Origin of the sequence: Spirosoma foliorum, assembly GCF_014117325.1 — a bacterium.
Classification (GTDB): domain Bacteria; phylum Bacteroidota; class Bacteroidia; order Cytophagales; family Spirosomataceae; genus Spirosoma; species Spirosoma foliorum.
Genome location: NZ_CP059732.1, coordinates 2302672 through 2360342, shown reverse-complemented (window position 1 = coordinate 2360342; position 57671 = coordinate 2302672). Strand labels below are relative to the sequence as shown.

The following is a 57671-nucleotide window of genomic DNA, read 5'->3' as shown; positions in this document are numbered from 1 at the left end:
GCGTCGTTAACGAGTGCGGCAATCGTCAGCAGCACCAATTCTTCAAATTCCCCTAGGTTACTCCCCTTCATTGACTTATGGACAGTTAAAACCTATAAGGTCTTAGAGACCTTATAGGTTTATAATCATAAATGCCAAACCTATTAATTCTTCAAATGTATGTAAAATGAGTTTATTAATTCTGCATTTGTATGTAAAATATTTTCAGGCAATGTAGAGACGCAATCCCTTGCGTCTCCTATGCGTCAGCAACATTTATCCAATTAGGAAAAGAGACGCACAGGGTTGCGTCTCTACTTGTTAACGTGCTGTAATCCAATCCAGAACCATATTAGCCCGCGCGCCTGTTTCGCCCGTACTAGAGCTTTTTCCACCGCCCCGAAGTTGGTTCACGATCGATTCAATAAGGGGGTGTTGTATATTTTCTGGGGCTGGAATGGTGTACTCAACAAGTCCTGCTTCCGTTTCTACTTTGATGAGATTCATCGTAAAAAAGGAAAATGAAATCTTTCCTTTAGAGCCAATAAGTTCCGTTTCTTCAATGCGCTGTTCTTTATTCACAGTATAGCACCAGGTTCCGGTTCCCAAAACACCGGACTCGAATTCGAAATTGGCCACAACAATATCATCGGCCTGATACAAGCCTGCCTGATTTCGAGCAATTCCGCTGGCCGTTTTGATAGGGCCAAGCACATATTCCAGATAATCGAATTGGTGAGAGGCCAGATCGTGGAAATGGCCGCCACCCGATATGTCAGGATCGACCCGCCATCTGGGTTTCGCGTTCTCCCCTACTTCTTCGTCATAGGGTTGCCAATTCAACTGAATCCGAACGTACCGAATGTCGCCAATAACTTTCGTATCGATCAACTCTTTTATCTTCAGAAAATACGGCAACGCCCGGCGGTAATAGGCAACTAATAGTGGCATACCCGTTTCCCGACTGACCTGATTCATAGCTTCACATTCGGCAGCATTTCGGGCCATTGGTTTTTCTACGTAAACGGGTTTCCCAGCGCGCATTGCCCGAATGGCGTACTCAGCATGCGTATCAGGTGGCGTAGCTACATAGACCGCGTTGACGTTGGGGTCATTGATCAGAGCATCGGCATCGTCGTACCAGGTGGGCACGTTATGTCGTTGGGCGTAATCGGCGGCTTTCCCGGCATCTCTCCGCATAACTGCCACCAAACTCGAATTCGGAACTTTAGTAAAAGCCGGTCCACTTTTCACTTCGGTCACGTCTCCGCAACCAATAATTCCCCATCTAATCTCATCCATTGGGTATACCATGTTATTCGTTAAAAATAGAACGCGGATTTTTATGATTGCCGTGATCAGTTAGGATCAACCATAGCAATCATAAAAATCCGCGTTCTATTTTTCTACTCTAGCTCTTTTTCTGCTTGCTGGCAACAGCCTGTTTCTCCGCTATTTGCGTAATAGCTACCACCAATCGGTCGAGATCTTTGGGGGAATGATACACGTGGGGGGTTACTCTTACGCCATGAATGTTTTCCCAATCGATGCCCGTTGTATGAATTTTATACTTGTTCAACAACTGCCCGTCTACTTCGCTGGTTTTCATGCCATCGATGGAAAACAAGCCAACAGCACCCGCAAATTCTGGTTTGAGTGATGTATGAAGCTTTACCCCAGGCACATCTTTCACCCGTTCCATCCAGTAATTTTTGAGGTAATGGGCTCTGACAAACTTACGGGCTGTGCCAATGCTGTTGTGGAAATCAACGGCAGTACCGATAGCCATTTCGGAGGCAAACGATCGCGTACCCAGACTCTCGAATTTACGAATGTCCGGGCCATCGGGTTCGTTGTTCGATAGCAGTGCCCAGATGTTGCGAATCTTGTTCTGCTTAATGTATAACATGCCGCTACCAAAAGGCGCACAGAGCCACTTGTGCAGGCTGGTAGCATAGTAATCGGCACCAAGATCAGGAATTTTAAAATCGAATAACGCAAACGAGTGCGCACCATCAGCAATCACCTCAATACCGCGCTTGTGAGCTTCATCGGCTATTTTTCGGACAGGCATCACCTGCCCGATCCAGTTGATCATGTGGGTAATATGAACTACTTTGGTTCGGGGAGTGAACGCCTTGACGTACTGCTCCGTCAAGTACTTATCGTCCTCACTGGGCAGTTCTAAGTCCAGAAACACCAGCTTGATACCATCGCGTTTTTCGCGCTGTTTCCAGGCGTTGAGCATGTTCGGGTAATCCTGTTTGGTGAGTACAACCTCATCACCTGCTTTCAGATTCAGGCCAAAAATAACCGTGTTCAAGCCTTCGGTAGCGTTCCGATTAATGGCGATTTCTTCGGGTGAGCAGCCGCCTAAATCGGCCAGTTTTTCACGCAGCGATTCGCGACCCTGATCCAGTATCCGCCACATATAATACGAGGGGGCTTCGTTACAATACTGGTAAAATCGGATGTGGGCATCCTGAACAACTTTTGGTTGCGGACAAACACCGCCATTGTTTAGATTAAGCAACGTAGGCGATACGGTGTACTCTGATTTCACCCACGACCAGAAATCCTCATCCTGCGCCCATTGAGCCGCGGATTTTAGTCCAACATCAGCCGTGGAAATAGGGCTGGCAACTGTTTCGGGTAAAAATTGCGGGAGAGTCAGGGCACCCGTGGCTGCGGCTGCGGTTTGGCGGAAGAAGTTCCTACGAGTAGACATGATCGCTTATGTATATGAGGATGAACGCTGTACGGTAAAACTACACGTTTTTGCGCAAAAATGGTCAGACAAAAGCAGCGGTGAACGGCAGATTTTCAAATTATTCTGCCGCTTATCCGGCATTTTACCGAATATAGTATGTTATTGCTCCTCAACGTGGTGTCGGTTTCTCAAAACCGACACCACGTTGACAGGCTACATGTACCTCGTTAACGGGTTATCCTGCCTACGAAAACTCGGCTTAGTTAAAGGATTTAATAGGTCCTCCCCGATAAGATTCGCTCGCTACTATTTACGTTACTCCCCAAAACTTTAATTTCATTCAGGATAACGCGGCCTGCCAAATCCTGAACATACAAGGTGTCTTTAGGGACAAATTGCCTGTCCTTTTGTCGGTAGTCGACCAGGATAAACGAAATCGGTAAAATATAACTTCCAGTATACCGTAGATTCAGCGATGGTAGCTTTTTTAAAGCGGTTATGATCGTTTGTTCAAAGCCCACGTAATCGCCTTCGACACTATGATTCAGAATTGAAATATCCTGAACACGCCCTCTATCGTCAACGTTAAATCCAGCAAAAACCCGATTATACCGATTTGATAACTGGGCCTGGCGAGGATATTTAAGCCGACGTTTCAGAATTGTTGTAAAAACAGGATCTTGATTCAGCGTAGAGTTGGATCCCTGAGCTACAGCTACTTGCGCAAGTAGCACCAGCAAAAGGAGTCGAAAGTAAGTCATAGTAATCGTATATAAGCTACTTCCTAAAGTAACCAGCACGCGGTTTCTACGGTTGTTACTTACAGAAGTCGGTCGCTTTCATAACGTACTTTTTTGTTCGTTACACCTTACTACAAGCGCCTAATTCAACCTCACCTATACAATTAACTATGACAACTAAAACATCACGATTTAACTGGCAGAATACCTATTCATGGGCCTCGCTCATTGGCTTTATCATCTGGTCGCTTACTATTATTGGGAAGGTTACTTACTTTGCCCATGATGGCTTGGGCTATGGAATTGTTGTCATGGGACCCGTATATTTCTTTATCCCAGCCTTACAGATACTACTTTGTGGATTAACAACTTATCGCTGGCAGGAGTGGCGCGATCATCGGAAACGGATGATTACATTAGTATGCTCGCTAGGTGTATTAGCTTCCTTACCTCTCCTGATCGTTCTGAAAATTCTATAAAGTGCAATCCGTCCATTTCAGAAAAAAGCCCTACCAAACAGCGATTTATACGCTCTTGGTAGAGCTTTTACAACGAAGCAGGCTTAACCCGCTGTTTATTAGGGAAACTTCGGAAACTTGCTGAAGTCGGGTTTGCGCTTTTCCAGGAAGGCATCTTTACCTTCTTTCGCTTCTTCAGAAAGATAATAGAGCAAGGTAGCATCACCAGCCAATTGCTGAATACCCGCCTGCCCATCCAGTTCCGCATTGAACGAAGCTTTCAGCATACGGAGCGCAATTGGACTTTTATCCAGGATTTTACGGCACCAGGCAATGGTTGTTTCTTCCAGTTGATCGAGGGGAACAACTTTGTTAACCAGGCCCATATCTAAAGCCTCCTGTGCGTCGTACTGATCACACAAGAACCAGATTTCGCGGGCTTTTTTCTGACCGACAACCCGCGCCAGATACGATGCACCAAACCCCCCATCGAACGAGCCGACTTTAGGTCCTGTTTGACCAAAACGGGCATTTTCGGCCGCAATACTCAGGTCACAGACAACGTGCAAAACGTGACCACCACCAATCGCGTAACCGGCCACCATTGCAATAACAGGCTTGGGAATCCGCCGGATTTGCATTTGCAGATCCAGGACATTCAAACGAGGAACTTTGTCTTCACCAACATAGCCCCCGTGCCCACGAACCGACTGATCGCCCCCAGAGCAGAATGCTTCTCCCCCTTCACCTGTGAGGATAACGACACCAACGCGTTCGTCCTGCCGAGCAATTTCCATCGCTTCCGACATTTCCCTGACCGTCAGGGGCGTAAAAGCATTACGCTTGTGTGGACGATTGATACTGATTTTGGCAATTCCGTCGTAATAGCTAAACAGAATCTCCTCGTATTCTTTAATGGTTTCCCAGGGGTAATTGCTTTGCATTTTGTATTGAGTGAATAAGTGATTGAGTGATTGAGTGAAAAACCAGCGACAAAGCACTCAATCACTCATTCACTCAATCACTCAATGAAAATTATTCAGTCGTTGAAAATTCTGTTTCGTGATACTGCACATCCCAGGTATGATCGGCCATCATGCGGACAGTGGCGAGGCAGCGCTCAAATGGAAACTTGCGGCCCCACTCGTTTGGACCAATCATGGATAGCAGATCGGTGCCGTTTTTGCGCTGATAAAAATGATAGGTATGCCCAACAACGGGTTCGAAATTCATCTGGGCGGAATAAATACGCTCCGATATTTCGACTCGATTCCGAATAGCTGTTGCCTGCTCGGCCAGTAACTGCATTTGCTTGTACAGTTGGCTGAGTTGCATGTCGGTTTGTTCGCGCATGGCCGCCACGGCGCGTCCGGTGATCTTGCCCTTGTCTTCAGGACGGATAATAGCGCTACCCGCTGTGTGCGCATACTCCAGCAGGCCCGGTGCCTCGGCAACTTTATCCGGCGAAATCGGATTGATGATAACTTTCGCTTCTTCCATAATTAATAATTGGGTAACCGCCCTGCAAACGTCTTTGTTCGCTGTCGTTGAATGACAAAAAATAACGCATATTTACACCCTGAACGGCGTGATGCCACAAAAGTACGCGAAAACCGTTATGGAAACTACCCTTCCATCCACAGATCAACCAACAATGCCCCGACAGGCGTTTCTGAAACTTGTTGGCACCAGTATCGGGTCAATTATCCTGACACGCAGTATGGCCGGTTGTGCCGGACAGGGAAGCTCTGACCCAACGCCAGATCCTGCCCAAAAAGTTGATTTTACACTTAGTTTGAATGACAATGCCAACCAGAACCTGCTTGTTAAAGGCGGTTATGTGATTGTCGATAATGTCATGGTCGTTCAGACTAAAGATGGAAAATACGTAGCCGTTTCAGCGAAATGCACGTATGAAGGGACAAAGCTGGTCTACAAAGCAGCTGATAATCAGTTTTATTGCCCGCTCGATCTTTCTCGTTTCGATACCAACGGGAAAGTAGTTTCGGGACCAGCCAAACAGCCGCTAACCATTTATATCATCGACTCCAATCTCACGTCTGGTACCCTGCGGGTGCATAATTAATGGATAATGTGTAATGAACAATGGATAATGAATCGCAATTAACTATCCACTGTTCATCATACATTATCCATCATACATTCTGCATTATCCATTAATGATCCTCTCCCCTATCAAGTCTGACTCCTGGCCTTTACCCCAAACGCCTTATGAGGAAGAAGCCCTGGCTTTTTGTCGAGCTTGGTTGAGTGGTCAGGATGAATTTACGCTTTATACGTCTGGCTCTACAGGCACTCCTAAACCCATTCAGCTGACACGGGCGCAAATGCAGGCAAGTGCCCGATTAACTGGACAAACCCTTGGCTTGCAGTCAGGCGACACAGCTCTTGTTTGTCTGAATATCCATTACGTAGCGGGTGTTATGATGCTAGTGCGGGGCCTGGAGCTTGGTCTTCCGCTAACGATCATTGAACCAACCGCCAATCCGCTGAGCGATTTTAACGCAACTGACAATCACTTTGCATTTACGGCACTAGTCCCCCTACAGTTACAGACTATTCTGGAAAAGAATGACGCCGACCAACTGACCATTTTAAACGGGATGAAGGCCATTTTGGTAGGAGGTGCTGCAACAAGCCCAACGCTTGAACGAGCACTTCAGATAATCACGGCACCTGTTTACGCTACTTATGGCATGACGGAGAGCGTCTCACACATCGCTCTCCGACGACTCAATGGGCCAGCTGCCAGCGATTTATTTACGGCTTTGGCTGGCGTTGACTTAGGAACCGATGAGCGGGGCTGTTTACACATCACCTCAGCCGCCACAAATTTTGAGCGAATTCAAACCAACGATGTCGTTGAACTAGTCGACCCTATGCATTTTCGACTGCTGGGTCGGGCGGACCGAGTCATCAACAGCGGGGGTGTTAAAGTGCAGCCCGAACAGGTAGAACAGCTAATTCATAACGTACTAGGCTCACTACACTCCGAAAACTACAATGGTCGTTTATTTGTAGCAGGTCTGGCAGATGAACGGCTGGGGCAACGCGTGGTGATGGTGTATGAGCGTGGGGCGCGTGGCACGGAGCATGGGAGCAGAAAAGATGTAGACAGCAGCCTGGACGGGGTGACCTGGGCGACGATACAGGCAACGGTTCGTGAGAAATTAGGGCCTTATGCGGTCCCGAAAGAAATCATTTTCGTTGACCAATTTCTAGAAACACCCACGGGCAAGGTTGACCAAAAAGCGACGATAGCACAAATACACTAACTTTGTCGGACTGTTAACCGACGTGTTATGTCTTTCAAAAGTCTCCAGATTCGCTATCAGACCGCCCGGTCATTGCCTGCCCCCTACGCGTATTTTTATACCCTGACCATCGATAAAATTGCTGGCAACGCCATTCAGGTAGCCATTTCTATTACATATCCTGATCGTGATGATATCGATGATGACGAGTTGATCGCCGAAGGCTATACCCGTGACGACGATTATGTCTGGTCGGGGCAATTGCCGAGGGCCTGGTGGGAAGCGTTGGCCAATCTGGTTGGCAAAACACGTCTGCAACCAATTGATGAAGACGAACTGGATGAGGACGATGATTTCTGGGACGTTACGATTGAGACCGATAACGGCAGTAAATCCCAGGGAAAGCCCGTCAAAGCTGAGGATTGGCAGTATTTAATACAGGAACTGATTCAGGCTTCCTACGAAGTTGTTGCCCGCGAGCGTCCTTTTGAACTGTTATTTCTAAGCATTAATGGTCAGCAAGGTATTTCAGAAACTCGCTTAACAGCCTCTTTCGCCGAGCGAACAGTTAAGATTACAAGCGTCGAAAATCGGCGTGAGCAAACTAAACTGCTTCCCTGGTCGACCTTACAACACGTCATGAATCAAGTGTATAACCATGATTACGACCCGGATGAGGCCGAGCTAAAACGCCCTAGACAGGAAGGGCAATGGCTCAATCTGGGCAGCGAGGAATGGTATGAAATAAGCGATTATCGGACGTTGGTAAAAACACTAAAAGGCTTGTAATCTGGCGCGAGTATTTACTCGTGCCTATATATATCGTCAGCATTCGCTGGCGCAAAAATAAGTAGTCAGTATGCCAGCGAATGCTGGCGATATAATAGACACGAGTAAATACTCGCGCCAGATAGGGCTTAACAATCCTAAAAATCAGCGCTTTATCTTTCTCCAAACCTCGACCGAAACCATCCCACCTACCTGTGTTTGGCGTTCTTCACAAGTTAAGCCTGATTTGGCGAGTTGTTTTTGCCAATCAGCTAAGTGAGTAGTTTGTATCCCTGCCGTGAGCCGAAAGAACTGAATCATCGTCCATAAAAGACCCTTTTGCAACCAGATTTTAGGCTGAACAAAGTCCGTTACGAGCCATATACCCCCTGTTTTTAAACCAGCACGAAGTCGAGGTAGAAAAACAGCATGTAGCGTCTGTTCGGAAAAAAGGTCCAGCACAAAAGGAGTAAGAATAACGTCAAAGCGTTCGTCAGGCTTAACGCTCGACTCATCGCCCACCCGAAACTCCACCGAACCAACCAGTGCTTTTCGAACCAGTCGTTGACTGGCGCGGGCCAGCATACGGGAAGACGTTTCCAGATAGACGACGTGTTTCGGCTGGCAGTTCAGGAGGATCTGTTCCAACAGCCAACCGGTTCCACCACCCACAATTAATACTATGGCATTCGGAGGAATACGGTCCAGAAATACGGTTTGTGCACGCTGCAATCGACGGCCAAATACGATAAAAGCAAGGGCATCGTATGCCGGGGCAACCCAATTAAAATTACCTCCGGTATACGTTTTTGCCTCCATTCGTTTTATTCGCTAACCTGATCACCAAACTGCAGGAAGTCTTTGTACATCGCACACTCACGAATCATTTCCTGATTAAACATCGTTCGGGAGTGGTTGTTGAAGAATACTTTATAGGCACTGGCGTATTTGGTTTTGCGCAAGGCCAGCATAGTCTTCACAAACGTTGAATCATCCTCAGCCACATACCCGTTCCGTATCTGCTCAATGGACCGATTCAATGCAAATGCATTGGCTTCGCACCGTGCAGCCATGTAGGCCGAACGATCAATCAGGGCGGGTGTTTTAGCCGCTTTTGCTGATTGCTCAAAATACCCTTTGGCATGGCCTGTGGTATAATAATCGGTATTCAGGAGTTGATCAATGCCTTTTTGCTTTTCAACTGGATTGGTGGGCAAACTATACACGGGCGGTTCGCCCGCACTCCAGTACGATTTGACCAGCAGCCATGAATTACCGTACCAGCTCAAATTCCAGGCACCGCACCCTAACAGGTAGTACAACTCAGCCGCTTTATCTCCGGTAGCGGCTTTGGCTTGTTGCTCTAGTTCGGCCATGCGTTTGGCAAACTCAATGGGCGTGTACGGATTCGTTTCGTCTTCTTCCGGGAAGTTGACACTCCCATCGGCCGCATGAATAGCAGGCATCTTTATGGCAAACGGATTCGTCTGGAAATAGCTCGCAAAGGCCTCATCTCCCCAGGTCCTGGCGTCTACCTTCGCGAAAGCCTCGGCCGCTTTTGCATACTGGTGTTCCATCATCAGTCGGCGACCAAGTAATAAATTGAGGTAGCCATTCGTCAGGCCCGCTAGCTTTAGCAGTCGTTTATCGAAATCGGTGATTGGTTGCTTGGCAAAAGCAATCGTTTGTTCGACAGTCATTGCCGATACGGTATCTTCAATGGAATGCGGATCGTTTGTGCTGGCCAGGTAGCTTTCTGTACCTCCCTGGGTAGTCAGCATCGTCAGCAAATACGCTTTAGCCGCACTCGGTCCATCAACAGGTGTTGCTTTCGAACGACTACAGCCTGACAACCAGCCACTTTTTGCTTCAGTTTTATGCTGGTATTTATCCGCAAACTGCTTACAAACAGACGTAAACGCGTAACCAAGCCGAAAATTATTGGTACTATCAAACTCCTCCAGATAGCCGATCAACTGATTTTCGGCTTCGGGCGTAATTGTTTCCGTTTGGGCAGCCAACAGTAGCATTCGCTGTACGGTAACCTGTTTTTTCAGGGTAGCGTTGGGCATCGGAGATAAAACAGCCTGATCCAGATGCGCCTGAGCGGCTTTGTAATCTTTCCCGATGTAATCCAGATAGGCCGCAGCCGTGTACCAGAAAGCCGGATTTCCCAGTGCTTTGTTATCCGCCGATTCGAGGGCAAACGATCGCAGCTTGTCAAAATAGGACGGCCCTTCAGCTTTACGTTTGACAAACGCCATTGAATCGGGAGACGTCATCATTCCATAGTTCATGTACTCATCTTCCGATTGAAAGAAGTAGTACTCGTTTCGATTGATTTCCCTGGCCATGATCAACTCGATCAATGGATTTTTTGGGGTTAGGCGAACAATTTCGTTCAGGAACTCCAATGCGTCCTGTCCGGGCTGAATGGCGCAAAGCGCATACACAGCCGCCCGTTCCTGATCCGTTTTTGCATACTCCAAAGCGCCCTCCCGAAAGCGAATGCCATATTTCCGTAAACTGGTTTCAGCGGCTTTTCGTCGGGATGGGCAGCGGTCAAATACCAGGGCAAATTCGTAGATAGCCTGCGCGGTATCGCCCAAAGCCAACGTGGCTCCCGCCCGACGGCATAAAGCCCAATCACTTATAAACGTGTGCGTAGGCATCGGCTTTACCAATTGATCATACAGCTGTTGGGCCTGTTTATAATCTTCGGTTTCGCAAGCCAGTTTCACCGCCTGAAACGCATAGCGTTCTTTTAGAAACTCATCGTTCGTAGTTCCATAAGCCATTTTAGCTGTATTCAGAAGTTCGGGAAGTTTCGTACTGTCTGTTGATGTAGGGTTCGGATCCCAGGGGTTTCCCTGACCATCGTCGGCAGCCCAGGCGAAGTCCAGATACGTAACAGCCGCAGGGTTGGTGCGGGCAAATTTCGCTTTCAGGACCGCCACAGCCGCAGGATTTTCATTGTACAACGCCTTGTACATCTGCGTTTCCGACAGGCCCTTTCCCGCGTAATTAACCCAGGCACTAATGTTCTCGTCAATCACCAGACTATCGCTATACTGTTCGCTGATCTCGGCATCATTATAAAACTGGGGCGTAAAAAAATACCGACTATCCTCTGGCTTACTATTGGCCGATTCGGGCATGAAAAAGCTCATGAACTCGTTCGGATCGAACGATGGTCCACAGGCAAAGCCTAACACGATGGCTACTAATAGAAAAGGTCTACGGAAGTGGCTGAGGTCGAAGGAGGGTTTGAAGCGTTTCACGCGGGTATGTGGCTAAAATGGTCGAGTCGAGATGGTATAAAGCAAATGTAAGTCGTTGGTTAGAAATCTTGTTGAGCAATCGGGCTTTTTCGATCAACAGTAATTCGGGTGATACAGCCTCTGCCCGAAACAAATCACTCCGACGAATAGAAAACCCAAAAGCCGTTGTGTCCCGGCTGGCAATAAAGCGCGTGCTGTCTGACTGAGGCACCAGAAACCGACTGTTTATCAGCGCCTTTCGGTCGACATCAGACAAAAATGTTAGGAAACGATTGCTGCGATAAACGACTGTCCAGCGAAACAAGGGCATCACTAAATCGAGTGGCAATGGGTAGGTCGACACATACGACAGGTACCGGTTCGCCACTTCAGGATCGTAAATTGAGTTATGCGTTTCCACCCGTTTCCAGTCGGCTACGTTGTAGAGCATGAGCATACCCCGCGTTACGGGTGGAATCCCGGACTGGTCGGTGTATTTAATCTGATGCAGCCGAATCGTTGCCGAAAGCGGACGATGAAGTTGATTTTTGAGCAAGGTTAATAATCGGAAATAGCGATCGCGCGTACCTGTACTCCAATCGCAGTCAAACTGAACTTCCTGAAAAGATACCCCCTGTTGCTGGCTGATTTTTGTAATGGCCTGCGTAATGTGCGTGGCGAGGTCAGCCAATGCATTCGGCGACAGATTTACCAGGGTCCGATTGGTTATAAACACGACTGGTACAATACTCCCAACCGGCTTTTGTCGAAACTGAACAAAGGCTTTAGGCACAGCCTGCCGGGTTCGGGCATCCCAGTCGACATCAAAAAAATGAATATACAGCTTATTGACGTTCAGCTCTTTTATCTGATTGAGTTCCGAACGCGTTGGGTTATAGGCGACTTTCCAGTGGTAAAAAGCGGGGGTGAGTTTATGGGGCGTATCCTGGCTTGAGTAACTCGACGATTGGCAGGAGATGACAGTCAGAAGCAGGCCTAAAAAGATGGTAAAATAGCTATGCTCCACTCGTATTCTCATGAACTGAATTGCGACTCTTTATACCTGTTGATTCGTGTTGAGGTATTTCCGCGACATACTAATTCCCCAGTACTAACCTGGCAAATGTAATTCGGTTGTTCTGGTATCGACTAGGTTTATTTAGTGTATGGTTAGTAGATAGTCAAGCAGATTTGCAGATCATCATTTGCTGCCTTGTGTGACCCCGCTGGGGTCACACAAAATACTTTTCAAATTAATTCTGCTTAGTGACGAAATCGCTCTATTTTCAAATGTATTTTTTGTTCTCCCAACCCTTGGAGCAGATCGAAGGTCATTATACCTTCGAAGCCTCATCTGAGTACATCGTCCACACATGAAAAACGTTTCTTTTATCACCCTATTCGTTTTGTCAGTAAGCACTCAGGCCTTTAGCCAACGGCAGGAGTTAACTATTTCCCCCACCGGTATCTTCTATCCCAGCTATCAGTTGGTGCAGTATGAACGGTACCTTACTACTCGACAGAGTTTAACGATCTCGCTGGGCTATAACGGTAACGATACGCAAAAACGAGCTTACGGCCTGATCTCTCCACCCCGCACAGATGTCTTCACCAATACTCGCTTAGCTATTGGTTACCGCTATTATATTCCTGGTTTGGGCATCGGGGACGCTTTAACCTTGTTTGGTTCGGCGCGAATGGTCGTGGACTATTCGAACTTGCAACTTCAGCCTGATGCTGCCTATCCAATGCCCACAGATTCACTTCGTGCATCAGGCTTTTCATTAGCTCCTGAACTGCTTTTTGGCGGAAAAGCAACGATAGGGAAGCGAATTACCCTATCAGGAGCCATTGGTGCACAATATCTAGTCAAGCTTTTTTCAACCAACCATATAACCCAAAATCCAGGTTACTGGGATTCCGTTTATTGGAAGAACGATCGGCAGGACTGGCAACAGAAGCGAAATGTCGCTACTCATTTTCGCCAGGGATGGTTCCCGTCTATACAGTTTACAGTTGGTATTATTTTAGGGAAACACGCGACTTCGGGTAGCATTCGGTAGGGTTTCACCTCCCCCCGGCCCCTCTCCTGAAAACAGGAGAGGGGTGAAAGCAAGCCTTTTTTTAGCCCCTTCCCTTAGTTCAAGGGGAGGGTTTGGGGTGGGGTAAAGACAACGAAAAAGGCCTGCTTCCCATAGTTTGCACTATTAAAAGCAGGCCCTCTTTTAACTAACAATTCGCTCTAGATCGTTACTGTCTCCTGGCTCTGGGCGTTCACCGTCACAGGTTTCCCGTGCAACTGGATTGTAATTGGTTTTTCCGAAAAATTCTGCACCGTTACGTCCTGCTGCGTAGCCGTTACCTGGATCAGTACGCCCCGGAAACGAATCTTGAACGACAGGGATTGCCAGTTATCCGGGCAATACGGATTCAAGTTCACCCGATGGTCGGCCCCGTCTTCTTTTTCGATTCTTAATCCGCCAAAACCTTTTACAACAGCCAGCCACGTACCGGCCATTGAGGTGATATGGCAGCCATCTTCGGTATCGTTGTTGTAATCGTCAAGATCGAGTCGGGCCGTACGGAGGTACATTTCGTAAGCTTTTTCTTTCATTCCTAACTTCGAAGCCTGAATGGAGTGAACGCAGGGCGATAACGATGATTCATGTACTGTCATCGGCTCATAGAACTCAAAATTGCGCTGTAACTCGTCTGTAGTGAACTCATCCTCAAAGAAATACAGTCCCTGCAAGACGTCGGCCTGTTTGATGAAGCACGACCGCAAAATCCGGTCCCACGACCAGTTCTGATTGATGGGGCGCTGGCCTTTAGGAATGTCCGACACGGGCATCAGGTCTTTATCCAGGAAACCTTCCTGTTGCAGAAAGACACCCAGTTTCTCATCCTGAGGCAAGTACATCTTGTCGATGATTTGTCGGGCAGTAGACAGTTCTTTTTCCTCACGGAAATGAATCCGGTCAATCAGATCAGCGTACTTTTCAGCGTCCAGCGCTTTTACTTTACCTACCGCTTCTACAGTGTAACGAAGCGTCCAGGCCGCCAGGTAATTGGTGTACCAGTTATTGTTGACGTTATTCTCGTATTCATTTGGGCCCGTTACGCCCAGCATCACATACTGCTCTTTTGCCTTTGACCAGTTCACGCGCTGGGTCCAGAAGCGACTAATCGCAATAAGTACCTCCAAACCATACTCGACCAGATACTGCTCATCGCCGGTATAGCGAACGTAGTCGTATATGGCATAGGCGATAGCCCCATTCCGGTGGATTTCCTCGAACGTGATTTCCCATTCGTTATGGCATTCTTCGCCGTTCATGGTTACCATCGGGTATAGTGCCGCCCCCGCCCGGAAGCCGAGTTTCTGCGCGTTTTCGATGGCCTTACCGAGTTGTTTATAGCGATAAACCAGCAGGTTTTTGGCTACTTTCTGATCGGCGGTTGAGAGGTAGAACGGCAGGCAATACGCTTCGGTATCCCAATAGGTCGAACCGCCGTATTTTTCACCGGTAAAGCCTTTGGGGCCGATGTTCAAGCGCTGGTCTTCACCCGTGTAGGTCTGGTTTAGCTGGAAAATATTGAAGCGAATACCCTGTTGGGCCGCAATATCCCCTTCAATACTAATGTCATTGGTTTTCCACTTATCGGCCCAGGCTTGTTTTTGCTCGAACAGCATCTTGTCGAAGCCTTTGCGGGTAATTCGCTGGATGTACTGATGAGCCTCCTTGATAATCGTATCCGAGTCGTAATTGAGCGATGACAGGTTCACGGCATACTTGTAAATAACCGTTTCCTGCCCTTTCCGACAATCGAGCGAGATGCGATTGGCCACATACTTTTCGTACTTGATGGGCTGCGACTGAAAATCCACTTTTGCGCCATCCTGCTCAATTTCCACGCACATGCCTGTAGCAACGTGGAAGCCCGTTTTACGGGTGCGCAGTTCAATATAAGCCTCACCATACGCCGTTTCCTTCCGAACTTCATCCCAGAACGTTTCATCGTAATTCGAATCTCGATTGCGGATGTCGCCGTCAATATAGGGCGTAATGGTAATCTTCGCGTCGAAATTCAGGGGTTTGATCGCATACCGAATCGCCCCGGCTTCATCATCGACAATGGAGCAAAACCGTTTCGCATTCACCTGTAGCTCTTTACCACTTTTCAGCACAGCCACAAACGAGCGTTCGAGGTAGCCTTCCTGCATGTTCAGCACGCGCCGGAAGTCGCGCACTTCACAAAGATTCAGATCAAGGGTTTCATATTCGATGTCGATGTCGATACCGATCCAGTTGGCAGCATTTAATACTTTGGCGAAATATTCGGGGTACCCATTTTTCCACCAGCCAACGCGGGTTTTGTCGGGATAATACACCCCGGCCACATAATTCCCCTGTAAGGTTTTTCCGGTAAATTTTTCTTCAAACGAACCGCGTCCGCCCAATCGGCCATTGCCGAGCGACATCACGCTTTCGGTAATTTCATTAAAGTCACGGTGAAATCCCTCTTCAACGATGTTCCAGGGATCTTGTTTAATATAATGTTTCATCACAGGTTATTAGTCGTAATCGTAAAAGTAGCCATTTCCGCCTTTACACGCATGGCCTGGTTCATATGTCGTTCGGTGTGGGCAACCAACATCAGGAAAGCATCGCCTAATCTAATTTTCAACCAGTTACCAAACAACGTCATCACTTTATCCTGATTCCAGTCCAGGTAGACGGCTTTATCCAACAGGCTATGAAGGGTCGTTTGTAAGTCCAGAAATTGTCCCATTACATCGGCGGGCACTAACTCAGCGGCTGGGCGAGGGCGAACTAGCCCAGGAGCGGGTAATTTCAGTTTCACCTGAGGATCAACGGCATACAGCATTGCCTTTCCTACCCAGTCGCTTTCGAATACCTGGTCGGTTGGGTTCGTTTGTACCAGACCCAGCTTATCGACTTTGTGTTGAATATTTCGGATGTAAAATCGTTCAGCCAGATTCAGGTGCTGCAAACATTCGATAATACTCCAGCGATTAGGAGCTGGTTTCCAGCGTAATTGTGCATCGGTCAAGGGCGCAAACTCCGTTTTCACGATTTCCAGAACTCTTGAAAGGCGTGCTTGCAGGTCGTGAGCAGTATCGAGTTTTTGCATGAGGCAGTGTAATTGAACACAGGAAATAGTTACCTAACTACACGTTTGATGCTACAGAATTGGAAAGCGGTGCCTGTATAGGCACCGCTTTTTTGTGCATTTGTAAACTACACGACTGTTAGTCAAGCAATTAGTTATTATAGGCAGTCGATACGGTATCGCCACCTTCGCCGGTCCAGTTCGTATGGAAGAATTGGCCTCGTGGCTTATCGATCCGTTCGTAGGTGTGTGCCCCAAAATAGTCGCGTTGCGCCTGTAGTAAATTAGCAGGTAACCATTCGCTCCGGAAACCATCGAAATAGCAAAGTGCCGATGTAAGCGCAGGTGCCGGAATGCCGTTAATTAAGGCCGCAGCGCAAACCCGTCGCCATCCCGCTTGAGCCGATTCCACTTTTTGTTTAAAGAAATCGTCAAGCAGTAAGTGCGGGAGAGCAGGGTTTTTATCAAACGCCTTTTTGATATCACCGAGGAACGCGGAACGAATAATACATCCACCACGCCACATCAGGGCAATATCACCGTAATTAAGCTGCCAACCATACTCTTTAGCGGCTGCCATAAATAGGTTATAGCCTTGAGCATACGAAATGATTTTAGCGCCATAAAGAGCCATTTTCAAATCGTCCAGCATTTGCGCTTTATCGCCTGTAAATTCGATTTTGGGGCCGTTGATTACCTTTGAAGCAGCCACGCGCAAGTCTTTTTGCGCTGATAGGAAACGTGCAAATACAGACTCGCCAATCAGGGTTAATGGAATCCCCTGATCAAGAGCAGCCGTTCCGGTCCATTTTCCAGTGCCTTTTTGACCAGCGGTGTCCAGAATTTTATCGACCATCGGTGTACCGTCCTCATCCTTATAGGCCATGATGTCGGCCGTAATTTCGATCAGATACGAGTCCAGCTCTTCGGTATTCCACTTTTTGAATACCTCGTGCATCTCATCGGCACTCATACCCAGCAGATCGCGCATGACCTGATAAGCCTCGCCAATAATCTGCATATCGCCGTACTCGATGCCATTATGTACCATTTTTACAAAATGGCCAGCACCGTCACTACCTACCCAGTCGCAGCAAGGTGTACCATCGTCCACTTTTGCAGCGATAGACTGAAAAATACCTTTTACAGCTGGCCAGGCTTCAACGCTACCACCGGGCATCATAGAAGGGCCGTGTAGTGCTCCAATTTCGCCACCCGAAACGCCCGTTCCGATATACAGAAATCCTTTGCTTTCTACATACTTGGTTCGGCGAATGGTATCCGGGAAATAGGAGTTACCACCATCAATGATAATATCGCCGGGTTCCAGATGCGGAATGATTTGTTCAATAAAATCATCCACGGCTTGGCCCGCCTTTACCAGCATCATCACCTTTCGAGGTCTTTCTAAAGAAGCAATCAGCTCTTCAATAGAGTGAGCACCAATGAAGTTTTTTCCGGCTCCCCTTCCGTTAATAAAATGGTCAACCTTCTCAACGGTTCGATTGAAAACGGCTACGGTAAATCCTTTGCTTTCCATGTTAAGCACCAGATTTTCACCCATTACGGCTAGACCAATTAAGCCGATATCTGCGGTCTTTGTCATTACGATTTACTTTATTGAAATAGACTATAGATAAAATATGTGTTGGACTTAAACACCGTATTGCTGCTGTTCCTACTCATGCCAATGGCTGAGTATTTTTATCATGAACCCAGAGTCGGTGAGATTTCCTGCGATATTACAGTTTATTGCGACTGCATTTGCGCTTGTTGAAACATTTCGACGTCACGCTTGGAGTCGAGATCGATACTTCCGGCTTCAAAAGGTACTTCCAGGCAATCATTTTTATGTTTGCCGATCACCCATTTTACGCCTTTATCGCTCTCTAGAGCAAGTAGTTCTGGGATGTAATCACGATCGAACAAGGCAGGTACGCTCAATTGCGTATCGTATCGGCAGGCAACAATCCCTTTATCATTTTCCCGACGAACCTCCAGCATATGCAGCAGCAACCCGAGCGATACCAGGGGTTGATCGGTATGTAAAACCAGTACGGCTTCGATGTCTTTGTGCGTAATATATAGCGCGGCCAGCCCTGTTTTCAGGGATGAAGCCTGTCCGGTTGGCCAGTTCGCGTTATCGACCAGGGTGACTGGTAAGCCTGTCAGCTCGGGCACAATACGGTCACGGTTGGCCCCTAATACCACAACCACTGGGCCGCGCTGCAAAGCCAGCGCATGTTCAGTTATCCGACGAATAAGTGATTGACCTTTGTAGGTCAGCAACTGTTTGGGTTCACCGCCCATCCGCGATGAATCCCCAGCCGCTAATATGATTGTTCCAATTTTCAAGTGAACTCGTTTTTGTTTTGACAAGATAACAAATAAAGAGCGAAAGAGTGAATGAGTGAAAGAGCGCAAAAATAGCCTGCGCCAATTTTTCGTTCTTTCACTCATTCACTCTTTCGCTCTTTAAAAACCTCCGCCGGGTATCCTACCTCAACTAGTGATAAACCCTCAGCTGGGGCGGCCCGACCGGCTTTCCGACGGTCTCGTGCCAGGATAATCTGTTCAAAGTCGTGACTACTCAATCGCCCCTGCCCTACTGCCAGCAATGTCCCGACGATGGCCCGCACCATGCCGTGTAGAAACCGATTCGCCTTGATATGAAAAACTAAATCGCCGTTTGGCTTCTCTTCCCAATACGCCCATTCAATCTGGCAATTAAACGTCTTGACGTCAGTCTTTACCTTACTAAAACACTCGAAATCAATGTGATTCAACAAGATAGACGCGGCATCGTTCATCGCTTTCACATTCAATGGCAACGTAAACACATACACCAATCCATCCCGAAATGGGTCTTTTCGGCGGCTAATCTGGTATTGGTAATAGCGAGATGTAGCGGTGTAGCGGGCGTGGTCGTCAGCTCTGACGGGGAAGCAATCGTAAACGGCAATATCTGGCGGAATTAAACTATTCAATGAGCGGAGTAAGTGTCCGGGCAAGGCGGTATCTAACTCAAAATGAGCAAACTGCTGCCCTGCGTGAACTCCCGCATCTGTCCGGCCACTACCCACAATCGTAATGGGTTGCCGAAGTACTGTGGTCAGAGCCGTCTCCAGAACTTCCTGTACACTCAGCCCATTGGGTTGCCGCTGCCAGCCATGATAATTAGTGCCCCGATAGGCCAATTGAAGAAAATAACGCATAACACCGACAAAGGTAAGCGTTGTCAGGACATGTTTTTTCTGACAGGATGTACAGGATTATTGATACGGGATAATATCCTATCAATAGATCCTTTGCTTGGCGTAGTCTCTGGACTACGCCGTGGTGTTATCCGGTCTCCGACCGGTTTTTCAAATTTATTTCACCCCGGTCAGAGACCGGATAACACTCGAACGTAGTCAATACTACGCTCAACAGGGAGGCTTTGCAAACTTTACGTCCAAAAAAATTTGAACCTTTTTTGTCATTCCGACGAAAGGAGGAATCTTAGGGCTTCTTAGTTCTCTAGCAAGGATACTTTAAGATTCCTCCTTTCGTCGGAATGACAAAAAACAGGCAGCTTTAACTACAAATCAAATCCTGTCAATCGTGTAAATCCTGTCAAAAAACCTCAAAGACGTTCTACTTCAAACCGAAGTTCATCGACCAGTTGTCGTAAGCGCTCTGTATTGGGGGCCGGTGGAGGAAGCTGCTGGCTGACAAACGCGCAGATTTCCCAGACTTCCAGCACATCTTTTAAAGCTATTTCACGGTTGGGAATATCAGCCCGATCGGCGGTTAGCAACAGCGAACCCTTTACCTTCACCTGATTATACACCCGCCGACAGGAAATACCTGACCCCGTAGGTTGCTGGTGCATGAGCAGAATGTATAATTTTCCGTCGGCAATATCGAACCAGTTCCGAATGAATTTCCCAACCAGCAAGGCACCCGGAAATGTAAAGTCGTCGCCTGCTTCAAAGGCCCGATAATGCCCCTCGGGTAATGTAGGTAACTGCATGGCTGGCAGTCGATGCAGGAAATCGGCCTGTTGAAAACGTTGTCCATATTCGGCAAACTGGCGCTGCATCACCACTGGAATTGTGGGTGCAATTGCCTGAGCCGACGAATTTGAATAGGCTGATGCCGACGTTCCTTCGTACATATTATTGAACGTCAACGACTCCGACTGTCGGGAAGGCGAGACAGGCCGAACAGGTTCAGGCCGGGGCTGGGGGTCCGATTGTGGCGCAAACAATCGATCGACGACCGATGGAGCAGGGCGATCAGGCTGCCGATTATCCGACTGAGGTTGAAACGTCGATGGCGAAATGCGCTCATTTCCAGCACCGGGTCGCACAGGCGACGTTATAACGGGTGGAGTGGGTGCGTCCTGTACCCGACGCGGCTCTTCCTGCGTTTTGTAATACTTGTTCAGTACCGACGACAGCGGTTGTGGTTCTGGCGTTGGGGGCGTAGGCTGCGCAAAAATATCTGGAAAATCAGGATGTTGAAACGGATCGTCATCGTCGGCTAATTTTCCATCCGACCGAATTATAGAGCCATTTTCACTCCCCCGATCATTCCGGTGGGCGTATACGTCGGTGTTTTTTTGGCCAAGAGGAATACTAAGATTAGGCGTTTCACGAAGTTTCCGTAAATCCTGCCGGGTTAGCAGTTCGACGGTTGTATTGAACGCTTTGGCAATGGTTTGTATATTTTGCTGATTTGGGTTGGCGCGCCCCTCCTCATAAGCCCCTAGTAAGGAGCGTTTTATATTTATTTTTCGAGAAAATTGCTCCTGCGTCAAACCATTCAGTTTGCGCAGATAGCGGATGTTGTCACTAACGAGCGTCATCCAATTCGGGGTGCTAAAGTTTCAGCTAAGATAAACGATTCATGTTTTAAATCCATATCGCCTTCTTTTTTGTATTTTTAGCGTATTCTTTAAAAATGTTTCAAGTTTAAGGGTCAGCGTTTTATCGGTCGCCGATATGGCTCCGATTTGAATTTTGATCAGGAAACAGAAGATATTGATTTTGAAACCGCATGATTTCCGTACAACATAAAACTGATTTTCAGGCCGCTTTCGCTGCGCAACGACGGTATGCTCCTCATATGGCATTGACGACCATAAATGAGCGTCTTGCCCGTATTCAAAAGCTCCAAACCTGGCTTGTCACTCACGAATCAGCCATTCAACAAGCCCTCTACGACGATCTGCGCAAGCCAGCCGCCGAGGCCATGCTGACCGACTTAATGTCGCTATATGGCGAAATCAAACACACGATCCGCCACCTAAAGCAGTGGATGAAGCCGAAATCATTGCCCACTACGTTACCACTCATTGGTACCAGCAGTTATATACGGTACGAGCCCAAAGGGAACGTACTGATTATTTCGCCCTGGAACTACCCAATTGCGCTTACCCTCCGACCGTTGGTATCGGCCATAGCAGCCGGGAATGTAGCCATCCTCAAACCTTCTGAACTGACCCCGCATACATCCGCCTTACTGAAGCGGATGATAACTGAACTGTTTCCGCCCGAAGAAGTGATTGTTTTTGAGGGCGATGCCGATGTGTCGCAAGCCTTGCTCGAACTCCCGTTCAATCACATTTTTTTTACCGGAAGTCCGGCAATTGGGCGGGTGGTTATGACAGCAGCAGCCAAACATCTGGCCTCGGTAACGCTCGAATTAGGGGGCAAATCTCCGGCCATTGTGGATGAGTCTGCCAATATTCAGCAGGCAGCGGCTCAACTGGCCTGGGCTAAATGCATCAACTGTGGGCAGACCTGCATTGCTCCCGATTATATCCTTATCCATCAGTCGGTTAAACAGTCTTTTATGGACGCTTTACGCGAGCGACTAAAGGCTATGTACAGTCCTGATGGGCAGCCCGTTGAAACGTCCGACAGTTATGCACGCATCATAAACAACCGGCATTTTGGACGACTCCGCGATCTGGTTGATGATGCCGTTACGAAAGGCGCGAAGGTTGTTCTGGGTGGTAAGATGAACCCCGATCAGAACTTCATTGAGCCAACTGTTCTGGAAAACGTGACCGATGCCATGCAGGTGATGCAGGATGAAATTTTCGGTCCGATACTCCCCGTTTTAACCTACTCAACCCTCGACGAAGCCTTACGAATCGTGAATCAGCGCGAAAAACCACTGGCGCTCTACATCCATAGTCACAATCGTCAGCATACAAATTATATTCTGGATCATACATCAGCGGGGGATACAGTCGTGAACGAGACAATGCTCCAATTCATCAACGCTGAGCTTCCCTTTGGGGGCATTAACAACAGTGGCGTAGGCAAGTCAAACGGCTTCTTCAGTTTTCAGGAATTTTCCAATCAACGAGGAGTCATGAAACGCGATTTCGGGACCATGAAATTCATTTACCCCCCTTATACCGATACGGTAAAGAAGCTCATTCAGTACATTCTAAAGTTTTTATGATCTTTGTGATAACGGCGAACAGACAACGACCAATGACTACCCCAAGTCGTCGACTGCATTTTACACCTCAATTTGTTCTTTGATCAACGGCCAGTTTGCCTCCGGAACGAGCGCACTCTAACGCTATATAGCTAACTATCAGCAAGTCGTCGATCAACGGGGTTTTTCGTGCCATTACAGGTCGACGACTTTATACCTGCTTTCGGACTGGCGAAATCATCTATCTGGGCTACTTAATGCCCTTTTTGAGTCGTAAATTCACGGCTTCTAATCGTACCTGAGCGGAATTGAAATCCGGCCTGGAGGCTGATGTATTGATTCCACGACTCCTTCTAATCGTACCTGAGCGGAATTGAAATGGATTATAAAAGGAAGGAAACGACTAAAGAAAAAACACTTCTAATCGTACCTGAGCGGAATTGAAATCTGGTGAAGTAGTTGGGGCTTACGCCAATGCCGCTCTTCTAATCGTACCTGAGCGGAATTGAAATGAAATCGAACGAGGGCATTCTATCGGGCCTGCGGCACTTCTAATCGTACCTGAGCGGAATTGAAATTATTTCTCAGAAATGTAGAGTTTGTTAGGCTCCAAACTTCTAATCGTACCTGAGCGGAATTGAAATTCTTTAATTTGGGGGTACGACTGGCTGGGTACCAGCTTCTAATCGTACCTGAGCGGAATTGAAATTCTGGGGGTGAACCTGCAACCACAAGTGAAACCGTTCTTCTAATCGTACCTGAGCGGAATTGAAATACAGTCATTCGGTACTAACCTATTCAACAAGGACGACTTCTAATCGTACCTGAGCGGAATTGAAATTAATGGCACTGATGATTTGGCGCCCGATGCTGGTATCTTCTAATCGTACCTGAGCGGAATTGAAATTTGAAAGGGCGCATTAGGATGATTGGTACACCTGGTCTTCTAATCGTACCTGAGCGGAATTGAAATCCAAAATAGACCTCACGACAACGGAACTGTCCGGGCTTCTAATCGTACCTGAGCGGAATTGAAATATGACTCCCTCCTCTGGACTGACCCCAGACATTGCACTTCTAATCGTACCTGAGCGGAATTGAAATGTTTGTTATGAGCAATGAACAACAAATACTTGAACACTTCTAATCGTACCTGAGCGGAATTGAAATACATCTGGGCCATAGGGTACTGTCTGCTGACCAAGCCTTCTAATCGTACCTGAGCGGAATTGAAATATGGGGGTGACTTTGCGATGGTGGAGCAGAACGCATCTTCTAATCGTACCTGAGCGGAATTGAAATGTGGTCCAAAATTACACTTTGGTATTACGGATCGACCTTCTAATCGTACCTGAGCGGAATTGAAATCCGAAAAATTCACTTGTAGCGGCTTGCGCTTTTTTACTTCTAATCGTACCTGAGCGGAATTGAAATCCTTAGACGCATGGGCACTAAAAGCCGGAATCCGCTCTTCTAATCGTACCTGAGCGGAATTGAAATCGTTGCCCAGCCCTACGACGACGACTAAGGATTTGCTTCTAATCGTACCTGAGCGGAATTGAAATCACCTGGGCAATGTGCTCAACCCGCTGCACTTTATTCTTCTAATCGTACCTGAGCGGAATTGAAATAAGGTAAACTCGACGGGCTTCACGCCGATAATATTGCTTCTAATCGTACCTGAGCGGAATTGAAATCCGGCAGTAGCTTATACTGGTCGATTTCGGCCAGGCCTTCTAATCGTACCTGAGCGGAATTGAAATACTGATTTAGCCAATATTGCTTATTGACATCTGCTCTTCTAATCGTACCTGAGCGGAATTGAAATACGGAAGAAGCCCACGCCTTCTCGAAGCTTGGCAGCTTCTAATCGTACCTGAGCGGAATTGAAATAATCTTAACCACGTCAATTGTCCGATCGAAAGCCCCTTCTAATCGTACCTGAGCGGAATTGAAATCTTCTACAAATTACTGGTCACCACGTCGGGGCGATGCTTCTAATCGTACCTGAGCGGAATTGAAATTTATAGGGATTGAATATGGTTCGATTCTTTCCCTTTCTTCTAATCGTACCTGAGCGGAATTGAAATAAATTATTCATGGTGACCCGATATCGGCCCGGCTTGCTTCTAATCGTACCTGAGCGGAATTGAAATGCTGCTCGATCTGTCCAAGCCGAACGCCGAGCCAACTTCTAATCGTACCTGAGCGGAATTGAAATGCGTTAACCACGAGGTCTGGCGGGTGCGCCCAGGAACTTCTAATCGTACCTGTGGGGAATTGAAATTAGTCGGTAGCGGTGAAGCCAGACGAAAAGTTATTTGCGTCTAATCGTACCTGTGGGGAATTGAAATCTTACTAAAGTGACTTTGATGAGTGCGGGGAATTTCCTTCTAATCGTACCTGTGGGGAATTGAAAACAACTAAAAAGTGAAAAAATTTTTCACTTTTATCCTCCCAATCGTACTCATCAGGAATTGAAAAATCAGGGCAACCACATACGCTGGGGCGTTTTTTCGTTAAAACTGCGTACATTGATACCGCATGTTACGAAGACTCGTCCTTACGCTCCAGCTGCTGTTCGTAGCCCTGATCGCCACGGCACAAACACTCCCGATTCTCGATCAAAATCCGGCTAGCCTTCGCTGGTATCGGATTACAACACCCCATTTCCGAGTACTCTATCCGTCTGGTATTGACTCGACCGCCCAGCGAACAGCGAACCGACTCGAAAGTTTGTACGAACCTGCCAGTGCCTCTCTGGAAAAGCAACCCCGGCGCATTTCGGTTCTGCTTCAGAATCAGACGACGAATAGTAACGGTTTTGTTACATTGTTTCCAAGGCGATCTGAGTTTTTTGCCGTGCCCCCACAAGACCCCGGTTTGTTGGGAACATTTAACTGGCTCGATCTGCTGGCTGTACACGAGTATCGACACGTTGTTCAAAATGATAAAGCCTTACAGGGCTATGGACGGGTTCTTTATTCATTATTGGGAAATCCGGGCCTGTTTTTTCCTTTATTGACCGTGCCTGACTGGTTTGCCGAAGGCGATGCTGTAAGTAACGAAACTCTCCTGAGCAATAGCGGTCGTGGGCGAATTCCGAATTTCGATTTGGGTATGCGCGCTAATCTGCTCGCGGGAAAGCCATTCGATTACCCGAAAGCGGTTGCCGGTTCGTACCGCGACAATGTGCCAAATCACTACGTATTGGGTTATTTTATGACTACATACCTCAAACGTACCTATGGTCCTGACGTCTGGAGTCGTGTTCTGAACCGAAATTACCGACGATGGCCACTGCCGTTTGCGTTTTCGGCCAGTATCAAAGACGAAACCAAGTTGCGAACGGAAGATCTGTACCAGAAAACAATGGCCGATCTGACCGAAATCTGGAAGAAACAGCAGGAAGCTCTGACCATTACACCTACGCAAAGCTTTCTGGTTAGTGTCGAGAAACAACCGTCATCCAAATCGGACTCACGGCCCGTTTTTACCAATTATCAGCATCCGCAATTCCTGACCGATTCGACCGTTTTAGCCGTAAAAAGTGGGTTGGGGGATACACCCCGGCTGGTTATCTTGTCAAAGAACAAGCCGGAGAAGGTCATTCAGGTGCAAGGCTTCCCGAATGACCCAGACTTATTATCAGCCACCGCTACCAAAGCCTGCTGGATTGAGTTTGGCTATGATCCACGCTGGAGCCAACGCGTTTATTCGAACATCCGGCTGCTCGATCTTAAAACAGGGAAGCTAACTCGCCTGTCGCACCGTGCGCGCTATATGGTGGCCACTCTCTCACCCGACAACACAAAACTGGCGGTTGTTGAGAGTACCGATCAATATAAAACCCGGCTACTCGTACTCGATGCCACAACGGGCAAGCTACTGAAGCAAATCTCAAATCCAGATAATGCTTTTTACCAACACCCACGCTGGCAGAACGACAATCGAACCTTGGTAACAGTTGCCCTTAAAAATAGCCAGAAAACCATACAGACTATTGATACTGAGTCCAATACAAAGACCGACTTACTGCCACCGGTAAACGAAAACATCAGTCATCCGCAACCGTGGGGCAAGTATGTACTTTACAATTCACCCCGGTCAGGTATCGACAATTTGTATGCAGTTGATATCAACTCTAAGCAGGTATTCCAGGTTACGTCACGGCCACTCGCAGCTTATCATGCTACTGTTTCACCATCGGGAACTCGGCTAGCGATCGAAGATTTTGCGGCTACGGGCTATCGAATTGCCGATATGCCCCTCGATCCTACTACCTGGAAAGCTGTACGTGAGCCCGTTCAGGAGCAGACCATCCGTTATTTTGGCTCATTACCCAAACAGGAACCGGGAGCTGCCCTGGGGCGCCGTATACTTAGCGATTCGAGTACTAACCCGACCGTATATAAGCCATCCCGATTCAATCGGCTGGCTCATGCGCTTAATATTTATGGTTGGGGACCCACCCTTTCCAGTACAGGGCAGGCATTGTCTGTTGGCGTAAGCTCACAGGATTTACTGAGTACGACACAGATTGGCGTGGGTTATACGTATAATCAGTCCGAACGTGCGGGTAATTTTTATGCTCTCCTGAGTTACCAGGGACTTTACCCAATCATCGATGTAAGTTTTCAACGAGGTACTCGCAGCACATCCCTTTATATTGATCGAGCCTACCCGCTCGACAGCCTGCGGACTGATCGCTGGCAATACAATCAGCTAACCGCTGGCTTTCGCCTGCCCTTGCAATTCACCAATTCAAAATACGTCCAAAGTGCCACCCTATCAGCCTATTATAACTACCTACAGGTGTCTGGCTATGATTTACCTTATCGTTATCCATCAGAAGTCGGGGGAGCCGGATCGCTTATCGCCTTAACATATGGATTCAGTTATTCGCACCTTCTTCGGCAAAGCAAGCGTGATGTGGCTCCACGTTGGGGGCAAACCATTGCTGTAAATTACCGCACAACACCTTTTGGTGGTAAGCTAACAGCCGAACAATTTGGCATCCAGGGGAATCTGTTTTTCCCTGGTCTTCTGGATCATCACTCTTTTCGATTCAGAGTGGGTTACCAGCTACAGGCACAGGGAACGTATGTATTTAACGCGCTGGTTTTCTTCCCACGTGGACAAGGCTATGTGCCAGACGACCAGATAAAGGCTGGCAGTGTAGAGTACAAGTTTCCAGTTGCCGATATGCATTGGTCATTGGGAAGGTGGCTGTATGTACAGCGTATCAAGGCAGGAGGCTTTTATGACATGACCCAGGGCCAGAGTAGCGTAGAAGTGCAGGATGTATACGGCCGTCTGCGTGGCTACGAGATTGAACATCACGATTATCAAACGACGGGCCTCGACGTGTCCTTTGTCTTTAACGCCCTTCGGCTACGTACGCCCTTCGAAGCCGGTTTCCGCACAATTTACAATGTAACTTCAGGCCAATGGCTAGTCCAGCCGTTGGTCATTGACATCGGATTTTAGAGGAGGAGGGGGAAGAAGGGAAGGTGGTGCTTTTCCGTCTGCTCCTTTCCTCCCCTTCTTCCCTTTCCTCCCTATTTTTACCCTTTATAAAACACCCATTTCGCTAATTCGCGGAAGGAGGTTTTCTTGCCATACATCAGAATACCGACGCGATAGATGCGGGCAGCGATCCAGGTTGTGCCCATGAAGCCTAGTACAAGTAAGATCATCGACAGGGCTATTTCCCAGACGGGTACACCGAATGGAATCCGAACCATCATAACTACGGGCGATGTAAAGGGAATGATGGATGTCCAGAAAGCCAGGGGGCCATCGGGGTCCTTAACGGCAATTTGCGCAAAAGCGATGGCTGCAATGATGGGCATCATGATTGGAAACATAAACTGCTGTGTCTCGGTCTCACTATCAACTGCAGCCCCAACTGCGCCAAATAAGGCACTATACAGCAAATACCCACCTAAGAAATAGAATAGGAAACAGCCAATAATCAACGGGAGGTTCAGAGTTTCAATGGCTGCCATCACGTCGGCAACGGGATTTTTAGCCGTCGACATTTTCTGCTGAACATCCTGCCCACCCGGCATTCCGTTCATGCGAGTGGCCACGGCCGATTTTGCCGTTTCCTTCTGCCCCATTAAGCTTGATCCTACGGTCATTAGGCCTACCGTCAGAACAATCCAGAGCATAAACTGTGTCAATCCAACGAGCGCAACTCCAATGATTTTACCAAGCATCAACTGAAATGGTTTCACCGATGAGATGATTACCTCAACAATCCGGCTGGTTTTTTCTTCCATTACCCCACGCATGACCTGCGTTCCATAAATCAGCACGGAAATGTAGATGAGCAATGCGCAAAAGCCGCTGATAATGGTTGTGGCAATACCATTACTACTTTTTTCTCCGGCATCGCTCAGACTGATCGTTTGAGCATCTACATTGACTTTAGCATCCTGAATAATTTTCTGTGTGATGCCCGCCTGTTCCAGTTTCTGGTTCTCGATTTCCTTTCCGATAGACCGCTCTATATTACTTTGCAGAGAAAGACTAACGCTTTTTTCGGCGAAGATCTGTACCGTTTTCGGGTACTCAATTACGTCTTTCGGGATAAAGACCAGTGCATCGTAGCCTTGCTTCACGAAGGTTTTTTTAGCCGCAGGAAGCGACTCTTTTAGATAGGCAAAATTCGTTTCGTCGTCGTTTTTAAACTTGCCCGAAAACCGGCCACTTTCATCGACTACGGCAATTTTTTTCTGGTTAATGGAGCTAACGGCTGCCCAGCCAATAATAGCATAAAAACCAAAAATGAGCACTGGCCCCAGAATCGTCATGACAATGAACGACTTCTTACGCACCCGAACCAGGTATTCTCGTTTGATAATCAGGAAAATTGTGTTCATAATTTCAATGAGTTAAAGAGAAAATGATTGAGTGACTGAATGATTGAGTGATTGAATATCCAGCATCATCGGCGCTTTATTCAATCACTCAATCACTCATTCATTCAATCACTCATTTGTTTCACCAACGGTCTGAATGAAAATGTCGTTAATGCTGGGGATATTCTCGCCAAACGATCGGACGGTAACCTGATCGAGCAGATGACGGATCAGCTCATTGACAGCCGCATCGGGGGGGATTTTTATATCGGAACGCAGGAAGCCGTCTTCGGTTTGCCGGGAGGATAATACCTCGAAAACCGTTGGCAGATTTTCCAGTACCCCCTGATATTCCACGTGGTAAGTGTGCGTTTTAAACTGCTCCTTAATAGCCCGTTTAGGTCCGTCGAGAACTTTGTGTGACCGGTTGATCAGCGCAATATGATCGCAAAGCTCCTCTACCGATTCCATCCGGTGCGTCGAGAAGATAATTGTCTTGCCTTTATCCCGCAATTCCAGAATCTCGTCTTTAATCAGATTTGCATTGATAGGGTCGAAGCCTGAAAACGGTTCATCGAGGATAATCAGGTCCGGTTCGTGCATAACGGTTGCCACAAATTGCACCTTCTGCTGCATCCCTTTTGATAGATCCTGAATCTGTTTATTCCACCAGGTTTTAATGTCGAACTTGACGAACCACGTTTTCAGTTTGTCCATCGCCTGTTTTTCCGAAAGCCCTTTGAGTTGCGCCAGATACAAGAGTTGTTCACCCACCTTCATCTTTTTGTAGAGCCCCCGCTCTTCGGGTAGGTACCCAATCCGTTTGATGTGGCTGGGATTTAAGTGCTCTCCATCCAGTATCACTTCGCCTGAATCGGGGGCCGTAATCTGGTTAATAATCCGAATAAGGGAGGTTTTACCCGCTCCATTGGGGCCGAGTAATCCAAAAATACAGCCCTTAGGTACCGATAAGCTGACGTCGTCCAAAGCCCGATGTTCAGCATACTGCTTTACAATGTGATGGGTTTCGAGAATGTTCATTTAGTTTAGGGAAGAACGAATGGTTTTGTTTCGTGGGCTCAAGCTACAAACTTAGACGGTTTAACAACAATCATTTTACGGATGAACTGCCAAACGGCTATACAGACGGTCATAAAAAAGGCCGCAACCTGTGAGATCGCGGCCTTTTTATGAAATTAGTTGTCCTTAAGCTTTCACAACAATCGTTTTCGCCCATTTATCGCCAAAGCGTTTGCCTTCATCGCTAAACACCATAAGCGCGTCGACAAAGCCAAAGAACGGAATTAACAGGGAAACCTGCCGTGTGATCGATGTTCCATAATCGCCAACCAGGCTAGCGCCTGTATCTTCTTTGATGGCTTTGATACCCATTAGTTTTTTCCCGACACTCTGCCCGCCCAGAAAGCCTCCTGTTTCGGGTAGTGCATCTTTGGTGAGCAGATAAGCGATTGCAATAGCATAGCCAACCATGCCCAGCTTGTAGGATACGATAATTAATATCCAGCAAGGTATGTAGGCGATAATACTGTCGATAAACGCGGCAATGAACCGCTGCACAGGCGTAGCCTTAGTATAGGTACTGAGTGGGGTGTAAGAGGGCTGCACAAACTTAGGGGTTTAGGTGAAACAATATATCTGGCAATTGCTTCTCTAACCTACGAAATGCACGGAGAATACCCATGCATTCCTCCCTAAACGGCAAATCCATTTATCAAGCGGTAACTTCGTCAGTTTCAACAGGCTGTGTTCTGAATTCTCCCTCCCACTTAGAGATAACACAGGTTGCTACCGCATTACCCGCTACACTGGTTGCCGAACGTCCCATATCGAGCACCTGATCAATTCCGAGCAAGAGAGCGAGCCCTTCAATAGGCAAATTGAATAAGGACATTGTGCCAGCAATAACCACCAACGAAGCTCTGGGCACACCGGCAATCCCTTTGGAGGTGATCATCAGGGTCAGCATCATGGTAATCTGTTGCTCAAGACTCAGTGGCACGTGATACGCCTGCGCGATGAAAGCCGTAGCAAAGGTCATGTACAGCATCGACCCATCGAGGTTAAAGGAATAACCCAAGGGCAAGACGAACGAAATAATCCGCTCCGAGCAACCAAATCGACGTAAGGCTTCAATCGTTTGCGGAAACGAAGCTTCTGAACTAGCCGTACTGAATGACAAAATAACCGCAGAACGAATTTCTTTCAATAAAGCGATGTACGGAATGCGTACAACGAGACAAATGGCTGCCAGCACGACGAAAATAAAGAATAACAAGCCGCCAAAAAAGCATAAAATCAGATAAACATAGCCACCCAAAATACCCAGACCCTGTTGGGAAACGATTGCAGCAATAGCTCCTAATACACCAAAAGGCGCAAAGGACATCACATAGCTGGTAATTTTGAACATAATGTGCGAGAGGGCATCGAGGGCTTTTATCATGATTTTTCCCTGTGCGCCAACGGCACCAACAGCAATACCGAAAAAGATACTAAAAACGACAATCTGAAGAATTTCATTCGATGCCAGTGCATCAATAAAACTGGTCGGAACAATGTGCTCAATAAAGGTATTGAACGACATTTTCTGTGCGGTCACGCCAACATCAGTGCCCTTGGCAGGCAATTGGGGTATATTCATCACTTCGCCAGGCCGCATAATATTGACGACCAGCAAGCCAACAATCAGGGATAGAATCGTAGCAAAGTAAAAATAAGCCAGAGTTTTCAGGCCAATTCGCCCAACCGTTCCGAAATCGCCAAGTTTAGCAATACCTACCACTAGGGTGGCAAATACAAGGGGCCCAATAATCATTTTAATGAGCCGTAAAAAAATCTTGGACAGAATATTCAGGTCACTACCCGAAAAGCCTGAGCCGGTATCTGGAAAAAAATAGCCAATGGCAATACCGAGCACCATGCCCAGGAAGATTCGTGTTGTGAGATTGGGGAGTTTCATGAAGCGTGATTAAAGGAATCTTAGTCTAACAAATGTATAAGAATCCGTGAAATCCCGAAAATACACATCCATCGGTTACAAAGCCAGCATAAACTAAAATTTGCCCGTTTAGTTATAAAGGTGACGGGAATAACCGCCTTTTTTTGCATGTTCAGTTTCCCTGTCGTATTTATGCGACTAAATCAGTGGACTAAATAAACAAAGCCCATTAACTCATAAACGACCGAATACTCTACGATAAATAGGTTTTCGGCACACAAATTGAAACCACATGACCGGATATAGTAGATAATTGGTAAGCAAAAAAGGGGTTCGAAAGGTTATATCATCGATAATAACGGTATGTTCCTGACCAGTTGGGGCATCAACGAACCGGCGAAGTCCATGCCGGTGATGCCAATAACTCAGAAAAAACGGAAGCTTAGTGCCCTGATCAATAAAGTAAATTTCTTCGGTCCCCGTTTGTTGATCAACAATCTGACTAATCCAATCCTGGCGAAACAGAAAAAAGTTTAGCTGTAAATGAACAACATCACCCGTTAAACACCCGTCAAAGCGTACTACGTTTACGGGTGGAAATAGCGGGGTAAGCTGTTCAAACAGACTCCGGTTAAAGCCAGCCCAGGTTTCCGATAAGGGTTGATCAACCGGGGTTTCAAAAAAAATATGCATAAGAAGGGCACGAGTTGTGGAGCGAAAAGCAAAAGAATCTAGTTACAAGAAACAAAATACCGCTATATTCAAGTTGCCGAAAGCAACTAAAGGTAGCTATTTGCTTCATTATTTGTGGCCTAACCCAAGCCCTTCTGGGCAAAATCATGATCAGTTTATGCTCCGACCTACCCGTTGGTTCGTTTGTTGGCTGATTATAGGACTGCTCGGTTGGTCGAAGCTGGTGCATGCCGCTACCCCAGAACCTGAGTACCTTACAGTACGAAATGGATTGCCTCAGGGATTCGTCAACTCCATTATTCAGGACCATCGTGGGTTCATCTGGATGGCCACACGTGACGGCCTTTGCCGTTATGACGGGCTTCGGTTCCACATTTACACCCACGATCCGCAGCAGACCCAATCGCTTTCCTTCAGTAGTATCTATGAAATCCAGGAAGACCGAAGCGGTAAACTTTGGATTCGTACGGAGAATAATCACATCGATTGTTTCGATCCAGTTACCGAACGGTCTAACCGAATTTCGAACTCTCCCGCTTTTAAGCAGGCTCTTGGACGCGATCAGCTCATCGGTATCCAACCCGACCAGGCTGGAAACGTTTGGGTAGCCACGTACACCAACGGCTTTTTTCGGCTTAATGCCAATGGAACCGTATCTCACAGACAATGGGCTACCCAAAATGATTCTACGTATCAGGTCATTCACGCCCTTTTAGTCGATCACCGTGGTTATCCATGGCTGGCAACTCAGGATGGATTGGCACGCTACAATCCATCATCTAAGAAACTGGATAGGTATCTGGAAGCCCAGGGGCTACCCCAAAATGAAGTTTACAGGCTCCACGAACGCAAAAACGGACAACTGATGCTGGGCTTCCCCGGTCAGTTTGCCCTCTTCGACCCTGGTACCGGACGTGTTCAAAAAGTAGTACCGCTCCCCAATGAACCAAACCTTCCTTTATTTGCGATAGATCCTCAGGGAATCGACTACGTAAATCAAAATCGATATACCGATCAGGGTGGTCTTATTTCTTTATGGCCCGATCGAACGGCGGAGTCGCCTAAACTGGCTCACTTCTCGCCATTATCGCTACTAGTCGATCGAACCAATGTTCTTTGGATAGGACTCAATGGCGATGGTGTTATTAAATACGATCTGAACAAGCGTCCTTTCCAGACCTGGCCTTACACCAGCAATTTCCAGACCGACTGGTTAAGTCAACAACTAAACATCCCGCGCGATGCTATTCCGGTGGAAATCCGCCAGCAATCTCCCGCTGGTATTCGGTACCAGTTCGATCGGCAAAAAAAGTTGTGGATCAGTAGTCGGCAAACGATACCTTATGTATATGATACCCAACGGCAAACCTTTAGTGCGGTGCAGCCCAATGGCATCGAAAGCCGTTGGCTTCCCGACAAGGTTTTTCGGCTGACGGCACTTGCGGCTGGGGCCGAAGGCGAACTCTGGGGACTATTAGGTCCTACTAGTCAGGTTATTGTTCGGCACAATCCCGAGTTAGGCACGTTCACAACGTTCCCGCTCCCAATTCCCGCCAATCACTCTTATGTTATTACGGGAATGGTCGTTGATGGTGGTCGTATCTATCTGGCTACCGAGAATCATGGTCTCCTGCGCGCCGATCTCTCTCAAAAGCGACTCATTCATTGGCAAAATGTGGCCAGCGACCCTAACTCGCTACCCGGCAATGCTTTATTGTGTCTGGCTCAGGACCCGCTTCAGTATAAGTACCTCTGGATTGGAACGTTTGGCGAAGGGCTTTGCCGACTCAATAAAATGACTGGGCAGATTCAACGATTCACGGTTGGGCAGGGATTATCCAACAACGTGATCTATGCCATCCGGCCCGATAACAGTGGACATCTTTGGCTAAGTACCAATCGTGGTCTTTGTCGTTTCGATACCCGATCGTATGAAGTCCAGAACTACATGATCGATGATGGACTGCCTAGTGAAGAATTCAAGCAGTACTTTGACGTGTCTTTGCCCGACGGGCGTCTTATTTTCGGCGGTATCGGTGGCTACACCGCCTTCGATCCAAGTCGCATTAGCCAAGACCCCGTTAAGCCCATTGTTGTCCTGACCGCTTTGCGAATCAACAACCAACCGGTAACGGCTACTACGCCCGATTCACCCATTGAGAAAGACATCAATGAAACAACCGAAATCGTTTTAACAAACCAACAGAACTTTTTGTCCATTGATTTTGCTGCCCTTGAATTTAATCAAAGCCACAAAAATCAATATCGTTACAAACTCATTGGGTTAGACAAAGACTGGGTTTACAGTGGAAATGCGGCTACGGCGACCTACACAAATTTACCCCCAAATACGTACACATTTGTTGTCAATGCATCGAACACTTCGGGCGTCTGGAGTCCCGTTTCGCATTCGTTAAAGCTGGTTATCGAACCACCGTTGTGGGCCACCTGGTGGGCTTATCTAGTATATGCCTTACTGTTAGCAGGCGCTTTATGGCTATTTTTCAAGATACGGATTCGTCGAATCCAGCAAAAAAGTCAGTTAGAGCTTCGTGAGCAGGAATCACTGCAGCTTAAACAATTGGATGCCGTTAAAACGCGCTTTTTTGCCAATATCACCCATGAATTCCGTACGCCTTTAACCCTTATTCTAACCCCATTAGAACAAGTTCTGAACGACACGACCGATTCGCCATACCACAATCGGCTTACGCTTATTTACCGGAATGCCAACCGACTCTTACGGTTGATTAACGAACTACTCGATCTGGCGAAGCTCGATGCCGGAAATCTAACCATCACCCCCACCCCTGCCGATTTGCCCGAGTTTATCCGCCGAATTGTCGGAGCTTTTACCGAAGAAGCGCAGCGCAAACAGATTCGACTGCAACTCACGGATCAGTTTAAGCAACCTTTCTACTGGTTCGACCCGGATAAAGTTGAAAAAATTCTCAGTAATCTCATGTCGAACGCTCTGAAATTTACCGAGGCAAACGGGGCTATTACGATTTCGATACAGGTAGAACCACAAGACCCAACCGTTGCAAACTCGGCCAAAACAGATTTGGTCCGTTTTATAGTCCATAATACGGGACCGAAAATTCCAGACCAAAAACTCCCTCGTATCTTCGATCGGTTTTATCAGGCAGATCCGCTCGAAAGTACCAACAGCGGGTCTGGAATTGGGTTAGCGCTGGTAAAAGAATTAGTCGAGATGATGCAGGGCACGGTTTCGGCAACCAGTCATCCTGAACAGGGAACAACCTTCACCGTCGAACTTCCCTGCCGTCAGGCTCGTCCAGAACTCGTAGTGGCAACTCCATCTAACGAACCTGTAGCCACTACGGCAGTAGGACAGACTCCGGCCAACTCGGAACCTACAGAAGAAAAAGCACATCGAATACTGCTGGTAGAAGACAATGATGAATTGGCCGAGTACATCGTCTCTACCCTGAATGTAGAATGGCAGGTGAAGCGTGTCAGCAACGGACAGATAGGTGTAAAAACCGCCATTGCCGATGGCCCAGACCTGATCATCAGCGATGTATTAATGCCTGAGATGGATGGGTATGAACTGTGCCAACAACTCAAAGGGAATCCGGTTACCAGCCATATTCCCATTATTTTGTTGACGGCTAAAGTTTCTGTAGACAGCCGGCTGGAAGGCTTAACTGCTGGAGCCGACGACTATATAGCGAAACCCTTCCAAGTAGCCGAATTGAACGCGCGAGTTCGTAACCGACTGGAACAGCAATCCAGGATTCGGCAGCATTTCCGGACCCAGCTATTACGTCAGGGAAATCTACCCACTGCCAGTCAGGACCCACAGGATGAATTCATGAATCGCCTTTATGCTATTTTGGAAGAGCGTCTGGATGATTCCACCTTCGGTGTTGAGCCATTGGCAGCCGCCATCGGTATGAGTCGCATGCATTTGAATCGAAAAGTGAAAACCATGACGGGGCTAACCCCGAATGAACTGATTCGGATTGTACGGTTAAAACGGGCAGCGGAACTCCTCGTAACTGGTGTCTCGGTATCCGAAGTTGCCGACCGGGTAGGCTTTGACACTCCAGCCTATTTTTCTAAAGTTTTTAAAGACCAGTATCACCTTACCCCCTCGGAGTACGTCGATCAAAATCGACATGAAATTGCCTGATACTAATAAGTACTTAGTTGGCCCATCCGATTTCTTTCTTCTGAAATCAGGCACCTTTCCCTCATTTATTTGCAAACTTTCCCATTCTTCTACTGAATGTAGCTACCTCATGTTACAAATTTTATAGTACTTGTTACGAATGAGCAAGAGCCGGGAGGGCATTGCGCTTAGTATTGCGTAGGTATTATTTCTTATAATAGTTTGAAAAGTACTACGCGCAATGTCTATGTCAGTCTTTTCTTTTTCTAATCGATCCATGTCAACGGATTGGCCTCCACTTAAGCTTTATCTTCGAGAAACGGGTCGACAGTTTTTTTCTGTGTCAGACTTAGTGTATTTGCAGGCTGTTGCTAATTACAGCTGGCTCAACTGGGCAGATGGTCGCCGAATGTTGATGCCACGCACACTCAAATACTACTCGCCCCAACTCCCTAATGAATTATTCATTCGGCTCCATCGTAATTGTGTGGTCAATCGCCAGTTTGTGGAACGACTGGAACGCACCGAAACGGGTGGGCTGGTGCATTTAAGCACAGGCGAAGTGCTCCCTGTTTCACGCCGACGCTGGAGTCTGGTTCGACGTCAATTAGCCAGCCAGCGCGCTTACGTGAGTTAATTAATTTCTACCGTTTATTTCGAGGTCTTTACCTTGCCTCATTCCGACTTATGTAGCGGGATGGCTCAAGGTAAAGACCTTTTTTTGTTGGTACCCATTTAATTCCTGAAAAAATTCTCACCACGCTGTAATGTTTTTCGGGCATAGTCGTCTATGTCATTGATATGGATCTACAAGTCTTCAAACAACGCATACTTCCGGTGCAGGGCCGTCTTTTCCGATTGGCTCAGTTGTTTCTTCGCAACCGCGAAGAAGCCGAAGATGCCCTACAGGATGTGTTGCTCCGGCTATGGACCAATCGACAACAGTTAGATGCCTATCATAGTGTAGAAGCGCTGGCGGTTCAGATGACAAAAAATCTGTGTCTGGATCGGTTAAAGTCACATGCTAAAACGAAATCAACCGATGACTCCGCCCTTTTTGGGGTCGCCACGGAAAACGTTTCACCCTATCGGCAGGTAGAATTAACGGATAGTGCCGACTTGATTCGGCAGTTAATGAATGAATTACCAGATCAGCAGAAACTGGTGCTTCATCTGCGTGATGTGGAGGAGTATTCGTTTGAGGAGATCGAACAGGTTACTGGCCTCAGCGTTAATAATATTCGGGTGATTTTGTCGCGAGCCCGCCAACGTCTGCGCGACAATTACTTAAAAGTCAATGATTATGAAGCAGGACATTGAAAAATTACTGGAGAAATATTATGAGGGTGAAACGAGCCTGCAGGAAGAAAAAGAATTGCGGCAGTTTTTTCAGCAGGATAACATCCCAGAGCACCTGATGTCGCATGCTGCGCAGTTCCGTTATTTTGCCAGCACTAGGACGCAGCACCCTTCATTAGCCTTTACCACTCAGCTAGCCAAAAAACTGAGCGCCCCAGAACCCAGCCGTATTTTTGGTTTGACAAGCTGGAGTCTTCGCCTGGCAGCAAGCGTGGCGCTGCTTATTCTTGGTTTTGGTGCCGGGCTGTTTTATACGAGTTGGCGATACGGTACAAACGACATGGCAGCATCCTCGACTGATGCTGAGCCTGCTCTGGCAATGAAAAAAGTGCTGACTTTCGAGCAACTCGCTAAAACGTCAGCCAGCGAACGAATTCAGGCCGTTAATCAGAGTTACGAACTCACCCAGGTTGATCAGGAAATTACCCAACTCCTGATCAATACTCTGAACTTCGACGCCAATGTCAATGTGCGTCTGGCAGCTTGTCAGGCACTCGTTCGCTTCGAAAACGAACCCGATGTACGCGAAGCGCTAATTCAATCGCTTAAAATCCAGACTGATCCCAATATTCAGATCACCCTGATTGACGCCCTGGTAGCCATTAAAGAAAAACGAGCCGTCGACGAAATCCAACGACTTGTACAGGATCAAAAAGTACTGGATATCGTGCGCCAGAAAGCCGAAGAGGGTATTAACCAATTAACTCACGAAGCTAACACAGTTTCTTAGCGACTTGATTCTGTGGATTCTAAGAGATTCTATCGATTTAATGAGCCTTGATTATCAAAGAAATAGAATCCAAAAAATCGATAGGAACTAAATGGGACCAGTACTAGTGCATCTGCCCTGGGTAGAATCCAAGAATCAACAGAATCTCTTTAAATCCACAGAATCAATAGCATCTAAAGCCCCCAGTCAGTACACAAATACAATTCAATTACCTTAAACAACCGCCTTGGCGGACTACTATGAAAAAGCTCCTTTTAACGAGTGCAGGATTCCTATGCCTTTTACTGAACGCCCAGGCTCAGGAATACAAAACCAAACTAACGAATTCGAAAGATCACAAAGTGACGCTTGAAATCGATGCTGGCGACATCAAGATTGAAGGACACAATAGCGACGAAGTACTGATTCAGGCTTCATCAGGCTACGAAGCGCCACCCGAACGGGCTAAAGGTCTGAAACCACTCTATTATCAGGCCGTCGATAACTCAGGCATCGGTTTGGCTGTAACTCCTGAAAATGGTGGATTGAAAATTGAAAAAGCAACCCGAAAAGCTATCAAATACACTATTAAACTTCCGCGTAAAGTGGCCATTCTCTATACGCAAACCAACTGGCAGAGTGCTGGCGTGAGCATCAGCAATATGGATGGCGATCTGGAGGTAAAAACCAATAATGCCTCCATTGAACTGACGAATGTAACGGGCCCCATCGTAGCCAATACCACCAATGGCGAAGTAAAAGTGGTGTATTCGAGTCTGAGCCAGGAAAAGCCAACAGCTATATCGACCATCAACGGGGCTATTGATATCACCATGCCTAACGCTTCTAAAGCCAATTTGAAACTACGGTCGATTCAGGGAGAAATGTACACGGACTTTGATCTGGGTATGAAAGCATCCAAAGAGGGTATGCCTAGAGTTGGGGGTGGAAACAACATCGATGGTAGCATCAATGGGGGTGGCGTTGAGGTTCAACTCAAAACCATCAACAGCAATATATACGTCCGTAAGCAAAAGTAAGTCCCATTAACTTCCCTTACTCAAATGAAAAATCCCTTATTCCTCCTAGTTCTGGGCTTATTTAGCTTCCTTATTCAGCCTATTTTCGCCCAGAAAATCATTGAAAAAACGCTGTCAGTCACTACCGATCAAACGGTTAATCTCAACCTGAAATTTGCCGACAGCATCAAAGTTCGTTATTGGGACAAACCAACGGTATCAGTCCGAATTGAGGTAACCATCAACGGAGGCAAACTAAATGATGCCTTCCAGGTGACAACCGGGTCAACAACACAGGAAGTCAGTATAAAGACGGATTTCGATCAGGAGATGTTGAAGCAAGGTAAAGCCGAAGATTGCCCCGACCATCGTCACTCCTGGAGTTCTGACAAAGATGGCCACCGGTATTACGTCTGTAGCACACTCAACTACCAGGTATTCCTGCCCCGACAAGCTCAATTGAAGCTCGAAACCATTAATGGAAATATTGATATTCAGGGAGCAAACGGACCCGTATTTGCCAAAACTATCAGCGGTTTCGTGGACATGAGCTGGCCTAAATCGAAAGGGGCAAACGTAGCGATGAAAACCATCACGGGCGAAGTCTATTCGGATATGGATATTAGTTTCAAAAATAAGAAGGAAAAGAACCCAATTGTTGGCTACCAGTTGGAGGGAGTCGTCAACGGTGGCGGGCCAAACGTACGATTGGAGTCGATCAGCAATAATATTTACCTTCGACGGAAAGACTAGTGCTCTTCCAAAATAGTTTTTTTGATTCTACTAGATTCTTTTGATACTAGAGTCTTGATTATCAGAATCGATAGAATCTACAGAAACTATAGAATCTAAATTGGAAAAGTACTAGTCTGTACCGGCAAGTTGGGTTTATTCTACATATAAAAATAAATCTGAGTTTTTTTGTCATTCCGACAAAGGAGGAATCTCAACGTTGCTTATTAGTCAAGCTTGAGATTCCTCCTTTGTCGGAATGACAAAAAATAGGCAGTTTTAGCTAAAATAGAAAAACCCAAACAGGGCCTTAGGAGCTCAAAATAAAGGTGTTAACTCAGTTACGATTTAGCTCATTTCAGACACTCATTTAGTATCATATATCAAGAAAACTATCTCTATATTTGACAGACCAAGGATTTGCACCTATAAATCAATCGAAAGAATCTGATTTTCCGTAGTTAGCTAACTAATGGTTTGCCCGAATGCGATTCCTCTTCCTACTCTTCGTTAGTCTTCTTCCGATTACACTGACTGCCCAGCAGAAGGGCTGGCAGGAAATTACCATTTCCGATGGCCTCTCGCAGGGCATGATCTTCGGGCTGAAGCAGGATAAGAAAGGCTTTATCTGGGTAGCTACCAAAGACGGACTCAATCGATACGACGGCCACAATTTCACGGTATTTACCCACGATCCGGCAAACGAATACAGTCTCTCGGCCAATTATTGCTCAGCGCTTCTAGTCGATAAACGTGGACGACTCTGGATAGGCACCCTCAATAATGGGTTAAACCTATTCGACGACCGAACGCAACGCTTTTATCACATCAGTATCCACGGTCAGGCAACCGTTAATGCTGGAAACTATGAGATTCAACTGCTGACGGAAGACCCTCAGGGCAATATTTGGGTGAGTACGAATCAGGGCAAGCTGGTTAAAATCACCTTACCGAACTCACTAAAAACGGACTTCCCGGATAAAGCCGACTTTACCGATCAGGTCCAGGCTCAACTGATTACGATCCCTCAGATAGGTGTTACTGGTGCTATTAACCACATCAGTTTTCAGCCAGGCGGACAATCCCTGATTGGGAGTTCGTTTAACCTGTATACGCTCAACTGGCATCGACCCCAGGAAGCTACGAGAGTCATCGGGGTCGCAGAAAAATTCACCGAATTCTTTTCAACCTATTATGACGCGCAACATGACTGCTGGATTGCCAGTACATCCGATCAGATCATTTGCTTGAAACAAGATAGGATTAAGACAATACCTTTACCCAGAAAAGGCTACTCAAGCGTTTATTTAAAAGCGATCGACGCCAACACGCTGGCCATTACAACAACTGATTTTCTGTGGGTAATGCCACCCAGCGAACTGGAAAAGCAGGACAGTCTGACAGCCCGCAACGCATTTGTTGCGATGCCTCCAGCAGTCTATGCAATTACCGATTTGCTGAAAGATCAGACAGGAAACATCTGGGCAGGCACGAGTGGCTATGGGCTTCGAAAATTCAATCCTAAAATCCGGCAATTCCATTCTTCACTTCCCAATACGACGCTCTCTTTCCTATATGTTGATCAGCAGGGCCGAACTTACGTGCGCCATGAATTCGCCTACGAACAACTCGACCGATCAACCAATCGACTAAAGTCATTTTTACCGAACGAATTGCCGCCTGCCGATAAACGACAGCGGTATATGATGCAAGATCGTCAGGCCACATTCTGGGTATCGAATACCAATTTCCAGACGCATGCCATGCATTTGTTCAAGTTTTCTGCGGATTGGAAGCTTCTCAAAAAGTACCCACTACCCACCAACACATCATTTGGTTTCTATACCAATCAGACCATCAAGGACAAAGATGGTATGTTATGGATTGCTGCTCTCAACGGCATACTCCTCCAGTTTGACCCCAAAACAGAAACGTTTCGGACTTTCTCATTCCAAAGACTTTTACCCCAGAAAGGAGCTGAAATTGATACCCAAACGCTCTATCTCGATCAGGCGGGTACGCTCTGGATTGGCACGACCAACGGACTGATCCGGGCCGTTCATCTACAAACTAATCCCGTCTTTTCGCAGTACAAAAATAATGCGGCTAATGCTCAGAGTCTGAGTAATGATATGGTTTCCAGTCTACTCGACGACCCTTATCAACCCAATCGCTATCTCTGGGTGGGCACCAAAGGTGGCGGGCTGGATCGCTTAGACAAACAGACTGGTCAGTTCGAGCATTTTACAGAAGCACAGGGCTTACCAAATAAAGTCGTTTATGGCATTCTGGCCGATGAGTTCCGAAATCTCTGGCTGAGCACCAACCGAGGGCTGGCTCAGTTCAATCTCAAAACGCATCAATTTCATAATTACACCAAGGAAGACGGGCTTCAGGATGATGAATTCAACACAGGTTCCTTTTTTATATCGGCTTCGGGTGAGCTACTTTTTGGCGGAGTAAACGGACTTACAATTTTTAAACCCTCGGCGGTAAAACCACTCATCGGGCCACAGCCTCTTGCGAATATCATTAATCTGAAAGTCAATAATGAGACGGTTAAGGTAAGGGCTCCCGACGGTATTCTAGCTCAGGGTATCGAATACACCCAACGGCTTGATTTGTCGCACAACCAAAACCTCCTGACATTCGAATTTGGCGTGATGGATTATACCAATTCGGCCAAAAACCGCTATCGCTATCGGCTGGATGGTATCGACAAGATCTGGGTGGAGGCTGGCACCAACCGTTTCGCCAACTATGCTCAACTTCCGGCAGGTAACTACACGCTTCAAATGATAGGCTCGCCCGATGGCGAGGTCTGGAGTAAACCGGTCGACCTGCACATTCGCATTCATCCGCCATTTTATCGCACCTGGTGGGCCTATCTTCTTTATGCCCTTGTTCTGATTATTATTAGCTGGCAGTTGTATACTTTTCAGAAACAACGGTGGCTGCTTCAGCAACAAGTTATTTTTGAGAAGCAGGAAGCCGGTCGATTAGCCGAACTGGATGGTTTGAAAACCAAATTTTTTGCCAATATCTCGCACGAATTCCGAACACCACTCACCCTCATTCTGGGACCATTGGCCGACCTGAAACAGCGTTTCCCAACCGAAACCGTGTTGGGTTTGATGGAGCGCAACGGCAATCGGTTATTGAGTCTGATCAACCAGCTCCTTGATCTGAGTAAGCTGGAAGCGGGTCAGCTAAAGGCCGAACCCGAATCGGGCGATGTGGCATCCTTTTTTCAAATGCTCGCCAGTTCGTTTAGTTCACTGGCCGAGAGTCGGCAGATTTCATTTACATTCTCGCAGAATAAATCGGAGCACTGGGCCAGTTTTGATCGCGACAAGCTTGAGAAAATAGTCACCAACCTTCTGGCCAACGCCTTTAAGTTCACCCCTGCAGGTAAGGAAGTGCGTATGCAGGTTCACTATCCTGACTCAACCACAACGGGTACCTTGCGATTTAGTATTGAAGATACAGGTATTGGCATCAACAAAAAGGACCTGCCCCATATCTTCGAGCGCTTCTATCAACGGTCCGCCGTTGCGGTTCCAGAGGAGCCAACCCGTAGCTATGAAGGTACGGGTATTGGGCTGGCGCTGGTCAACGAATTGGTAAAAATGCTGGATGGAACGATTCAGGTAACCAGCACTGAGGAAATAGGGACGACTTTTACCGTTACCTTGCCCCTACTAATAGTCTCATCGGAAGGTCCATCACCCCGGTCTGTGAGGACACAGACCGATTTAATCACACAATTCCACCAGCAACCCATTGAGACACAGGCCGAGGATGTTAAAACGCTAGCACCCATCTCCGAAAACATCCTGTTGGTTATCGACGATAATGCTGATATCCGGGCATATGTTCGCAGCATTTTTGAAACTGATTATCACGTCATTGAGGCTGTCGATGGACAGGACGGGCTGGAAAAAGCCACGGCTCTCCTCCCCAATATTGTCATCTGCGATTTGATGATGCCCCAGCTCGATGGATTCGGCTTCTGCCGAACGTTGAAAACTCAGCCAGCCACCAGCCATATTCCGGTTGTGATGCTGACAGCCAAAGCCACCGTTGAAGATCGTATCGAAGGGTTCGAACTCGGAGCCGACGACTACCTGACCAAGCCCTTTAATCGGGCCGAAATTCAGGCCAGGGTACGAAATCTGGTTGAGCAACGTCAGCGTTTACAAACCTGGTTTTCCACGAACTGGTCCGAACCGACGGATCACCTACAGCTACCAACGCCATTTACTGCCGAACAACAGTTTATCGAGCGGCTGTCGGCGCTGGTGATTCAGCATCTGGACGATACGCAGTTTACCGTTGAAGATCTGGCCGAAGCGGCAAACCTGAGTCGGGCACAACTCCATCGCAAACTCAAAGCGTTGGCCAATACCTCTGCTACTACCTTTATCCGGGATATTCGACTGAGGAAAGCAACTGAACTGCTCAATGAAGGTCAGCTGAGTGTAACTCAAACAGCTTACGCCGTTGGTTTCGACAATCTATCTTACTTTGCCAAAGTATTTCAGGAGCGCTATGGTGTATTGCCCTCTCAATACGGCAAATCAGCGCCCCAGCCCAGCTAGCCCGCCAACACGTCTCACCTGAAGCCAGACAGCCCGAATTCCGGGCTTTTTTTGATTGTATGTAACATAGGTGGTAATGAATGAAACATATGTGGTAGCACCCTAAATCGATACGCCAGAACTTGCAGCCTGATTGATGGTCAGATTGTCCATTAATCGGCTCAACGTATATCGCTTTCTTTCATAGAGTTCAACTACTGCCATGAAACAAAAACAAGCTTCAACCAAGCAAGTACTCAATCCATGTCAGCCCCTCACGTTAGACGACAATTTTGAGGAATTGTATAAGCAGTATGCCCACAAAGTGTACCGAACCTGTCTCAACATGACCAACGATTCGCTGGATGCCCAGGATTTCACCCAGGACATCTTTATGAAGGTTTTTCTAAAACGGAACTCGTTCCAGAATCGGTCCTCGTTTTCTACCTGGCTTTATGCCATTTCCTATCACTACTGTCTGGATCGGCTTAAACCAGGCAAACAGCTCAAAACCGAGCCATTGCCCACTGACCTTACCAGCCATTTATCGGAAGATGCTTTACTGGAAGAGTCGGCAGATCTGGGATTTACAGATAATGTTGACCTTCAGATCCAGGCTCAGCAACGAGCAATCAATCAATTACCCGACCACGAGCGAGCCCTTTTGCTTCTGAAGTATGAAACGGGTTTATCAATTCGGGCTATTAGTAAGCAATACAATATATCGGAAAGCGCCGTAAAGGCCCGCCTAAAGCGGACGCGGGATAAACTTCAGGCCAATCAATTCTAATTAGCAGCTATTTTATACTATTCGCCTACAAAACAAGTGCGCAATAGTAAAAATGAAACATATGTGTTAATGATTGTAACATATGTGGTAGCCTACACACCAGAAATAAAGGTACTTAGTGGCCTAATTCAACCACTCCTGGACTAAATACAGTCTGTTCAACCTTTCCAACCTTTTTTCTTTTCAATTAATAATATGCGCACACCTCTACAGGCTATTTCGTCTATTCTCAAGTCTATTCGTTACTTTAAGGCTCTAACATTTTTACGTCTTCTATCCCTAACTCAATTGCCTATTTACGCTCAGCCTTTAGCATGGCTGAGCCTAAGTAAAGCTATTCCGAGTAATTCAGGGACTTGCCGAATAAATGGCTCTCCAATCGGCAAATCACGGTAACGATGAACAGCGGAGTATTTGTTGGCTCGGGGGCGAGTCGAATTTAGGCTTTATCATTACGCGAACAACGGCCAATTGGGGCAGTGTGGAAGATGACTTTACGATGACGTACGATAGCAATCTATCCAACAATGGCTACGCCCGAATTATAAATGGATTGTAAAGCGTAATCCGGTTCAACGGCAGCGCCCTGCAATCGAACCGGATTAGAAAACAAAAATGGAGAGTACCGAATTATCTATCCGTGTGAGTGTCATTTTAATCTCAACAATATGAATAATACACAGCTTAGAAAATGGACCGTCAACACATTCGATCCGCAAAACGTCCTTTATCTGATAGGGGATGTTAACTACAGCTATGTCCACCTGCGTAATGGCGAGGTAGTTCTCTCGGCCCGAACCCTAAAATGGTTCGCCCATCTGTGGCCATCTTTTGTGCGCGTTCATAAACATGCCCTGGTAAATCTGGATTACGTTCAGCATATTAGGCTGGCCCCTAATTTACGCGCTCCCAGCTACCTGATCATGCAGAATAAAACCAGTCTACCCATATCCAGGCGCCGGGTGGTATCCGTCGTGGAGCAGTTAGATCAATTGGGCAGCCCGACTAGTCAATCATCGTTTCATTCCAGTCAATCAGGTATGCATCGCACGGGCCTCTAGGAAGCTCACTCGAATTGGCTATGACGCTGGAACAGCTATCCCAATAGGCGATTTTACCAGTGAAAGGCCCTTTCGTGCACCTAACAAACATTATAGATCAGGCTGAGTTCAAACAGGCACACATGCACTTTGAACTCAGCCTGTTTACATGAACATTAATCCAGACTTAGCTACCAAAACACGCGACGCCCATGAACGGCTGAACGAACTATATGGTATTCAGGCGGTTCGAGGATACCCAGACCCCATGCATGAGCTAATCGGCACAATTTTATCCCACCGAACTACGCATGCAAATGAGGTTATTGCTTACCGAACCATGCGTGAACGATTTCCAACCTGGGAGCAAGTTCGCGATGCTCCGCTCCGAGATTTGATTGACGCCATTCAAACCGCAAATTACCCTGAGATTAAAGCGCCTTATATCCAGAATTTGCTGATCCACCTCTTTCGGGAAACAGGTGCCGCTAATATTGACTTTCTGGGTGACTTATCTACCGAAGCGGCTATGAACTGGTTAACTGCGCTACCTGGTATTGGCTTCAAGACGGCAACAATTTTACTGCTGTTCACCTTTCACAAGCCTGTGTTGCCTGTCGATACACATGTGCATCGGGTCACCCAACGATTGGGGTTAATTGGTCCGAAAGTAAGTGCCGAAAAGGCCCATACGCTCCTGTTGGCTTATTTACCCAAAGACACCCTGATTCTATTCAATTTTCACAAGCATTTTTACTGGCATGGCCAGCGCATCTGCACCTGGTATGACCCCAAATGTACCGATTGCGTTTTACAGTCTATGTGCGATTTCTACCACGCAGGCCGAATGACCTTGTTGAGTAGCACACCCGTCCGAAAGAAGAGAGCTCTAGATTCCTGATCTGCTTAATTGCCTAAACGATTACATAGTCGAATATAAAAATGCCCTGTTCATCTAGATGAACAGGGCATTGAAAATCAGGCAAATCTGTAAAAATTAACTTTTTGAACCGTACTTCCGGGTGTAGAATTCTTTTGACTGCTCTACCCAGTTATCTCGCTCGATACGACCGGGAAAGAACTCGATAATTTCGTTCACCTTGTCGATATCTTCTTTCGTGAAATTAGCAATCTGCCGGAACGTATAGATACCCAAGCTATGGAGTTTGCGCTCTAAAAATGGACCAATGCCAACGATATCTTTCAAATCATCGGCTTCAGATGCCACGGCTCGGCCAATTCGGTCGAAGTTGATCTCACTGGCGCGCGATGCAATTCTATTCAGCACAGCAGCTTCAGAGTTACCCGTTATGATGGGTGCCGGAACATCGGCCGGAACTGGTGGCTTACTAGCTGGCACATCTACGACCGGAACAACAACTGGCGGGGCAACAAATGCCGGAATATCAACTGGTGCAGTGTCAACCGGATTGACGGTCTCCACATTAATTGGGTCGGGCGTATCATCGAAGGTGAAAGCGGGAAGCAGTGGATCGGCATGCACAAACGCAGGCGGTGTTTCGACAACGGGCTGTGTACGGACTGGCACCGGCACCGTCGTTTTTCCAACTGATTTTGATCGGCGGCACTCTTCCAATTCAGCTTCTTTGTTGTCGATTGATTCACGAAGCGACCTAATTCGACTAGCAGGTATCAACCGGCCCAGCAACCAGCCAATAAATGCAGCTAATGCCAGTAAGAGTACTATTTCAGAAATAGCCACCGGGCGGCTAAAGGGATCTAATCCAAACATAATGGGAGTGAATTTTAAATGAGAAGTTTGTTTCAGGGTTCAGATTCCATGTTTCAAAGTCAAGGTTATGGTTAACCAGACTATAAAACGTGGATTCTTCAACGTGAAACGTGAACTATAAAAATCATTTCTTTACAGCTAACTCAGCCGCCTGCCCCACCCAATTGTCACGCTCGATACGACCAGGGAAAAACTCAATAATGTCGTTGACTTTATCGATGTCCTCCTGCGTAAAATTGGCAATCTGGCGGAATGTGTAAATCCCAATGGCATGCAGTTTCTTTTCCAGAAACGGCCCTACGCCTACAATTACTTTCAGGTCATCGGCATTGGCCGCCGAAGCAACCCCAATCCGGGCAAAATTAATCTCGTTGGCTCTCGCCCGAATCCGATTAAGAACAAGAGTTTCGTTATCGGCGGCAGCAACCACAGCGGCAGGTATTTTCAGACAATCGTCTACAGCACGCTCAGTACTGGCGAGTTCACCTTCCAACTCCCGAATGGTTCGCTGACGTGAAATGTAGCCGATAATAAAACCCAGTATACCCGACACCAGCAGCATAATCCATAGCTGCATCTGAGCATCGGCCAGGTTGAGGGGGTTCATGTTAAACATATATCTTGGTTGTTTATTGGTCGCAGGTTTCAAGTTCTAATCACTTGCCAGCGCCATTTTATAACACTGAGTGAAAAAAAGAAACCGGAGACCGTTTAAAACAAATTTTATTGAACAACGACGGTTACACGCCGATTGGCTTTCCGGCCCGACATCGTGCTGTTGTCGGCTTTTGGCTCCGTTTCACCTTTAGCTTTCACCTGAATCTGGTCAGAGTCGATTCCCGCTTTACGCAATTTCGCCTTCACATCATTAGCCCGATCACGCGAAAGCTGCATATTCACCTCTTCGGGTCCGGAATTATCGGTATGCCCTGTTAGCAGCAGTTTTTTATCCTTGTGAGTAGACAAGTATTTGATCGCTTCCTCAAAGAATTTCTTCGTTTCGTCCGTTTTGATGTAGTTCGCTTCGCCTAGTTGGAAATAAAGGTCAATAGGTTTGAAAACTGAGCTAAACTTCTCGGCTTCGGCCAGTGCTTTTTCCGTGACGGGTTCCGTTATCTTAATCGGTTCGGCTGGCTTTTCAACTGTTGTTTCTTCCGGTTTCGGCTCTTCAACCGGCTTAGCAACACCACCGAAAGCAAAGTAAAGCCCCCCCGCGCAGCGAGTCGCCAGCCGCAGTAAATGGCAGATTTCGTTCTTCGGCTTTGGTTGTCAGCGAATCGGCCGGAATCCCTTGCTGGATCAGATATTGCTTGATACCTTCGGCCCGAGCCAGACCCAGATTTGGGAAAGAAGTCGAATTGGTTTCGCCTGGTGAATAGTAGCCGGTAATCTCAAGGGTACGGCCAGGGTTCGCCTTCAGATAGGTAATCATCGACTCCAGTGATCCACCCAGGCTGTTCATATTAGCATTTGCACCCGATTTAGCAAAACTAAAATTTCCGGGCAAATCCAGCCGAAACAGATTTCCATCGGCAATCGTAAAGCCATCGGCACCCGGTGGTGTTGTTTCTATATCTGCTTCTGCCGCTACTGCAGACGGGTTTACATCATCACCGCATAGTTGCTTGATTTTGCAGACATGCCACCAGGTAGAGCCTGCCATCCAGAGCACAAGTAAGATGATCCAGGGAGCTTTGTTTGTGAGCATAAAAAGGTAGGAGTTTTTACAGACACCGTGTTTCGGAATCCGTATTGAGACGGAATTGACCGGAAAAGGTTGCTCAAAAATACATGCAAGTGCTATAAATGCAAGACTATCAACAATTTTGGCAAAAATTCATATAAACTTCCTCGGCAATTTCATTCTGGCGTTCAATTTAGAAGTTGTTTGAGCTATTGATTCGTGGGTAAAATGAGTGGATTTTGGGGCAGGACAAGGCACTTTTTGAGGGTGTAGCCGTAGCTACAGCTGAAAAAAGTAACGCAGTTATGGCTCAAAAGCCGCCATTTTAGGCCGAGGAAATTAACTTAAACAACTTCCCAGAGTTTCAACTTTGTCGGTAATTCATCAATTTTAAGGGTTAAACTGCATCAACCTGGTTATTGAATTCTGCAAAAATGCTTATTGATCTTCGTAGTGATACGGTCACGCACCCCACTCCTGCCATGCGCGAGGCTATGTTTACGGCTCCCCTTGGCGATGATGTGTTAGGCGATGACCCAACGGTAAATGCCCTTGAAGCTAAGGCGGCTTCGTTATTCGGAATGGAAGCCGCTCTGTTCTGTGCGTCGGGCACCATGACCAACCAGCTTGCCATTCGAACGCATACTCGCCCCGGCGATGATGTAATCTGTGATTACCTCTCGCATGTCTATCAGTACGAAGGTGGAGGTATTTCGGTCAACGCGCTGGCTTCGGTAAGTCTGGCTCACGGCGAACGGGGCAAGCTCACCCCCGAGCTGATCCGCGAGTATATTTATAACCCCACGGATTCGCACAAACCTCTTTCCCGGTTGGTTGTTCTAGAGAATACCGTTAATAAAGGCGGAGGCTGCTATTATACCATTCCTGAAATTGCCGCTATCCGACAAGTCTGTACCGAAAATGGTCTGATTTTGCACTTAGATGGTGCTCGCTTATTCAATGCGCTTGTTGAAACAGGCGAACCGACCACCGCTTACGGTCAGTTGTTCGACTCCATTAGCATCTGCCTTTCGAAAGGGCTGGGTTGTCCGGTAGGGTCGCTCCTACTTGGTAAGACCGACTTTATTCAGCAGGCGCGTCGGTTCCGTAAGTTGATGGGTGGCGGTTGGCGGCAGGCGGGATTTCTGGCTGCAGCAGGCATCTACGCACTCGATCACCACGTAGATCGGTTGAAACAGGACCACTCCCGCGCCCGAAAAATTGGAGCCATACTCGAAAAACTACCTGAGGTTGTTGAAATTCTCCCCATCGATACGAACATCGTCATTTTCAGGCTGCCCGAAACCATCTTAGCCACCGATTATGTTCAACAGTTAGAAACAAAAGGTATTCGCGCCATCACGTTCGGCAAACATCTGGTGCGCTTTGTCACGCACCTGGATTTCACCGATGAGATGGTAGCGGAAATGGAAACTCTTCTGAACCAGGATTTCAACAAGATTTAAAGGATTTTACAAGATTCATGCTACCTCAAGCAATCGTTTTAATCTTTTAAATCTTGTTGAAATCCCGGTTCTGACAACTTATGCATATACAAACCAGAACATTACAGAAAGAAGACTATCATGATCTGAAAGAGGCCATGATTGAAGTATATAGTGGTATTGGGGGCGATTATTGGCCGAAAAGTTCAATTAATAAGCTTCTCAATATCTTCCCTGAAGGCCAGTTTTGTGTGGAAGTCGATGGAAAAGTGGTAGCCAGCGCCCTGGCAATTCGAGTGAAGTACGATGACTTTGGCGACAATCATACCTACTTCCAGATTACGGGTGGCTATACCTTTAAAACCCACAACGACGAGGGCGATTACCTATACGGGATCGAGGTATTTGTGCACCCCGACTTCCGTGATTTGCGGCTGGGTCGGCGACTGTACGACGCTCGGAAGGAACTCTGCGAACAGTTGAATCTGAAAGGCATTCTGGCCGGTGGGCGTATTCCGAACTACAACAAATTTGCCGATGAGCTGACTCCACGGGAGTACATTACCAAAGTGAAGCAGAAGGAAATTTATGATCCTACGCTGACCTTTCAACTTTCGAATGACTTCCACGTTAGGAAAGTACTCCGTGGCTACCTGCCCGGCGACACGGAGTCGAAGGAGTATGCAACCTTACTGGAGTGGATCAACATCTACTATGTAGCGGAAAAAGACAAGCGCCCGCATACCGACTCCATTATCCGACTTGGGGTAATTCAGTGGCAGATGCGTTTGTTCAAAAACCTGAACGCATTTCTGGATCAGGTCGAATTCTTCGTTAATGCAGTCAGCGATTATCGTGCCGATTTCATGGTGTTGCCCGAGTTTTTCAATACACCACTCATGGCCGATTTCAACGATCTGCCCGAGCCGGTTGCCATTCGAAAACTAGCTGATTTCACTATACCTGTTCGTGAAAAACTTTGCGAGCTGGCCATTTCGTACAACGTCAATATCGTAGGCGGCAGCATGCCACTGGTCGATGAGGATGGAAAGCTTTACAACGTAGCCTATTTATGTCGACGCGACGGCTCGTTTGAAGAATACCGAAAAATTCATATTACCCCCAACGAAGTCAAGCACTACGGCATGGTGGGTGGTAACGAAATTCGGGCGTTCGACACCGACTGTGGTAAAGTGGGCATGCTCATTTGCTACGACGTAGAATTCCCCGAGCTAGGGCGAATTCTGGCGCAGCAAGGCATCCAGATTTTGTTTGTTCCCTTCCTGACCGATACGCAAAATGGCTACTCACGAGTACGCCTGTGCGCCCAGGCCAGAGCCATCGAGAATGAATGTTATGTAGCCATTTCGGGCTGCGTGGGCAATCTACCCCGAGTACAGAACATGGACATTAACTATGCTCAATCGGCAGTGTTTACCCCTTCCGACTTCCAGTTTCCCACAAATGCCGTAAAAGCCGAAGCCACAGCCAATACCGAAATGGTACTCATTGCCGACGTGGATTTGAGTTTATTGAAGGAGCTTCATGAACACGGTTCGGTACAAGTGTTGAAAGATCGTCGGACGGATTTATACGATGTTGGCCTGAAGAAAGCGGCAAAAAAGGCCCTGAATAAAAGCCTCGATAAACTCAAAAAAGAGTCGACAGATAACGATCCCGAACGCGTTCCACCCGTGATCGTAGTGGCTAGTTAGGTCATATAAGCGAAAATGCCCTGATGTAGAATTCAGGGCATTTTTCATTTCGTAGCGTGGACTTCCAGTCCGCGTAGCCGAAGGCTAAATTGTCGTTATAAGTTGGTCGATATTAGCCTTCGGCTACGCGGACTGGAAGTCCACGCTACTGATTCCAACCCTTTTCCGGTTAGTAGAGTCTGGTTATGTATACGCTTAACTAGCCATGTCACTCTCCCGTCTTATCGCTCTATTTTTCCTAATCGGCATTTGTAGCTGTCAGCGGCAATCGTCCCAACCGATGCCTATTGTTCTTAAAGATGCTCCGTGCGATTGTGCATTCATCAGTGGACAACCAACCTATATCGTTAACGAAACCCCTGACTCGTTGACAATGTATTACCTGGCGGTCTGGAAGCATAAATTTATGGAGCGAAACGGACTTAATGAATCTCGCTTCAACACCCTGATTAAATATGTCAGTGGGGCGCTGCAACCCTGGCGGGAAGGGGTTTCCTTTCGGGTCGACTTTGTGTATGAACAGGATTGGCTCAGAATTCGGTATAGTGAGCAATTTCGGGTAAACTATGATCCCGAAACTACCAAAGCCTATGTTGTTGACGTTCCCCGTGGTGTTTATTTAACTGAATCGCAAATTCTCTTTCGGCAACCCTGGGATAATGTTCAACCCATTCAGATTGGCGCTAAATTAGCTTTTTCATCCTGCGCCGACGCTTGTCAGGCATTGAAAACAAAAACAAAATACCCTGTACTTAAACCCAGCGAGGTTTTGTTTTACGCACCTACCCCACTTCAAACTATCCCTTCCAACGAACCCTATTTGTTTAGTGCGGGAACAATCGACTCAACTGCCAATCGCTGCGTTTTTGGCAGAATTAATCTCGTAACCGGCGAAGCTCAGGCATCAGAAGGGCCTTGCTGGATAAACTAAACGAATTGTAAAGCAGGTAAAATCTTGTAAAAAATCGTTTTTAGTACGTTCCTATTCACTTGTTGATCGACACGAACCAAAGCCTTTTTCAGTGTTGCCATGAAACGTTTACTTATCTGGTCAATTGTCGTTGCGTTCCTGATTTCGTGCAAAGAGAATACAGTCGTTGACCCTACCAAGCGAGTAAGGCCCGTTAGTTTGCAGATTTCGTCAAATGGAACTGAGTATAAACTCAGTTGGCAGGAAGTTCGGATTGTATGCATTACAGCGCCTTGCCCTGATATTGCCGATGTTGAAGCCGAAGAATATGATATACAGATTGCTACTAGTGAGTTAGGGGAATTTAAAACTTATCAGACAGTCCGTGCTGACCAAAAATCAATTAATATTCCGACGACCTCAACTGGCGCGTATTTAGTTGCCCGGATCGTTTCGAAGAATAAAAGTGCCCCATCGGTAAACTCCAATTCAGTTATGGTTTCCAATGGATCTTTATCCCAATCGTTGTACTATCCGGGATTTGGGACCTCAGGCGATGCTACGGGAGGAGATGTAACGTCAGATGGTTCAAAAGCCGCGTATTCCGTATTGGTCGACGAAGGAGCAGGCCATTATGTAACGCCATTGTATATAACCAATCTGCAAAATGAACAGCCCATTTCGACCAAACTCATAACCCGGCAAGGCGCAATTACAGCGTTTTCGGCAGATGGGCAGCAGCTCGCTTACCCTTCCAACACCGACAATGGATTGGTTATCTACGAGGTTGCCTCCGAGCAGAAACAGGTTCTTCCAATAGCAGATGCCGCCTGGGTACGAGGTTTAGCCTGGTCGCCTGATGGTAAATGGCTGGCATTCTCAGTGGTTTCCAATGACGAATCCCGTTTATGGAAAATTGCAACATCGGGAGGTACAGCTATTCCGCTGTCACCATCGTTACCCATAAAGGAAGCAAACAGTATTCGCCAAACTGGCATAGACTGGTCGCCCGATGGTCAGGTCATTGCCGTGTCGCGCGCTCGAAGCGGGAATACCAGCCTGCAATGGCGCGCGGCCATTTCATTTTATGATCCCAACGGCGGTGGCGAAATCAAGTATTTTGACACGCAACCCGGCTGGATTGATACGGCGCCATCAATTTCACCTAACGGAAAACAGCTTGCTTTTCTAAGTACAAGAAGCGCTACATCAGCTAATACCTACAGTCTATGGGTTCGGGATTTAACCACAGGAACTGTTCGACAGGTCAACTTATTGATTGGCCTGATTCCGTCAGACGATTATACGCCACGCTGGCTTGGCAATGAACGGCTGTTGTTTATGGGCACTCAACAAGGTAAAAAAGGCTATTTTTCGGTATTCTTGTAAAGATTTGTTTCGGTCATCGACTTTGATTCCTGGCAAGAACGCAAGCCTAAATCAGACTTTCGATCGAAAACACATCGAGCTTCGACTTTCTAAAATTACGTACCCGCTTCAATACAGCATTGCCGTTGTTAGACCCGCCCTCGTTGGTATTTCCTTCAATCGTTTCAAAAAAATCGTCGCCTATCCCCGTAATTATTCCGGCATGTACCCAGTCATTAGGTGCTTTTTGAAGCAGGAAAATATCACCTGGTTTCACTAGCGATAGCTTGTTCCGTATCTCTGAGTATCTGAACAGAATGTCTTTTTGTAAACCTGTCGTTCCTACCGTATCACAACTATAGGTCAGCGGCATTAAGTCGGTAAAGTTTTTTCCTACTGCAGAAGCCGCCTGATCAATAATTGTCTGTACAAACCCCATACACCAGAGCCACTCAGCTCCTTCGTTACCATCCATGTAGGCTCGGACCCAGGGTCCTGAATTTGTCTGCTGGTCGATTATTAATTCAAATGGGCGATTTAACACGTGCTTCTTAGCCGTGTTTACAATTAGTTTCCGTAAGCCACTTCCAGCGCTATCTGTCAGAAAAGCAGTTCGCATCGGTGCGGTTAGCAACTCGAATGTTGGCTGATCGACAACGCCTGTCTGAGTTACTCTCTTTGCTTTCTGAAAATTCTTAACCGCCTGCTCGGTCGCTTTCCCAAAATCGCCATCAATACCAGTCGCCGTTGCCACGGCTGGGTTAGCCATAGAAAATAGAGTCAGCCAGGATTGAATTTTCTGGACATCTTTTTTGGTATTCGCGCTTCCATTTTGTTGCTGTGTAGCAGAAATGGTTAGCTCGTCTTGAAAGGAAATCTTTTGCATAAAGAGGATTGCGTAGTAAGGGATTTCAGGCTTAAGGCCGATAACCATTTTATAGTTTATAGGAGGAAAGGGACTGGTAACGGGCAGGAATCAGATACGCTTCGACTAACCAACCGACTCCAACACCAATGGTGTAACAGAGCAGATCGCTCCACACAAACGTAAACCCTAGTACCAGCCCTCCTAAGCGCGTAGCTCTGATAGTATCGATCCAGGGTGCATGATAGATCTGGCTAATTTCGATTCCGAAAGAAA

Annotated in this window: 48 protein-coding genes and 1 CRISPR repeat array (2 of these 49 only partly in view); of the genes, 22 read left to right on the top strand and 26 right to left on the bottom strand. The window is 47.1% G+C overall.

All coding sequences use genetic code 11. The features are described 5' to 3' along the window. The 4 genes from H3H32_RS09695 to H3H32_RS09680 form a co-directional block, all read right to left on the bottom strand. On the bottom strand, positions 1-71 hold the 5' portion of the coding sequence (locus H3H32_RS09695; protein ID WP_182462480.1) for a PadR family transcriptional regulator. The gene continues 265 nt to the left of window position 1, outside the view; only the first 71 of its 336 coding nucleotides appear in the window; the start codon lies at positions 69-71; its stop codon lies beyond the left edge, outside the window. A gap of 229 nt (positions 72-300) precedes the next feature. After that, positions 301-1281, bottom strand: a complete 981-nt coding sequence (locus H3H32_RS09690; protein WP_182462479.1) for a Gfo/Idh/MocA family protein — start codon at positions 1279-1281, stop codon at positions 301-303. Positions 1282-1390: 109 nt separating this feature from the next. After that, on the bottom strand, positions 1391-2707 hold the full coding sequence (locus tag H3H32_RS09685) for an aminotransferase class V-fold PLP-dependent enzyme (RefSeq protein WP_182462478.1): 1317 nt from the start codon (positions 2705-2707) through the stop codon (positions 1391-1393). A 254-nt stretch (positions 2708-2961) separates the two neighbouring features. Then, positions 2962-3450, bottom strand: a complete 489-nt coding sequence (locus H3H32_RS09680; protein ID WP_182462477.1) for an energy transducer TonB — start codon at positions 3448-3450, stop codon at positions 2962-2964. A 149-nt stretch (positions 3451-3599) separates the two neighbouring features. On the opposite strand from H3H32_RS09680, the gene H3H32_RS09675 reads away from it, so the two are divergent. Continuing rightward, a complete protein-coding gene (locus H3H32_RS09675; protein WP_182462476.1) occupies positions 3600-3908 on the top strand; it encodes a hypothetical protein in 309 nt (102 codons plus the stop codon). Positions 3909-4006: 98 nt separating this feature from the next. Here H3H32_RS09675 and menB read toward each other — a convergent pair whose 3' ends face one another. Further along, positions 4007-4831 (bottom strand): 1,4-dihydroxy-2-naphthoyl-CoA synthase, encoded by an 825-nt coding sequence (gene menB, locus H3H32_RS09670; protein WP_182462475.1) that lies wholly within the window; start codon positions 4829-4831, stop codon positions 4007-4009. A 91-nt stretch (positions 4832-4922) separates the two neighbouring features. Further along, entirely contained in the window at positions 4923-5387 is a 465-nt protein-coding gene (locus tag H3H32_RS09665; RefSeq protein WP_182462474.1) for a DUF2452 domain-containing protein, read from the bottom strand. A gap of 118 nt (positions 5388-5505) precedes the next feature. Here H3H32_RS09665 and H3H32_RS09660 point away from each other — a divergent pair, with 118 nt between their 5' ends. The 3 genes from H3H32_RS09660 (at position 5506) to H3H32_RS09650 (ending at position 7951) form a co-directional block, all read left to right on the top strand. After that, positions 5506-5973 (top strand): QcrA and Rieske domain-containing protein, encoded by a 468-nt coding sequence (locus tag H3H32_RS09660; RefSeq protein WP_182462473.1) that lies wholly within the window; start codon positions 5506-5508, stop codon positions 5971-5973. A gap of 94 nt (positions 5974-6067) precedes the next feature. Continuing rightward, a complete protein-coding gene (locus H3H32_RS09655; protein ID WP_182462472.1) occupies positions 6068-7183 on the top strand; it encodes an AMP-binding protein in 1116 nt (371 codons plus the stop codon). Between the two features lie 27 nt (positions 7184-7210). After that, positions 7211-7951 carry a hypothetical protein gene (locus H3H32_RS09650; protein ID WP_182462471.1) on the top strand — a complete coding sequence of 247 codons (741 nt, stop codon included), beginning with the start codon at positions 7211-7213 and terminating at the stop codon, positions 7949-7951. Between the two features lie 144 nt (positions 7952-8095). Here the strand turns inward: H3H32_RS09650 and H3H32_RS09645 are convergent, their stop codons facing one another. The 3 genes from H3H32_RS09645 to H3H32_RS09635 are packed head-to-tail and all read right to left on the bottom strand — an operon-like array spanning position 8096 to position 12229. Continuing rightward, complete coding sequence (locus H3H32_RS09645) at positions 8096-8749, bottom strand: class I SAM-dependent methyltransferase (protein WP_182462470.1); 654 nt, start codon at positions 8747-8749, stop codon at positions 8096-8098. A 5-nt stretch (positions 8750-8754) separates the two neighbouring features. Continuing rightward, on the bottom strand, positions 8755-11211 hold the full coding sequence (locus tag H3H32_RS09640; protein WP_182462469.1) for a hypothetical protein: 2457 nt from the start codon (positions 11209-11211) through the stop codon (positions 8755-8757). Then, entirely contained in the window at positions 11168-12229 is a 1062-nt protein-coding gene (locus H3H32_RS09635; protein WP_182462468.1) for a hypothetical protein, read from the bottom strand. The genes H3H32_RS09640 and H3H32_RS09635 overlap by 44 nt, the downstream gene beginning before the upstream one ends. A 334-nt stretch (positions 12230-12563) precedes the next feature. On the opposite strand from H3H32_RS09635, the gene H3H32_RS09630 reads away from it, so the two are divergent. Further along, positions 12564-13253, top strand: a complete 690-nt coding sequence (locus H3H32_RS09630) for a hypothetical protein (RefSeq protein ID WP_182462467.1) — start codon at positions 12564-12566, stop codon at positions 13251-13253. Positions 13254-13432: 179 nt separating this feature from the next. On the opposite strand, the gene H3H32_RS09625 is transcribed toward H3H32_RS09630, so the two are convergent. The 6 genes from H3H32_RS09625 to H3H32_RS09600 form a co-directional block, all read right to left on the bottom strand. Further along, positions 13433-15757, bottom strand: a complete 2325-nt coding sequence (locus H3H32_RS09625) for a glycoside hydrolase family 65 protein (RefSeq protein ID WP_182462466.1) — start codon at positions 15755-15757, stop codon at positions 13433-13435. Next, complete coding sequence (locus tag H3H32_RS09620; RefSeq protein WP_182462465.1) at positions 15757-16347, bottom strand: DinB family protein; 591 nt, start codon at positions 16345-16347, stop codon at positions 15757-15759. Before H3H32_RS09620 ends, H3H32_RS09625 begins: the two co-directional genes overlap by 1 nt. Before the next feature lie 130 nt (positions 16348-16477). Further along, entirely contained in the window at positions 16478-17932 is a 1455-nt protein-coding gene (gene gnd, locus H3H32_RS09615) for a decarboxylating NADP(+)-dependent phosphogluconate dehydrogenase (RefSeq protein WP_182462464.1), read from the bottom strand. 143 nt (positions 17933-18075) lie between these two features. Continuing rightward, positions 18076-18681 (bottom strand): nucleotidyltransferase family protein, encoded by a 606-nt coding sequence (locus H3H32_RS09610; protein WP_374191820.1) that lies wholly within the window; start codon positions 18679-18681, stop codon positions 18076-18078. 101 nt (positions 18682-18782) lie between these two features. Further along, on the bottom strand, positions 18783-19541 hold the full coding sequence (truA, locus tag H3H32_RS09605; RefSeq protein WP_182462462.1) for a tRNA pseudouridine(38-40) synthase TruA: 759 nt from the start codon (positions 19539-19541) through the stop codon (positions 18783-18785). A gap of 410 nt (positions 19542-19951) precedes the next feature. Then, complete coding sequence (locus tag H3H32_RS09600; RefSeq protein ID WP_182462461.1) at positions 19952-21178, bottom strand: helix-turn-helix domain-containing protein; 1227 nt, start codon at positions 21176-21178, stop codon at positions 19952-19954. 191 nt (positions 21179-21369) lie between these two features. On the opposite strand from H3H32_RS09600, the gene H3H32_RS09595 reads away from it, so the two are divergent. Together H3H32_RS09595 and H3H32_RS09590 are read left to right on the top strand one after the other, a co-directional pair. Beyond that, on the top strand, positions 21370-22788 hold the full coding sequence (locus H3H32_RS09595) for an aldehyde dehydrogenase family protein (RefSeq protein WP_182462460.1): 1419 nt from the start codon (positions 21370-21372) through the stop codon (positions 22786-22788). A 264-nt stretch (positions 22789-23052) separates the two neighbouring features. Then, a CRISPR array of direct repeats spans positions 23053-25187; the repeat unit is 30 nt; unit sequence CTTCTAATCGTACCTGAGCGGAATTGAAAT. 124 nt (positions 25188-25311) lie between these two features. Continuing rightward, positions 25312-28257 (top strand): TolB family protein, encoded by a 2946-nt coding sequence (locus H3H32_RS09590; RefSeq protein WP_182462459.1) that lies wholly within the window; start codon positions 25312-25314, stop codon positions 28255-28257. A 77-nt stretch (positions 28258-28334) separates the two neighbouring features. Here the strand turns inward: H3H32_RS09590 and H3H32_RS09585 are convergent, their stop codons facing one another. From H3H32_RS09585 to H3H32_RS09565, 5 genes are all read right to left on the bottom strand, one after another. Next, the gene (locus H3H32_RS09585; protein ID WP_182462458.1) at positions 28335-29657 is read right to left on the bottom strand and encodes an ABC transporter permease; all 1323 of its coding nucleotides are present in this window, start codon (positions 29655-29657) and stop codon (positions 28335-28337) included. A gap of 108 nt (positions 29658-29765) precedes the next feature. Then, positions 29766-30677 carry an ABC transporter ATP-binding protein gene (locus H3H32_RS09580; protein WP_182462457.1) on the bottom strand — a complete coding sequence of 304 codons (912 nt, stop codon included), beginning with the start codon at positions 30675-30677 and terminating at the stop codon, positions 29766-29768. Positions 30678-30842: 165 nt separating this feature from the next. Beyond that, positions 30843-31262, bottom strand: a complete 420-nt coding sequence (locus H3H32_RS09575; protein WP_182462456.1) for an RDD family protein — start codon at positions 31260-31262, stop codon at positions 30843-30845. 106 nt (positions 31263-31368) lie between these two features. Continuing rightward, positions 31369-32616 (bottom strand): dicarboxylate/amino acid:cation symporter, encoded by a 1248-nt coding sequence (locus H3H32_RS09570; protein ID WP_182462455.1) that lies wholly within the window; start codon positions 32614-32616, stop codon positions 31369-31371. 213 nt (positions 32617-32829) lie between these two features. Then, positions 32830-33288, bottom strand: a complete 459-nt coding sequence (locus H3H32_RS09565; RefSeq protein WP_182462454.1) for an SRPBCC family protein — start codon at positions 33286-33288, stop codon at positions 32830-32832. Positions 33289-33445: 157 nt separating this feature from the next. On the opposite strand from H3H32_RS09565, the gene H3H32_RS09560 reads away from it, so the two are divergent. From H3H32_RS09560 to H3H32_RS09510, 11 genes are all read left to right on the top strand, one after another. Next, positions 33446-37447 carry a hybrid sensor histidine kinase/response regulator transcription factor gene (locus H3H32_RS09560; protein WP_182462453.1) on the top strand — a complete coding sequence of 1334 codons (4002 nt, stop codon included), beginning with the start codon at positions 33446-33448 and terminating at the stop codon, positions 37445-37447. A gap of 256 nt (positions 37448-37703) precedes the next feature. After that, on the top strand, positions 37704-38063 hold the full coding sequence (locus H3H32_RS09555) for a LytR/AlgR family response regulator transcription factor (RefSeq protein WP_240543735.1): 360 nt from the start codon (positions 37704-37706) through the stop codon (positions 38061-38063). Positions 38064-38227: 164 nt separating this feature from the next. Beyond that, positions 38228-38746, top strand: coding sequence for a GFO_1088 family ECF-type sigma factor (locus tag H3H32_RS09550; RefSeq protein ID WP_182462451.1), 519 nt, complete (start codon positions 38228-38230; stop codon positions 38744-38746). Beyond that, positions 38730-39515 carry a HEAT repeat domain-containing protein gene (locus tag H3H32_RS09545; protein WP_182462450.1) on the top strand — a complete coding sequence of 262 codons (786 nt, stop codon included), beginning with the start codon at positions 38730-38732 and terminating at the stop codon, positions 39513-39515. The genes H3H32_RS09550 and H3H32_RS09545 overlap by 17 nt, the downstream gene beginning before the upstream one ends. A 239-nt stretch (positions 39516-39754) precedes the next feature. Beyond that, complete coding sequence (locus H3H32_RS09540; protein WP_182462449.1) at positions 39755-40534, top strand: DUF4097 family beta strand repeat-containing protein; 780 nt, start codon at positions 39755-39757, stop codon at positions 40532-40534. A gap of 24 nt (positions 40535-40558) precedes the next feature. Beyond that, positions 40559-41266, top strand: a complete 708-nt coding sequence (locus H3H32_RS09535; RefSeq protein WP_182462448.1) for a DUF4097 family beta strand repeat-containing protein — start codon at positions 40559-40561, stop codon at positions 41264-41266. Between the two features lie 464 nt (positions 41267-41730). Next, positions 41731-45846, top strand: coding sequence for a hybrid sensor histidine kinase/response regulator transcription factor (locus tag H3H32_RS09530; protein ID WP_182462447.1), 4116 nt, complete (start codon positions 41731-41733; stop codon positions 45844-45846). A 202-nt stretch (positions 45847-46048) separates the two neighbouring features. Beyond that, positions 46049-46615 carry an RNA polymerase sigma factor gene (locus H3H32_RS09525; RefSeq protein WP_182462446.1) on the top strand — a complete coding sequence of 189 codons (567 nt, stop codon included), beginning with the start codon at positions 46049-46051 and terminating at the stop codon, positions 46613-46615. Between the two features lie 367 nt (positions 46616-46982). Beyond that, the gene (locus H3H32_RS09520; RefSeq protein WP_182462445.1) at positions 46983-47174 is read left to right on the top strand and encodes a hypothetical protein; all 192 of its coding nucleotides are present in this window, start codon (positions 46983-46985) and stop codon (positions 47172-47174) included. Positions 47175-47283: 109 nt separating this feature from the next. Then, the gene (locus H3H32_RS09515) at positions 47284-47676 is read left to right on the top strand and encodes a LytTR family DNA-binding domain-containing protein (protein ID WP_182462444.1); all 393 of its coding nucleotides are present in this window, start codon (positions 47284-47286) and stop codon (positions 47674-47676) included. Positions 47677-47824: 148 nt separating this feature from the next. Then, entirely contained in the window at positions 47825-48556 is a 732-nt protein-coding gene (locus H3H32_RS09510) for an endonuclease III domain-containing protein (RefSeq protein ID WP_182462443.1), read from the top strand. 96 nt (positions 48557-48652) lie between these two features. On the opposite strand, the gene H3H32_RS09505 is transcribed toward H3H32_RS09510, so the two are convergent. The 4 genes from H3H32_RS09505 to H3H32_RS37990 all read right to left on the bottom strand — a co-directional run bounded on the left by H3H32_RS09505 (position 48653) and on the right by H3H32_RS37990 (position 51116). Further along, entirely contained in the window at positions 48653-49408 is a 756-nt protein-coding gene (locus H3H32_RS09505; RefSeq protein ID WP_182462442.1) for a helix-hairpin-helix domain-containing protein, read from the bottom strand. Positions 49409-49532: 124 nt separating this feature from the next. Further along, a complete protein-coding gene (locus tag H3H32_RS09500) occupies positions 49533-50024 on the bottom strand; it encodes a helix-hairpin-helix domain-containing protein (RefSeq protein ID WP_182462441.1) in 492 nt (163 codons plus the stop codon). A 107-nt stretch (positions 50025-50131) separates the two neighbouring features. Continuing rightward, positions 50132-50422, bottom strand: coding sequence for an OmpA family protein (locus tag H3H32_RS37995; RefSeq protein ID WP_309547166.1), 291 nt, complete (start codon positions 50420-50422; stop codon positions 50132-50134). Between the two features lie 163 nt (positions 50423-50585). Further along, complete coding sequence (locus H3H32_RS37990; protein ID WP_309547149.1) at positions 50586-51116, bottom strand: OmpA family protein; 531 nt, start codon at positions 51114-51116, stop codon at positions 50586-50588. A 410-nt stretch (positions 51117-51526) separates the two neighbouring features. On the opposite strand from H3H32_RS37990, the gene H3H32_RS09490 reads away from it, so the two are divergent. From H3H32_RS09490 to H3H32_RS09475, 4 genes are all read left to right on the top strand, one after another. Further along, positions 51527-52558, top strand: coding sequence for a threonine aldolase family protein (locus tag H3H32_RS09490; protein WP_182462440.1), 1032 nt, complete (start codon positions 51527-51529; stop codon positions 52556-52558). A gap of 80 nt (positions 52559-52638) precedes the next feature. Then, positions 52639-54252 (top strand): carbon-nitrogen hydrolase family protein, encoded by a 1614-nt coding sequence (locus H3H32_RS09485; protein ID WP_182462439.1) that lies wholly within the window; start codon positions 52639-52641, stop codon positions 54250-54252. Positions 54253-54457: 205 nt separating this feature from the next. Then, positions 54458-55183, top strand: a complete 726-nt coding sequence (locus H3H32_RS09480) for a hypothetical protein (RefSeq protein ID WP_182462438.1) — start codon at positions 54458-54460, stop codon at positions 55181-55183. A 99-nt stretch (positions 55184-55282) separates the two neighbouring features. Then, a complete protein-coding gene (locus H3H32_RS09475) occupies positions 55283-56551 on the top strand; it encodes a TolB family protein (RefSeq protein ID WP_182462437.1) in 1269 nt (422 codons plus the stop codon). Positions 56552-56597: 46 nt separating this feature from the next. Here H3H32_RS09475 and H3H32_RS09470 read toward each other — a convergent pair whose 3' ends face one another. Both H3H32_RS09470 and H3H32_RS09465 read right to left on the bottom strand, forming a co-directional pair. Further along, on the bottom strand, positions 56598-57416 hold the full coding sequence (locus H3H32_RS09470; RefSeq protein WP_182462436.1) for a peptidoglycan-binding domain-containing protein: 819 nt from the start codon (positions 57414-57416) through the stop codon (positions 56598-56600). A 49-nt stretch (positions 57417-57465) separates the two neighbouring features. After that, a protein-coding gene (locus H3H32_RS09465; protein WP_182462435.1) for a ribosomal maturation YjgA family protein crosses the window boundary here: on the bottom strand, positions 57466-57671 show its 3' portion. It continues 208 nt past the right edge of the window; 206 of the gene's 414 nt are visible here — the last part of the coding sequence; its start codon lies off the right edge, out of view; its stop codon occupies positions 57466-57468.

What these genes read in the sequence shown, in the direction of transcription:
- H3H32_RS09690 (WP_182462479.1), bottom strand. Translation starts at nt 1,281, where the DNA reads ATGGATGAGATTAGATGGGGAATTATTGGTTGCGGAGACGTGACCGAA.
- H3H32_RS09685 (WP_182462478.1), bottom strand. Translation starts at nt 2,707, where the DNA reads ATGTCTACTCGTAGGAACTTCTTCCGCCAAACCGCAGCCGCAGCCACG.
- H3H32_RS09680 (WP_182462477.1), bottom strand. Translation starts at nt 3,450, where the DNA reads ATGACTTACTTTCGACTCCTTTTGCTGGTGCTACTTGCGCAAGTAGCT.
- H3H32_RS09675 (WP_182462476.1), top strand. Translation starts at nt 3,600, where the DNA reads ATGACAACTAAAACATCACGATTTAACTGGCAGAATACCTATTCATGG.
- menB (WP_182462475.1), bottom strand. Translation starts at nt 4,831, where the DNA reads ATGCAAAGCAATTACCCCTGGGAAACCATTAAAGAATACGAGGAGATT.
- H3H32_RS09665 (WP_182462474.1), bottom strand. Translation starts at nt 5,387, where the DNA reads ATGGAAGAAGCGAAAGTTATCATCAATCCGATTTCGCCGGATAAAGTT.
- H3H32_RS09660 (WP_182462473.1), top strand. Translation starts at nt 5,506, where the DNA reads ATGGAAACTACCCTTCCATCCACAGATCAACCAACAATGCCCCGACAG.
- H3H32_RS09655 (WP_182462472.1), top strand. Translation starts at nt 6,068, where the DNA reads ATGATCCTCTCCCCTATCAAGTCTGACTCCTGGCCTTTACCCCAAACG.
- H3H32_RS09650 (WP_182462471.1), top strand. Translation starts at nt 7,211, where the DNA reads ATGTCTTTCAAAAGTCTCCAGATTCGCTATCAGACCGCCCGGTCATTG.
- H3H32_RS09645 (WP_182462470.1), bottom strand. Translation starts at nt 8,749, where the DNA reads ATGGAGGCAAAAACGTATACCGGAGGTAATTTTAATTGGGTTGCCCCG.
- H3H32_RS09635 (WP_182462468.1), bottom strand. Translation starts at nt 12,229, where the DNA reads ATGAGAATACGAGTGGAGCATAGCTATTTTACCATCTTTTTAGGCCTG.
- H3H32_RS09630 (WP_182462467.1), top strand. Translation starts at nt 12,564, where the DNA reads ATGAAAAACGTTTCTTTTATCACCCTATTCGTTTTGTCAGTAAGCACT.
- H3H32_RS09625 (WP_182462466.1), bottom strand. Translation starts at nt 15,757, where the DNA reads ATGAAACATTATATTAAACAAGATCCCTGGAACATCGTTGAAGAGGGA.
- H3H32_RS09620 (WP_182462465.1), bottom strand. Translation starts at nt 16,347, where the DNA reads ATGCAAAAACTCGATACTGCTCACGACCTGCAAGCACGCCTTTCAAGA.
- gnd (WP_182462464.1), bottom strand. Translation starts at nt 17,932, where the DNA reads ATGACAAAGACCGCAGATATCGGCTTAATTGGTCTAGCCGTAATGGGT.
- truA (WP_182462462.1), bottom strand. Translation starts at nt 19,541, where the DNA reads ATGCGTTATTTTCTTCAATTGGCCTATCGGGGCACTAATTATCATGGC.
- H3H32_RS09600 (WP_182462461.1), bottom strand. Translation starts at nt 21,178, where the DNA reads ATGACGCTCGTTAGTGACAACATCCGCTATCTGCGCAAACTGAATGGT.
- H3H32_RS09595 (WP_182462460.1), top strand. Translation starts at nt 21,370, where the DNA reads ATGATTTCCGTACAACATAAAACTGATTTTCAGGCCGCTTTCGCTGCG.
- H3H32_RS09590 (WP_182462459.1), top strand. Translation starts at nt 25,312, where the DNA reads ATGTTACGAAGACTCGTCCTTACGCTCCAGCTGCTGTTCGTAGCCCTG.
- H3H32_RS09585 (WP_182462458.1), bottom strand. Translation starts at nt 29,657, where the DNA reads ATGAACACAATTTTCCTGATTATCAAACGAGAATACCTGGTTCGGGTG.
- H3H32_RS09580 (WP_182462457.1), bottom strand. Translation starts at nt 30,677, where the DNA reads ATGAACATTCTCGAAACCCATCACATTGTAAAGCAGTATGCTGAACAT.
- H3H32_RS09570 (WP_182462455.1), bottom strand. Translation starts at nt 32,616, where the DNA reads ATGAAACTCCCCAATCTCACAACACGAATCTTCCTGGGCATGGTGCTC.
- H3H32_RS09565 (WP_182462454.1), bottom strand. Translation starts at nt 33,288, where the DNA reads ATGCATATTTTTTTTGAAACCCCGGTTGATCAACCCTTATCGGAAACC.
- H3H32_RS09560 (WP_182462453.1), top strand. Translation starts at nt 33,446, where the DNA reads ATGCTCCGACCTACCCGTTGGTTCGTTTGTTGGCTGATTATAGGACTG.
- H3H32_RS09555 (WP_240543735.1), top strand. Translation starts at nt 37,704, where the DNA reads ATGTCAACGGATTGGCCTCCACTTAAGCTTTATCTTCGAGAAACGGGT.
- H3H32_RS09550 (WP_182462451.1), top strand. Translation starts at nt 38,228, where the DNA reads ATGGATCTACAAGTCTTCAAACAACGCATACTTCCGGTGCAGGGCCGT.
- H3H32_RS09545 (WP_182462450.1), top strand. Translation starts at nt 38,730, where the DNA reads ATGAAGCAGGACATTGAAAAATTACTGGAGAAATATTATGAGGGTGAA.
- H3H32_RS09540 (WP_182462449.1), top strand. Translation starts at nt 39,755, where the DNA reads ATGAAAAAGCTCCTTTTAACGAGTGCAGGATTCCTATGCCTTTTACTG.
- H3H32_RS09535 (WP_182462448.1), top strand. Translation starts at nt 40,559, where the DNA reads ATGAAAAATCCCTTATTCCTCCTAGTTCTGGGCTTATTTAGCTTCCTT.
- H3H32_RS09530 (WP_182462447.1), top strand. Translation starts at nt 41,731, where the DNA reads ATGCGATTCCTCTTCCTACTCTTCGTTAGTCTTCTTCCGATTACACTG.
- H3H32_RS09525 (WP_182462446.1), top strand. Translation starts at nt 46,049, where the DNA reads ATGAAACAAAAACAAGCTTCAACCAAGCAAGTACTCAATCCATGTCAG.
- H3H32_RS09520 (WP_182462445.1), top strand. Translation starts at nt 46,983, where the DNA reads ATGGCTCTCCAATCGGCAAATCACGGTAACGATGAACAGCGGAGTATT.
- H3H32_RS09515 (WP_182462444.1), top strand. Translation starts at nt 47,284, where the DNA reads ATGAATAATACACAGCTTAGAAAATGGACCGTCAACACATTCGATCCG.
- H3H32_RS09510 (WP_182462443.1), top strand. Translation starts at nt 47,825, where the DNA reads ATGAACATTAATCCAGACTTAGCTACCAAAACACGCGACGCCCATGAA.
- H3H32_RS09505 (WP_182462442.1), bottom strand. Translation starts at nt 49,408, where the DNA reads ATGTTTGGATTAGATCCCTTTAGCCGCCCGGTGGCTATTTCTGAAATA.
- H3H32_RS09500 (WP_182462441.1), bottom strand. Translation starts at nt 50,024, where the DNA reads ATGTTTAACATGAACCCCCTCAACCTGGCCGATGCTCAGATGCAGCTA.
- H3H32_RS37990 (WP_309547149.1), bottom strand. Translation starts at nt 51,116, where the DNA reads ATGCTCACAAACAAAGCTCCCTGGATCATCTTACTTGTGCTCTGGATG.
- H3H32_RS09490 (WP_182462440.1), top strand. Translation starts at nt 51,527, where the DNA reads ATGCTTATTGATCTTCGTAGTGATACGGTCACGCACCCCACTCCTGCC.
- H3H32_RS09485 (WP_182462439.1), top strand. Translation starts at nt 52,639, where the DNA reads ATGCATATACAAACCAGAACATTACAGAAAGAAGACTATCATGATCTG.
- H3H32_RS09480 (WP_182462438.1), top strand. Translation starts at nt 54,458, where the DNA reads ATGTCACTCTCCCGTCTTATCGCTCTATTTTTCCTAATCGGCATTTGT.
- H3H32_RS09475 (WP_182462437.1), top strand. Translation starts at nt 55,283, where the DNA reads ATGAAACGTTTACTTATCTGGTCAATTGTCGTTGCGTTCCTGATTTCG.
- H3H32_RS09470 (WP_182462436.1), bottom strand. Translation starts at nt 57,416, where the DNA reads ATGCAAAAGATTTCCTTTCAAGACGAGCTAACCATTTCTGCTACACAG.